At 73.8% G+C, this 57671-nt stretch carries 48 protein-coding genes (2 of these 48 running past the window's edge); 30 read left to right on the top strand and 18 right to left on the bottom strand.

What is annotated here, in order from left to right:
* Positions 1 to 214: the 3' portion of a substrate-binding domain-containing protein gene (locus ACWDD9_RS04745; RefSeq protein ID WP_234348408.1), read on the top strand. It extends 731 nt beyond the left edge of the window; 214 of the gene's 945 nt are visible here — the last part of the coding sequence; its start codon lies off the left edge, out of view; its stop codon occupies positions 212 to 214.
* Here ACWDD9_RS04745 and ACWDD9_RS04750 read toward each other — a convergent pair.
* From ACWDD9_RS04750 to ACWDD9_RS04765, 4 genes are all read right to left on the bottom strand, one after another.
* A complete protein-coding gene (locus tag ACWDD9_RS04750) occupies positions 106 to 1464 on the bottom strand; it encodes an ABC transporter permease (RefSeq protein WP_049652161.1) in 1359 nt (452 codons plus the stop codon). The two genes, ACWDD9_RS04745 and ACWDD9_RS04750, sit on opposite strands and share 109 nt — an antisense overlap.
* Positions 1464 to 2291, bottom strand: a complete 828-nt coding sequence (locus ACWDD9_RS04755; RefSeq protein WP_074002441.1) for an ABC transporter ATP-binding protein — start codon at positions 2289 to 2291, stop codon at positions 1464 to 1466. The genes ACWDD9_RS04750 and ACWDD9_RS04755 overlap by 1 nt, the downstream gene beginning before the upstream one ends.
* 78 nt (positions 2292 to 2369) lie before the next feature.
* Complete coding sequence (locus ACWDD9_RS04760) at positions 2370 to 2609, bottom strand: hypothetical protein (protein WP_049652159.1); 240 nt, start codon at positions 2607 to 2609, stop codon at positions 2370 to 2372.
* A gap of 54 nt (positions 2610 to 2663) precedes the next feature.
* Positions 2664 to 3005 carry an ArsR/SmtB family transcription factor gene (locus ACWDD9_RS04765; protein ID WP_049652158.1) on the bottom strand — a complete coding sequence of 114 codons (342 nt, stop codon included), beginning with the start codon at positions 3003 to 3005 and terminating at the stop codon, positions 2664 to 2666.
* 161 nt (positions 3006 to 3166) lie between these two features.
* On the opposite strand from ACWDD9_RS04765, the gene ACWDD9_RS04770 reads away from it, so the two are divergent.
* The 8 genes from ACWDD9_RS04770 (at position 3167) to fabG (ending at position 9327) form a co-directional block, all read left to right on the top strand.
* Positions 3167 to 3427 carry an acyl carrier protein gene (locus tag ACWDD9_RS04770; RefSeq protein WP_049652157.1) on the top strand — a complete coding sequence of 87 codons (261 nt, stop codon included), beginning with the start codon at positions 3167 to 3169 and terminating at the stop codon, positions 3425 to 3427.
* A gap of 37 nt (positions 3428 to 3464) precedes the next feature.
* The gene (locus ACWDD9_RS04775; protein WP_049652156.1) at positions 3465 to 4706 is read left to right on the top strand and encodes a beta-ketoacyl-[acyl-carrier-protein] synthase family protein; all 1242 of its coding nucleotides are present in this window, start codon (positions 3465 to 3467) and stop codon (positions 4704 to 4706) included.
* Positions 4703 to 5506: an alpha/beta fold hydrolase gene (locus ACWDD9_RS04780; protein WP_181970522.1), complete on the top strand. Its 804-nt coding sequence runs from the start codon at positions 4703 to 4705 to the stop codon at positions 5504 to 5506. Before ACWDD9_RS04775 ends, ACWDD9_RS04780 begins: the two co-directional genes overlap by 4 nt.
* Complete coding sequence (locus ACWDD9_RS04785; RefSeq protein ID WP_449810810.1) at positions 5503 to 6468, top strand: hypothetical protein; 966 nt, start codon at positions 5503 to 5505, stop codon at positions 6466 to 6468. Before ACWDD9_RS04780 ends, ACWDD9_RS04785 begins: the two co-directional genes overlap by 4 nt.
* Complete coding sequence (locus ACWDD9_RS04790) at positions 6465 to 7586, top strand: beta-ketoacyl synthase N-terminal-like domain-containing protein (RefSeq protein ID WP_449810811.1); 1122 nt, start codon at positions 6465 to 6467, stop codon at positions 7584 to 7586. The genes ACWDD9_RS04785 and ACWDD9_RS04790 overlap by 4 nt, the downstream gene beginning before the upstream one ends.
* Before the next feature lie 117 nt (positions 7587 to 7703).
* Entirely contained in the window at positions 7704 to 8099 is a 396-nt protein-coding gene (locus tag ACWDD9_RS04795) for a hypothetical protein (protein ID WP_449810812.1), read from the top strand.
* Positions 8096 to 8593 (top strand): 3-hydroxyacyl-ACP dehydratase FabZ family protein, encoded by a 498-nt coding sequence (locus ACWDD9_RS04800; RefSeq protein ID WP_049655093.1) that lies wholly within the window; start codon positions 8096 to 8098, stop codon positions 8591 to 8593. The genes ACWDD9_RS04795 and ACWDD9_RS04800 overlap by 4 nt, the downstream gene beginning before the upstream one ends.
* Entirely contained in the window at positions 8593 to 9327 is a 735-nt protein-coding gene (gene fabG / locus ACWDD9_RS04805; RefSeq protein WP_049655090.1) for a 3-oxoacyl-[acyl-carrier-protein] reductase, read from the top strand. Before ACWDD9_RS04800 ends, fabG begins: the two co-directional genes overlap by 1 nt.
* A gap of 13 nt (positions 9328 to 9340) precedes the next feature.
* Here fabG and ACWDD9_RS04810 read toward each other — a convergent pair whose 3' ends face one another.
* Entirely contained in the window at positions 9341 to 10594 is a 1254-nt protein-coding gene (locus ACWDD9_RS04810) for an RNA-guided endonuclease InsQ/TnpB family protein (protein WP_449810813.1), read from the bottom strand.
* Between the two features lie 161 nt (positions 10595 to 10755).
* Here ACWDD9_RS04810 and ACWDD9_RS04815 point away from each other — a divergent pair, with 161 nt between their 5' ends.
* Positions 10756 to 11469, top strand: coding sequence for a 2-hydroxychromene-2-carboxylate isomerase (locus tag ACWDD9_RS04815; protein WP_117487106.1), 714 nt, complete (start codon positions 10756 to 10758; stop codon positions 11467 to 11469).
* Between the two features lie 72 nt (positions 11470 to 11541).
* Here ACWDD9_RS04815 and ACWDD9_RS04820 read toward each other — a convergent pair whose 3' ends face one another.
* Positions 11542 to 12270 carry an aspartate/glutamate racemase family protein gene (locus ACWDD9_RS04820; protein WP_053112228.1) on the bottom strand — a complete coding sequence of 243 codons (729 nt, stop codon included), beginning with the start codon at positions 12268 to 12270 and terminating at the stop codon, positions 11542 to 11544.
* 187 nt (positions 12271 to 12457) lie between these two features.
* On the opposite strand from ACWDD9_RS04820, the gene ACWDD9_RS04825 reads away from it, so the two are divergent.
* From ACWDD9_RS04825 to ACWDD9_RS04885, 13 genes are all read left to right on the top strand, one after another.
* Complete coding sequence (locus ACWDD9_RS04825) at positions 12458 to 13186, top strand: DUF4097 family beta strand repeat-containing protein (protein WP_049655082.1); 729 nt, start codon at positions 12458 to 12460, stop codon at positions 13184 to 13186.
* A 111-nt stretch (positions 13187 to 13297) separates the two neighbouring features.
* Positions 13298 to 14227, top strand: coding sequence for a 3-oxoacyl-[acyl-carrier-protein] synthase III C-terminal domain-containing protein (locus tag ACWDD9_RS04830; protein WP_449810814.1), 930 nt, complete (start codon positions 13298 to 13300; stop codon positions 14225 to 14227).
* Entirely contained in the window at positions 14227 to 15618 is a 1392-nt protein-coding gene (locus ACWDD9_RS04835; RefSeq protein ID WP_117487108.1) for a preATP grasp domain-containing protein, read from the top strand. The genes ACWDD9_RS04830 and ACWDD9_RS04835 overlap by 1 nt, the downstream gene beginning before the upstream one ends.
* A complete protein-coding gene (locus ACWDD9_RS04840; RefSeq protein ID WP_074002434.1) occupies positions 15615 to 16901 on the top strand; it encodes a type III PLP-dependent enzyme in 1287 nt (428 codons plus the stop codon). Before ACWDD9_RS04835 ends, ACWDD9_RS04840 begins: the two co-directional genes overlap by 4 nt.
* A gap of 44 nt (positions 16902 to 16945) precedes the next feature.
* Positions 16946 to 17215, top strand: coding sequence for an acyl carrier protein (locus tag ACWDD9_RS04845; RefSeq protein WP_049655074.1), 270 nt, complete (start codon positions 16946 to 16948; stop codon positions 17213 to 17215).
* 2 nt (positions 17216 to 17217) lie between these two features.
* A complete protein-coding gene (locus tag ACWDD9_RS04850) occupies positions 17218 to 18114 on the top strand; it encodes a hypothetical protein (RefSeq protein WP_449810815.1) in 897 nt (298 codons plus the stop codon).
* Entirely contained in the window at positions 18111 to 18806 is a 696-nt protein-coding gene (locus tag ACWDD9_RS04855; RefSeq protein WP_449810816.1) for a hypothetical protein, read from the top strand. Before ACWDD9_RS04850 ends, ACWDD9_RS04855 begins: the two co-directional genes overlap by 4 nt.
* Entirely contained in the window at positions 18803 to 19957 is a 1155-nt protein-coding gene (locus ACWDD9_RS04860) for an acyl-CoA dehydrogenase family protein (protein WP_074002431.1), read from the top strand. Before ACWDD9_RS04855 ends, ACWDD9_RS04860 begins: the two co-directional genes overlap by 4 nt.
* A gap of 191 nt (positions 19958 to 20148) precedes the next feature.
* Positions 20149 to 21168 (top strand): 2,3-diaminopropionate biosynthesis protein SbnA, encoded by a 1020-nt coding sequence (gene sbnA, locus ACWDD9_RS04865; protein ID WP_049658253.1) that lies wholly within the window; start codon positions 20149 to 20151, stop codon positions 21166 to 21168.
* Entirely contained in the window at positions 21168 to 36107 is a 14940-nt protein-coding gene (locus ACWDD9_RS04870) for an amino acid adenylation domain-containing protein (RefSeq protein ID WP_449810817.1), read from the top strand. Before sbnA ends, ACWDD9_RS04870 begins: the two co-directional genes overlap by 1 nt.
* Positions 36101 to 36919, top strand: coding sequence for an ABC transporter permease (locus tag ACWDD9_RS04875; RefSeq protein WP_049649277.1), 819 nt, complete (start codon positions 36101 to 36103; stop codon positions 36917 to 36919). The genes ACWDD9_RS04870 and ACWDD9_RS04875 overlap by 7 nt, the downstream gene beginning before the upstream one ends.
* Positions 36920 to 36975: 56 nt before the next feature.
* A complete protein-coding gene (locus tag ACWDD9_RS04880) occupies positions 36976 to 38229 on the top strand; it encodes a cytochrome P450 (RefSeq protein ID WP_049649278.1) in 1254 nt (417 codons plus the stop codon).
* A gap of 57 nt (positions 38230 to 38286) precedes the next feature.
* Positions 38287 to 39228 (top strand): ATP-binding cassette domain-containing protein, encoded by a 942-nt coding sequence (locus tag ACWDD9_RS04885; RefSeq protein ID WP_074002429.1) that lies wholly within the window; start codon positions 38287 to 38289, stop codon positions 39226 to 39228.
* 117 nt (positions 39229 to 39345) lie between these two features.
* On the opposite strand, the gene ACWDD9_RS04890 is transcribed toward ACWDD9_RS04885, so the two are convergent.
* Entirely contained in the window at positions 39346 to 39540 is a 195-nt protein-coding gene (locus ACWDD9_RS04890; protein WP_049649282.1) for a hypothetical protein, read from the bottom strand.
* Positions 39541 to 39791: 251 nt separating this feature from the next.
* Between ACWDD9_RS04890 and ACWDD9_RS04895 the strand changes: the two genes are divergently transcribed.
* Together ACWDD9_RS04895 and ACWDD9_RS04900 are read left to right on the top strand one after the other, a co-directional pair.
* The gene (locus ACWDD9_RS04895) at positions 39792 to 40148 is read left to right on the top strand and encodes a hypothetical protein (RefSeq protein ID WP_449810818.1); all 357 of its coding nucleotides are present in this window, start codon (positions 39792 to 39794) and stop codon (positions 40146 to 40148) included.
* 142 nt (positions 40149 to 40290) lie between these two features.
* Positions 40291 to 40719, top strand: a complete 429-nt coding sequence (locus tag ACWDD9_RS04900) for an SRPBCC family protein (protein ID WP_049649284.1) — start codon at positions 40291 to 40293, stop codon at positions 40717 to 40719.
* Between the two features lie 189 nt (positions 40720 to 40908).
* Here the strand turns inward: ACWDD9_RS04900 and ACWDD9_RS04905 are convergent, their stop codons facing one another.
* Positions 40909 to 42525 (bottom strand): tannase/feruloyl esterase family alpha/beta hydrolase, encoded by a 1617-nt coding sequence (locus ACWDD9_RS04905; protein ID WP_449810819.1) that lies wholly within the window; start codon positions 42523 to 42525, stop codon positions 40909 to 40911.
* A gap of 656 nt (positions 42526 to 43181) precedes the next feature.
* On the opposite strand from ACWDD9_RS04905, the gene abc-f reads away from it, so the two are divergent.
* The 3 genes from abc-f (at position 43182) to ACWDD9_RS04920 (ending at position 47168) form a co-directional block, all read left to right on the top strand.
* On the top strand, positions 43182 to 44816 hold the full coding sequence (abc-f, locus tag ACWDD9_RS04910; RefSeq protein ID WP_449810888.1) for a ribosomal protection-like ABC-F family protein: 1635 nt from the start codon (positions 43182 to 43184) through the stop codon (positions 44814 to 44816).
* 85 nt (positions 44817 to 44901) lie between these two features.
* A complete protein-coding gene (locus ACWDD9_RS04915; RefSeq protein ID WP_449810889.1) occupies positions 44902 to 46608 on the top strand; it encodes an ABC-F family ATP-binding cassette domain-containing protein in 1707 nt (568 codons plus the stop codon).
* Positions 46605 to 47168 (top strand): CGNR zinc finger domain-containing protein, encoded by a 564-nt coding sequence (locus ACWDD9_RS04920; protein WP_049649287.1) that lies wholly within the window; start codon positions 46605 to 46607, stop codon positions 47166 to 47168. The genes ACWDD9_RS04915 and ACWDD9_RS04920 overlap by 4 nt, the downstream gene beginning before the upstream one ends.
* An 87-nt stretch (positions 47169 to 47255) precedes the next feature.
* Here the strand turns inward: ACWDD9_RS04920 and ACWDD9_RS04925 are convergent, their stop codons facing one another.
* A complete protein-coding gene (locus ACWDD9_RS04925) occupies positions 47256 to 47456 on the bottom strand; it encodes a hypothetical protein (protein WP_074002423.1) in 201 nt (66 codons plus the stop codon).
* 14 nt (positions 47457 to 47470) lie between these two features.
* Entirely contained in the window at positions 47471 to 48649 is a 1179-nt protein-coding gene (locus ACWDD9_RS04930) for a glycosyltransferase family 2 protein (protein ID WP_079272107.1), read from the bottom strand.
* 440 nt (positions 48650 to 49089) lie between these two features.
* Between ACWDD9_RS04930 and ACWDD9_RS04935 the strand changes: the two genes are divergently transcribed.
* Positions 49090 to 50076, top strand: coding sequence for a glycoside hydrolase family 16 protein (locus tag ACWDD9_RS04935; RefSeq protein WP_449810820.1), 987 nt, complete (start codon positions 49090 to 49092; stop codon positions 50074 to 50076).
* A 193-nt stretch (positions 50077 to 50269) separates the two neighbouring features.
* On the opposite strand, the gene ACWDD9_RS04940 is transcribed toward ACWDD9_RS04935, so the two are convergent.
* The 3 genes from ACWDD9_RS04940 to rpe all read right to left on the bottom strand — a co-directional run bounded on the left by ACWDD9_RS04940 (position 50270) and on the right by rpe (position 52936).
* The gene (locus ACWDD9_RS04940) at positions 50270 to 50881 is read right to left on the bottom strand and encodes a hypothetical protein (RefSeq protein ID WP_449810822.1); all 612 of its coding nucleotides are present in this window, start codon (positions 50879 to 50881) and stop codon (positions 50270 to 50272) included.
* A 177-nt stretch (positions 50882 to 51058) separates the two neighbouring features.
* Positions 51059 to 52018, bottom strand: a complete 960-nt coding sequence (locus tag ACWDD9_RS04945) for a pirin family protein (RefSeq protein WP_449810823.1) — start codon at positions 52016 to 52018, stop codon at positions 51059 to 51061.
* 234 nt (positions 52019 to 52252) lie between these two features.
* Positions 52253 to 52936, bottom strand: a complete 684-nt coding sequence (gene rpe / locus ACWDD9_RS04950) for a ribulose-phosphate 3-epimerase (protein ID WP_049649291.1) — start codon at positions 52934 to 52936, stop codon at positions 52253 to 52255.
* Positions 52937 to 53252: 316 nt separating this feature from the next.
* On the opposite strand from rpe, the gene ACWDD9_RS04955 reads away from it, so the two are divergent.
* Positions 53253 to 54104, top strand: coding sequence for an SCO6745 family protein (locus ACWDD9_RS04955; protein ID WP_049649292.1), 852 nt, complete (start codon positions 53253 to 53255; stop codon positions 54102 to 54104).
* Positions 54105 to 54210: 106 nt separating this feature from the next.
* Here the strand turns inward: ACWDD9_RS04955 and ACWDD9_RS04960 are convergent, their stop codons facing one another.
* The 5 genes from ACWDD9_RS04960 to ACWDD9_RS04980 form a co-directional block, all read right to left on the bottom strand.
* Positions 54211 to 54885 (bottom strand): C39 family peptidase, encoded by a 675-nt coding sequence (locus ACWDD9_RS04960; protein ID WP_380741134.1) that lies wholly within the window; start codon positions 54883 to 54885, stop codon positions 54211 to 54213.
* Between the two features lie 61 nt (positions 54886 to 54946).
* A complete protein-coding gene (locus ACWDD9_RS04965; RefSeq protein ID WP_117487118.1) occupies positions 54947 to 55492 on the bottom strand; it encodes a DUF4188 domain-containing protein in 546 nt (181 codons plus the stop codon).
* An 87-nt stretch (positions 55493 to 55579) separates the two neighbouring features.
* Positions 55580 to 56227, bottom strand: a complete 648-nt coding sequence (locus ACWDD9_RS04970; protein ID WP_380777825.1) for a TetR/AcrR family transcriptional regulator — start codon at positions 56225 to 56227, stop codon at positions 55580 to 55582.
* A gap of 110 nt (positions 56228 to 56337) precedes the next feature.
* Positions 56338 to 57324, bottom strand: coding sequence for an aldo/keto reductase (locus tag ACWDD9_RS04975; protein ID WP_049649295.1), 987 nt, complete (start codon positions 57322 to 57324; stop codon positions 56338 to 56340).
* Positions 57325 to 57394: 70 nt separating this feature from the next.
* Positions 57395 to 57671 carry the final stretch of an ABC transporter permease gene (locus ACWDD9_RS04980; protein WP_079272106.1) on the bottom strand. It continues 563 nt past the right edge of the window, so 277 of the gene's 840 nt are visible here — the last part of the coding sequence; its start codon lies beyond the right edge, outside the window; it ends in the stop codon at positions 57395 to 57397.

The raw sequence follows: 57671 nt of genomic DNA on the forward strand, positions 1-57671 counted from the left end.
CCGACACCCGGACCAGTTCGCCGAGTTGGAGTCCTTCCTGCCGCCCCGGGTGCAGTGGGGCGGGGCCGGCCGGGCGGGCCCGGAGTGGTCCGGGCCCGGGGCCGGTCACAGGGTGGCGAGCGCCTCGGCCGGCGGCGTCCGCAGGGCGGCGCCGGTGGCCGAGACACTGGCGAGGGCGGTCAGCGCCCCGACGAACCCGACGATCGAGAGGTAGATCCAGACCGGTCCGCGGGGCAGCCAGGAGCCGTCCAGCGCCATCCGGAAGGGGGCGAGCGTGGCCGCGGCGACGAAGGTGCCCAGCACCGTGCCGACGATGGTGACGAGCAGCGACTCGATGCCGGTCATCGCCAGGATCTGGCCGGGGGTGGCGCCGACCAGCCGTTGCAGGGCGAACTCCCGGCGGCGCTCGGCGGCGGCCACCACCAGGGTGTTGACCAGGGAGATCACCGCGTACGCGATGATGCTGCCGGCCAGCAGGTAGTCGACCCAGGCGCCGACCCCGTCACCGCCCTGGCCGGCGGAGAGCGTGGTCTGGAGGTAGATCAGCGCGGTGGACAGCCCGGTGGCCAGCATCACCGGGCTGACCGCGCCCGCGATCCGGATCCGGCGGGCCCGGGCGTTGTCCATCGCCAGGTCCCCGGTCAGGCCGAACAGCGCGCGCAGCGGGCGGTGGAACACCCCGGTGAGCACCTTGGTCAGCCCGGGGCCGAGCAGGGCGATCCCGCCCGCCCAGAGCATCGCCGAGGGGCCGGCCGTACTGGCGGCGACCTCACCGTTCATCACGGTGCCGGTGACCACCGCCAGCGCGGTGCCGCCGGCCAGGCAGAGCACCGCGAAGGCCAGCCGCGGGCCGCTCAGCCAGCGGTGCTGGAGGCGGGACTCGGCGAGCGCGTCGGCGGGCCGGGAGAGCGCCGCCCGCCGGGAGGCGATGAAGGCCGCGGTCAGCGCGGCGAGCATCGAGGTGCCGCCCGCGGTGACCATCGGGATCCAGCCGGCGTGGTAGGTGATCCCCTTCGTGACCACGCCGCTGGCCGCGATCTGCTCCAGCATCCACCCGCCCGCGAGGTAGCCCGGGACGAGGGCGAGGGCGACGGCGACGAGCGCGACGACCAGGGTCTCCACCACGATCATCCGGCGGAGCTGGCCGGGCAGGGTGCCGATCGCGCGCAGCAGCGCCATCTCGCCGAGCCGCTGCTGGACCACCAGGGCCAGCGTGGAGCCGACGATGAAGACGGTGACCATCGCGGCGATCCCGCCGAACACCGCGGACATCGAGATCAGCCGGCTGGCCGCCTGCTGGGTGCCCGGCGGGACGGCCGCGAACGGGGGCACCCGGTGGCGGATGCCGGTCTCCATCAGGCCGCCGCAGGCGGTGAGGATCACCGCGCCGAAGAACAGCGCGACGGTGGAGGCGATGAAGCTCGTCCTGCGGAACCGCAGGGTCTGCAGGGCCAGGGCGAACATCAGCGGGCCGCCTCTCCGCCGCGGGCGACGGGGGTGCCATGGGCGCCGGACGTCACCGGGGTGTCCGGGCCGTCGCCCCAGGCGCCGAGCCGGGTCATCCGCTCGGCGATGGTGTCGGCCGAGGCGCCGCTCAGCTCGTCGACGATCCGCCCGTCGGCCAGGAACAGCACCCGGTCGGCGTAGGAGGCGGCGACCGGGTCGTGGGTGACCATGACGGCGGTCTGCCCGTCGTTGTGGACGGCCTGGCGCAGCAGCCGCAGGATCTCCACCGCGGTGCGGGTGTCCAGCGCGCCGGTCGGCTCGTCGCCGAAGAGCACCGCGGGCCGGGTGATCAGGGCCCGGGCGATGGCGACCCGCTGCTGCTGGCCGCCGGACAGCTCGCCGGGCCGGTGGTTGCTGCGCGAGCCGAGGCCGACCTGCTCCAGCACCCGCTCGACGCTCTCCCGGCCGGGCCGGCGCCCGGCCAGCCGCAGCGGCAGGGCCACGTTGTCGGCCACGCTCAGCGCGGGCAGCAGGTTGAAGGCCTGGAAGATGAAGCCGATCCGGTCCCGGCGGAGCCTGGTGAGCTCCTTCTCGCTGAGCCCGGCGAGCTCCATGCCGTCCAGCGAGACCGAGCCGGAGTCCGGCCGGTCCAGCCCGGCGGCGCACTGCAGCAGTGTGGTCTTGCCGGAGCCGGACGGGCCCATCACCGCGGTGAAGGTGCTGCGGCCGAAGCCCACCGACACGTCGTCGAGGGCGACGACCCGGTTGCGCTCGTTGCCGTAGCCACGGCAGACGTTCCTCAGTCGCACGGCATCGTCGATGCCGTGCACGGTGGCGGTGGTCATGGCGACTCCGTGGGTGACCAGGACGGATGGGACGGGATGGCGCCGGACGGCGCGGATGGAACGGGTGGGACGGGTGGTTCAGAGTTCGTCGACGCTTCGCAGCAGGTCCTCGACCGATGCCAACCTGGCGGTCAGCGCCCGCAGTTCACCCCGGAGCGCCTTCTGTCCGGTCAGCGTCTCCTCGGCCAGCTGCCGGTAGGCGGCCATCGCGGCGGCGTCCGCGCGGTGCCGCTGGAGGGTGAAGTACGAGACGATGCTGACGCTGATCCCGCCGATGACGATCAGTGTGATGACGATGGCGATCACGCCGCCGCTCATGAGGGTCCCTTCTGTTCCTTCGGGCGTCGCGCCTTCCTCCGGGCGGCGCCTGGTTCAGGCGTCGCTGCCTTCGGGCGTCGCGTTGCGCCCGTCGACCTGCGCCCGGTCCTCCCGGAGGGCGGCGATGACGGTGTCGACCGTGACGCGGATGTCGAACGGAGTGAGTTCGAAGAACTTCATGGCCTTGCCGTCATCGGAGAGCTCCAGCGCGCCGGCGACCAGGCCGGCGTGTTCGAGCCGCTCCAGGTGCATGTAGAGCAGCGGCCTGGACATGCCCAGCCGCCGGGCCAGTTCACTGACGTGGACCCGGCCCTGCGCCAGTTCGCCGATGATCCGCAGGCGCTGGGTGTGCCCGACGGCGGCGAGCAGGGCCAGTAGTTCCGCGCTTGTCGGCACCCCCACCCTCTTCCTCCTACCTGAAAGTTGAGACTGACAGGTGTTGGCGAGCACTGTCAAGCCGATCAACGACCGTCAGTTGCACGTCAGTTGTCCGTCAGCGCGGGCGAGAAGAATTCAGATCATCATCTGTCGCACCCACCCCCTCACCGGGAGGCGAAATGCCCAGCACCGCGGTCGTCACCACCGAACAGCGCGCCCAGATCAAGGAGATCGTCTGCGACATCCTCGAACTGGAGGCCGACGAGGTCACCGACACCAGCCGGTTCAAGGAGGACCACAACGCCGACTCGCTGGGCGCCATCGAGATCCTCTCCTCGCTGGAGCGGACCTTCTCGATCGAGATCGACCAGGCCGAGCTGATCCGGATGGTCAACCTGGACGGCGTCGTCGCCGTCGTCCAGGAGAGCCTGTCCAAGTAGCCCGCCGCAGCGCCGAGTCGACAGAACGGAGTCAGCAATGGTGGGCAGCGGAGACCGGGAACCGCGCCGGGTCGTCATCACCGGGCTGGGCGCGGTCACCAGCATCGGCACCGGGGCGGCCGAGTTCCTCGGCGGGCTCCGCAGCGGCCGCAGCGGCGTCAAGCCGATCACGTCCTTCGACACCACGGGCTACGCCCACGCGAACGGCTGCGAGATCGACGACTTCGACCCGGCCCAGTGGATCGAGCACGGGGATCCCGAAGAGCTGGGCCGGGCCAGCCAGTTCTCCGTCGCGGCGGCGAGGATGGCGGTGGCCGACGCGGGCCTCGCCCTGGAGGAGCTCCGCGCCAGGCGCGTCCTGGTCTCGGTCGGCACCACCGACGGCGAGTCGCGCGACCTCGACGCCCTGACGGAGCACCAACTCCACCACGGACCCGAAGGGTTGCCCGCAGTGGTGGCCCGCCGGTCGGCGGCCGGCCTGCTGTCCAGCAGCGTGGTGCGCGAACTGGAGCTCACCGACGTGGAGGCCGTCACCATCGCGACCGCCTGCGCCGCGGGCAACTACGCCATCGGCTCCGGCTTCGACGCGATCCGCTCGGGCGAGGCGGACGTCGCCCTGTCCGGCGGCGCCGACGCGGTCTGCCGCAAGACCTTCACCGGCTTCTACCGGCTCGGCACCATCGCGCCGGAGCTGAGCCAGCCCTTCGACGTCGACCGCAAGGGCATCCTCACCGGCGAGGGCGCCGGCATCCTGCTGATGGAGAGCCTGGAGTCGGCGCTGGCCCGCGGTGCGGGGATCTACGCCGAGGTGCTCGGGTACGGGCTCAACTGCGACGCCCACCACCCGGTCGCGCCGGACCGCGACAGCCTCGCCGCCTGCATCGAACTGGCCCACCGCAACGCCGGGGTGAAGCCGGAGGACATCGACTTCATCTCCGCGCACGGCACCGGCACCAAGGCCAACGACGTGACGGAGGCGGGCGCGATCCGGCAGGTGTTCGCCACCCCGCCGCCGACCGTCTCCATCAAGTCCATGCTCGGCCACACCATGGGCGCGGCCAGCGCCCTCGCCTCCGCCGCCTGCGCGCTGGCGATCAAGGAGGGCTTCATCCCGCCGACGATCAACCACCGGCAGACCGACCCGGAGTGCGGCCTGGACCCCGTCCCCAACCGGGCCCGCCCCGCCGAGGTGCGCATCGTGCAGAACAACGCGCTGGCCTTCGCCGGCAACAACGCGGTGCTCATCCTCGGCGCGTACCGAGCGCACCCGGACGCATGAGCGCGCCCACCCCCCGGCTGCGCAGGGCCGCCGAGGGCCCCGACCCGGTCCGGGTGCTGCTGCTGCACGGCCTGGGCGGCAAACCCTCGGTGTGGAGCCCGCTGGTCCGGCGGGCCGGGGCCGCCTTCGAGCTGTGGGACGTCGAACTGCCCTGGCGCGCCCAGTCCGAGGGCGACGGCTGGGGCGCCCGGCCCGACCCCGGCCGGTTCCTGGTCGAGCTGCTGGACGAGCGCTTCGACGCCGTCGTGGCCCACTCGTACGCGGCGAACCTGGTCGTCGAGGCGACCGCGGCCGGCCGCACCGCGCCCCGGCCGACCGTGCTGATCAGCCCCTTCTACCGGCCCAGCCCCAAGGACTTCGACTGGTCGGTGATCTCGTACTACCTCAACGACTTCCACCGCGTCTTCGAGGAGGCGCTGGAGGTCGGCGAGACCGCGCGGTTCGCCCGGTCCCACCGCGACTGGATGGCGCGCCAACTGCGCGACCAGGTCGGGCCGTACGGCTGGATGCGGTTCTTCGAGGCCTACCTGCGCTCCCCCACGCTCGACCTCGGCGCCGTCGGCTCGCCGCTGCTCGTGCTGTCCGGGCAGCGGGACACCGCCGCCCGGCCCGAGGACGGCCGGGCCCTCGCGGCCCGGGTGCCCGGGGCGCGGTACGAACTGCTGCCGGGCTGTCGGCACTTCCCGATGGTCGAGCGGCCCGACCTGGTCACCCGGCTGGTGTGCGAGTTCCTGCGCGCCGCCGTGCCCGGGGCGCCGCACGCCGACGCCACCACCCTCTCACCCCAGGAGTTGCCATGACCAGCAGTGCCCCCGCCGCCGACCCGACCACGCGGGTGCGGCTGCGCCCCCGCTACGAGGGCTCGAACATCTGCACCTGGATCGGCTTCAAGCACGTCAACTACCTGGTCGAGGAGGCGGTCTACGACCACGCCCGGCAGCACGGGTTCCCGCCCGGGGAGCTCTTCGAGCGGTACGGCCTGGGCGTCGACCTCACCGATCTCGACACCAAGATCCTCACCGCGCTGCACATCGACGACGTGGTGACGGCCACCGTGCGCCGGCTGCCCGCCCAGGACGGCGGCGGGCTGCGCCTGGGCGTGGAGCTGACCGTGGAGCGCTCCGGCGAGACCGTGAAGGCCGTCGCCGCCAAGGCCACCGTCCACCTCCGCTCCGACCCGCGCGGCCACGCCGTCGCCGAACCGCCCGCCGAGCTCGTCGGACTCACCGTCGACCGGCTGGGCGCGGGCGCGGCGCCCGTCCCGCTGGAGCCCGGCACCGACCCGCTCGAGCAGCTGACGGCGGGCCGCAACGCCTTCGGCTGGGCGTGGCGGATGCCGTACTTCTACTGCCACTTCACCGAGCGGGTCCAGATGTCCGGGTACCTGCGGCAGATGGAGGAGGTCGTCGACCTCTTCCTGGCGGACCGCGGCGTCTCCATCAAGACCCTGCTGGACGAGCAGGACTGGATCCCGGTCGTCCCGCACTCCCGGATCACCCTCCTCGACGAGGCGCTGATGGAGGAGACGCTCTACACCGTCTACACCGTCGAGAACGTCTTCAAGCGGCTGACCTACACCGCGCGGATGGACGCCTACGTGCTGCGCGACGGCGTCCTGGTGCCGACCGCCACCGGCCGGATCACCCACGGCTGGGCGGTGATCGAGAACCGCCGCGACTGGAGCCTGGTCGACTTCGACGACCGGCTGACCGACGCCCTGACCGGCAAGGCGGGCAAGGCCCTCGGCCGGGGCCGGGCATGACGGCGACCGACAGCCCGGCCCGGGCCCGGCCGGCCGGCCCGGACCGGGCGGTGCCCGAGCCGGTGTTCTCCGCCTGGTCGGCGGTCTCGCCCTTCGGGGTCGGCGCGCAGGCCTTCGGCACGGGGCTGCGCGCGGGCACCGGCGCCGTCGCCGCACTGGACCGCACCGCCTACCCCGGCCCCTACGAACAGGCCGCCCTGGTACCGGACTTCAGCGCCGCCGCGGCCCTCGGCCGCAAGGGCACCAGGACCATGGACCGGGTCACCGCGCTCGCCGTGCACACCTTCGGCACCCTGCTCGACGGCTGCGGGCCCGGCCTGCTGGACCGCCCCGAACGGGTCGGCCTGGTCCTGGGCACCGGCTCGGGCAGCGTGCAGAGCATCATGGACTTCACCAAGGACTCGCTCACCGGCGACCGCCCCTACCTGGTCGACCCGGCCAGGTTCCCGAACACCGTGATGAACCGGGCCGCGGGCCAGTGCGCGATCTGGCACGGCATCAAGGGCCCCAACAGCACCATCGCGGGCGGCTGGTCGGCCGGCCTGCTCGCCCTCGGATACGCCGCCCGGCTGTACCGCGGCGGGCACTGCGACCGGGTGCTGTGCGGCGCCGCCGAGGAGTACTCGGTCCAGCGCGCCTGGCTGGAGTGGCACAGCGCGGGCGAGGACGGCCGGACCCCGCTCGGCGAGGGCGGCGTCGCCTGGCTGCTGGAGTCCGCCGAGCAGGCGCGCGCGGCGCACCGCCCGGTCCTGGCACGGCTGCTCGGCACCCGCTTCCGCGCCTACCACCGGCCCGAGCAGGCCGCCGGGACGCTGACCGACTGCGTGCGCGCGGCGCTCGCCGAGGCCGGCGCGGACGGCCGGGACGTACGCCTGGCGGCCCCGCTCGGCGGACCGGACGAGGAGGCGGCGGTACGCGCGGCCCTGCCCGCCGGGGCGGAGCCGCAGTGGCTCCGCTGCCGGCCGCTGCTCGGCGACGCCTCGGCGGCCGCGACCGGCCTCCAGCTGGCGGCGGTGCTGGCCGCGGCCGGCGAGGGACGGCTGCCCGAGGGCGGGCTGGCACTGGTGACCTGCGTCGACCGGGACGGCACGGTCGGCTGCGCGCTCCTGGGCGGCTGACCGCGGCGGCCCGGACACGGCGGGGCCCGGACACGGCAGGCCCGGACACGGCGGGGCCCGGTCGGCGGGGCCCGGTCGGCAGGCCCGGACGGCCCCGACACAGAGGAGGGACAGACCATGATGCTCACAGCGTTGACCGTGGCGGAGCCGGACGGCCGCCCGGAACCCCCCAGCGCGGCCGGCGAACCGGTGGCGCGGCACGTCCGGGGCACCGTCGTGCTGACCGCGGCCGAACCGTTCCTGCGCGGGCACTACCCCGGACTGCCGGTGGTCCCCGGCTTCGGCCTGGTGCAGTACGTCCACGAGCTGGCGGCCGCGGCCGCCGTCCCCGGCCCCGGCCGGGCCGAGCTCACCCGGGCGCGCTTCCTGAGCCCGGTGCGGCCCGGCGACGAGATCGCCGTCGACGCCCGGATCCAGCGCGACCACGACGGGGTCCGGGTCTGCGCCCAGGTCCACGCCGACGACCGACTCGCCGCCGAGATCACCCTGTTCTACCCCCGGGAGGCCCTGTGAAGGACATCGCCGCCATCACCTCGGTCGTCCCGCACCGCCACCCCGCGCTGCTGGTCGACCGGATCGCCGAGATCGAACCGGGCCGCCGGCTCGTCGCGTACAAGGCGGTCACCCTCGCCGAGCCCGCCTACCGGGACGTGCCCGAGGACGCCGCCAACGAGGAGTACGACTACCCGCTCGGCCAGCTGCTGGAGTCCTGGGCGCAGTGCGCGGTGCTGCTGTCCTGTTGGGAGCGGCCGAACGCCAACGTGCTGGACGGGCAGGTCGTACTGCTGGCCCGGACCCGGGACGTCCGGGTGCTCGGCCCGGTCCGCCCCGGCTCGGTCGTGGTGCACGAGGTCACCATGGTCCGCGCCCTGGGCGACTCCTTCATCACCTCCGGCCGCAGCACCGTGGACGGCCACCCGGTGCTGGAGGTCGGCCAGTTGACGCTGGCACTGCGCCCGGCGGAACTCCTCCGGGCCCCTGGAAGCACGACCGACGGGAGGTCCTGATGTCCGCACGACGGGTCGCCCTGGTGACCGGAGGGTCCCGGGGCATCGGACGCAGCGTGGTGGCCCGGCTCGCCGCCGACGGCTACGACGTGGCGTTCTGCTACCAGTCCCGGGAGGAGGCCGCGGCGGAGACCGCGAAGGAGGCCGAGGCGGCCGGCGCCCGGGTGCTGGCCCGGCGGGTCGACGTGGCCGACCGCGCCCAGGCCGAGGCCTTCGTCAAGGCCGCCGAGCAGGAGCTGGGGCCGCTCCACGCGGTCGTCTCCTCGGCCGGCATCGTCCGGGACAACCCGCTGGTGCTGCTCACCGAGCAGGCCTGGCAGGACGTCATGCGGGTCAACCTGGACGGCACGTACCACGTCTGCCGGGCGGCGGTGTTCGCGATGATGAAGCGCCGCGCCGGCGCCCTGGTGACGATGTCCTCGGTGGCCGGCGTGTACGGCAACGCCACCCAGACCAACTACTCGGCGTCCAAGGCCGGGATCATCGGGTTCTCCAAGGCGCTGGCCAAGGAGGTCGCGCCGCGCGGCATCCGGGTCAACTCCGTGGCGCCCGGCTTCATCGAGACCGACATGACCTCCGCCCTCGCCGAGGGCGCCGACCTCACCGGACGCATCCCGCTGGGCCGCCTCGGCCGCCCCGAGGAGGTCGCCGACCTGGTCTCCTTCCTGCTGTCCGACCGCGCCTCGTACATCACCGGGCAGGTCTTCGGCGTCGACGGCGGGCTCGTGCTTTGACATCCTCCCCACCCTAATGAATGGGGATTCCTCCCACGCCTGCGGCACGGTTGCCCGTGGGTCGCAAGTCGCCGAGGTGGGTTCCCCGTTCGACGGGCCGTGCCCGGCGTGGGATTGCCACGCCGGGACTGACCGGCCCTCCAGGGGCGTTTAGCCTGTCCGCCTGCCCGGCGGCCAGGATGTTCCGAGCAGCGTTGAGGTCACGACCATGCAGCACACCGCACGCACCACAGGCCCACTCCCGTACCACCAGGGGCTTGGGACCGTCGCGGTGTCCGCACCGCGAGCAGAGCTGGGACGACGGGAACATGCGGTGCACGATGCCGACCGTACGCCCGTACCGGGCCGCCTTCTCTTCGAGCAGGCGCCGGAAGGCGGCCCATCCGGCGTCGTGAACGGACTTGGCCAGACGGCCCCGTGCGAGGCCGCGCACATTCAGGTCCTCCAGGTATACCGCTTGGTTCTCGCGGATGATCCTGGTGGTCTGCTTGTGCAGCCAGTCCCGGCGGGTGTCGGCCACCTTGGCATGCGCCCTGGCGACCTTCACCCGGGCCCTCTCCCGGTTCTTGCTGCCCTTGGCCTTACGGGACAACTCCCGTTGCGCGACCTTGAGCCTCTTCTCCGCCTTGCGCAGGAAGCGCGGGTTGTCGATCACGCCGCCGTCGGAGAGGACGGCGTAGGTGGTCAGGCCGAGGTCGATGCCGACCTCGGCCTGAACCTCGGGCAAGGGTTCTGGCTCCACGTCCACCACGAACGAGGCGTGGTAGCGGCCGGCCGGATCGAGCACGATCGTCACCGACGACGGGTCGGCCGGAAGGTTCCGGGACCACTTCACCCGCACGTCGCCGATCTTCGCCAGGTTCAGCTTCCCGTTCCCCCGGATGCGGAACCCGTTGCGGGTGAACCGCAGCGACTGCCGATTGTCCTTGCGGGACTTGAACCGGGGAAGCCCCACAGGGCAGCCGGCACGCTTGCCCGAGACGGAGTCGAAGAAGTTCTGGTAAGCCGCATCCAGGTCCCTCAGCGATTGGATCAACGGGTCCACCCCGACCGAAGCAAGCCAAGCGCGCTCCGGTGTCCCCTTCGCCGCCGTGATGACCTGCTTCTGCAGGTCAGAGCTCCTAGGGTACGGAAAGCCGCTCTTGCGGGCGTCCTTCCGTGCCGCCAAGGCGTCGTTGTACACAACCCGCGCACACCCGAACGTACGGGCCAGAGCCTCGCGCTGACCAACCGTCGGATAGATGCGATAGGAGTACCGAAGATGCACACGATCAACCTATCGAGGACCACTGACAACGACCTCCGCCCGAACCCGCGCAGCTCGCTCCGTCGTATCGCGGCTCCAAACCAAGGAGTGTCCCCCACTCCCTGGGCGGATGGACCCCTGTCTCCCCGGCTCGAAAGCCGGGGCCTTGTGGGAGACCCGAGGTGAGCGGGTCCGGCAGGGCTCCGCGGTTCTACTTCTCGCTGCGCAGCCCGTACTCCTGGCTCGCCTACCGCGAGCTGCTGGAGCGGCACCCGGACGTCGCCGGGGCGGTGGAGTGGCGGCCCTTCTTCGAGCCGGACGGCACCAGCGAGCGGCTGCTGGCCGAGCTGGGCGGCTCGTTCCCGTACACCGCGATGTCCCGCGCCAAGCACCTGTACGTCCTCCAGGACGTGCGGCGCCTCACCGCCGCGCGGGGGATCGCGTTCCGCTGGCCGGTGGACCGCGACCCGGTCTGGGAGGTCCCGCACCTGGCCTATCTGCGGGCCCTGCGCGGGGGTCTCGGCCCGCAGTTCGTCGCGGCCGCCTACCGGGCCCGCTGGGAGCAGGGCCGGGACATCTGCGACCGGACGGTCATCGCCGGGATCGGGGCCGAACTGGGCCTCGACCCGGCGGAGTTGGCGGGTGCGAGCGATGACCCGGAGCTGCGCCGGCAGGGGGCCCTGCTGCTCAAGGACATCTGCGACGACGGGGTGTTCGGCGTCCCGTTCTTCGTCCAGGGCTTCAACCGCTTCTGGGGGCTGGACCGGCTGCCGGACTTCGTCGCCCACCTGCGGGCCCGGGCCGGCGGCGACGGGGCGCTGCCGCCGCCGGCCGCCCCGGCGGTCGGGCTCGGCGCCCGGGCGGTCGACGACGGCCACGCGGGCGGCTGCGGCTGACCGGCCCGCACGCGTACGGCACGGCCCCGGCGTTCCTCCGCCGGGGCCGTGCCGTACGCGTACGCGCGCGCCTCAGGACCGCACCGGGACGCTCCGGTACAGCTCGGCGATGCAGGCCCGGGAGAGCGCGGCCAGGCTGGAGACCATCAGCTCCGGCGGCAGGCCCGCGCTCCGGTAGGCGAGCGGGAGTTCGGTGCAGGCCGCCACCACCGGCAGCCTGCGGCGCCGCCAGAGCCGTCCGACGGCCTCCCGGAAGGCGGCGCCGGCCTCCTCGGCCCGTCCGGCCTTCACCCGTTCGGCGGCCCCGTGGACCGCCTCCTGCGTCCCGCCGTCGGGCACCAGCAGCCGGTAGCCCCGGGCCGCGGCCCGCCGCTGGTAGAGGCCGCTGCGCACGGTCCCGGTGGTCGCCGTGAGCCAGCCGCCGTCCGGGCTCAGCCGGACGGCCTCGTCCAGGGTGGCGTCGACGATGTCGACCACCGGGACGGGCGAGGTGGCGGCGAAGCCGTCCAGGAAGACGTGCGCCGTGTTGCAGGGGACGGCCAGCAGGTCGGCGCCCCAGCCGGCCAGCGTGCGCAGGCACTCCCGCACCCGCCGCCCGGGCTCGTCGTCGCCGCCGAGGATCGCGGCGGTGCGGTCCGGGATGCCCGGCTCGGACAGCAGCAGCAACCGGGGGTGCTGCTGGTCCCGGGAGGCCGGCGCGTCGGCCGCGAGCAGCCGCAGGAACTCCGCGGTCGCCGCCGGGCCCATGCCGCCCAGTACGCCCAGGGTCCGCTCGGGAGCCCGTGCCGTCAGCGCTGTCATGCCTCGACTCTGGACGGCTGCGCTGACCCGGAACTGACATTCGCCTGACATCCACCGTTTGGGGGAACTCCCCCTCAGGAGACGGGGGTTAGCCCCATGGTCCCCGGCTTTCCCAGCGGGATAGCTTCGTGGGGTCCGCCCCGCGACGGGGCCTGTCCAGGAACGTCCTTCAGATCTGGGGAATGACATGCGCCAGCAGTCCGGCCGTCTCGCGTCCTTCGTCGTCCTCGCGGCCGCCGTGGGCGGTCTCAGCGCGTGCGGGTTGGCTCCCGACAACAACTTCGACGACGACGCCACGGTGAGCGACAAGATCACCGCCGTACGGCTCGACACCACCTCCGGCGGCGTGACCCTGCGCGGCAAGGACGGCCTCGACAAGGTCTCCGTGCACCGGTCGGTCAGCTACAAGAACGACAAGCCCGGGGTGACGAGCCGGGTCGAGAACGGCGTCCTGGTGCTGGGCGGCTGCGGCCAGTACTGCTCGGTCACCTACACCGTCGAGGTCCCCCCGGGCCTGCCGGTCAGCGGCCAGACCAACTCCGGCTCGGTCAACCTCACCCAGGTGGGCAACGTGCAGGTGTCCACCCACTCCGGGGCGGTCAGCCTGGACGGGGTGAACGGCACCACGGAGGTGAAGACCACCAACGGCGCCATCACCGGGCGCGGGCTCAACGGCAGCCGCATCCAGACCGAGACCCACAACGGGGCGATCGACCTCGTCTCGACCAAGCCGCAGGACGTCTCCGCGTCGACGTCCAACGGCGCCATCACCCTGGTCGTGCCGAGCGCCACGTACAAGGTGTCCGCGAAGACCGGCAACGGCCACAAGGACATCGGGGTCTCCGACGACCCGTCCGGCCGCTACCAGCTCGACCTGAGCACCAGCAACGGGCGCATCCAGGTCAAGCAGGCCTGACAACCCGCGCAACGGGCTGCCGTCCGGCGATCAGCCGGGCGTCAGCAGCCTGTCAGCGTTCCCGGCGAATCTGGTGGGGCTCCGATCCTTGTCGCGAGGAGGCCCCGTCGCATGACGTCGATAGAAGCGGTATCGAGCTACCTGCCACCGACGGTCTCGGTCGAACAGCTGCGGGAGCCGCTGGGGCTGACCGACCAGCAGGTGCGCCGGTTCACCAGGCTGTACGGCCTCGACCGGATCTGCCAGGCGCCCGACCAGTCCGAGGCGGAACTGCTGGCCACCGCGGCGGGCAAGCTCGACGCCCTCGCCGGGCAGGAGGACCGGATCCGGTACGTGGTGCGCGCCAAGGGGCTGCGCACCACCGCACCGTACCCGGTCAGCCCGCTGCGGGCGGTCTGCGAGTCGCTGGGGCTGCGCCGGGCGAAGGTCTTCTCGGTGGCCGACCACGGCTGCGCGACCGGACTGCTCGCGGTGGACGCGGCCGGCACCCTGCTGGCGGCGGACGGCGACCCGGACGCGCTCGCGCTGGTGCTGGCCGGGGACAAGACGCTCACCCCGTTCTCCCAGTGGGTCGAGGACGTCTCGATCATGGGCGAGGGCGTCACCGCCGTCCTGGTGGGCGCCGGCGGCGACCGCAACCGGGTGCTCGGCTACCACGCCCGCATCCACGGCCGCGAGGACGGCGTCATCGACCTCGACGCCGAGGGCGCCCGCGAGGCCAAGCGGATCTACCAGGACGCGATGGCCGAGGTCATCGACGGCGCCCTGGCCGCGGCCGGCCTGGCCGTCGGCGACCTCGACCTGGTGCTGCCGCACAACGTCAACCGGGTCTCCTGGACGGTCGCCGCCAACGCGCTCGGCATCGACCGGGACCGCATCTTCCTGGAGAACATCGGCCGGACCGGCCACTGCTTCTGCGCCGACCCCTTCATCAACTACCAGTCGGCGCTCGAACTCGGCCTCCTGCGGCCCGGGGACACCTACCTGATGACCTCCGCGGGGCTCGGCCAGTCCTTCGCCGCGATGGTCGTGAGGCACTGATGGGCGCCCGCGACGGGGGCCGGACCCCCGATGCCGCCGACCGGCTGGCCCTCGCCCTGACCGGCTCCCCCGACGCCCGGCTGCTCTTCCTGGGCAACTTCGAGGTGGAGCAGCAGTGGGCGCTCGGCGAGCACACCCTGCCCCGGCTCTCCGCCGCCACCTCCAGCGCCGTGGTCAACCGGATGGACGAGTTCGCGCTGCTGCTGGCCGGCGGCCGGGACCACGTGGTGCTCAAGACCCGGCCGGACGGCGACTACCTCGGCTACCTGGCCGGGCTCGGCCTGGACCTGCCGCACGTCCACGTCCCCGCCGCCCAGGACCCGCAGCGCACCGTCACCGAGGACGCCCTGGCCGACCCGGCCCTGCTCGCCGAACTGGCGGGCCTGGCCGCCGACGGCTGCCGGATCGCCGCCCACGGCGTGTCCGAGCCGGAGGAGCGCCTCGCCGCGGCCACCGGGCTGCGCCTGGCCGGGCCGGACGCGGCCACCTGCAAGGCCGTCAACAGCAAGGTCTACAGCCGCCGGATCGCCGACGAGCTCGGCCTGCGCCAGCCCCGGGGCTGGGCCTGCGAGACGCTCGCCGAACTCGCCGACGCCTTCGCGGCGGTGGACGCCGAGCTCGGCGACGGCCGGGCCGTGGTGAAGGAGGCGTTCGGCGTCTCCGGCAAGGGCATCGCCCGGCTGACCAGCCGGCGCCGCGGCGAGCGGATCCTCGGGCTGATCGCCAAGCAGGTCGAGGCCTCCGGCCGGCCGCGGATCGCCATGGTGGTCGAGGAGTGGGTCGCCAAGAGCACCGACCTCAACTACCAGTTCACGGTGGGCCTGGACGGCTCGGTGGCGTTCGACTTCGTCAAGGAGCAGCTCACCGAGGACGGCGTCCACAAGGGCCACCGGATGCCCGCCCGGCTCGGCGCCGACCAGGTCGACGAGCTGCGCACCGCCGCGGACCTGCTCGGCAAGCGGCTGGCCTCGGACGGCTTCCACGGCGTGGTGGGGGTGGACGCCATGGTGGACCCGGACGGCGGGATCTACCCGGTCGTGGAGATCAACGCCCGCAACAACATGTCCACCTACCAGGTCCGTCTGCAGGAACGGTTCGTCAAGCCGGAACAGGTCGCCGTCGCCCGCCACTACCCGCTGCGGCTGACCGCACCGCTGGCCTTCGACGAGCTGCGCCGGCTGCTCGACGGCCTGCTGCTCGACCCGGCCGGCGGCACCGGCCTGCTGGTGAACAACTTCGCCACCGTCAACGCGGCGTTCACCGGCGGCGACGCCCCGGTCGACGGCCGGCTGTACGGGATCGTCCTCGCGGACTCGGCGGAGGAACTGACCACCATCGACGCGGAGATCGCCGACCGGCTCGACCGGCGGGAGAGAGGGGACCGGCCATGAGCGACGTCTTCGAGATCCAGGGCACACCCGTCACCGAGATCGCCCAACGGTACGGCACCCCGCTCTTCCTCTACGACGGGGACGCCCTGACCGGGCGGATGCGCGACCTGCGCGAGCACCTGGACCCCAGGCTCCAGGTGTTCTTCTCCCTCAAGTCCAACCCCAACCTCGCCATCTGCGCCCTGCTCCACGCCCACGGCGCCCGCGCCGAGGTCTCCTCGCTCACCGAGCTGCGCACCGCCCGGCAGGCCGGGGTGGCCGGCCGGGACATCCTCTTCCTCGGGCCGGGCAAGAGCCGGGAGGAACTGCTCGCCTGCCTGGACGAGGAGATCGCGGCGATCGTCTGCGAGTCCCTCCAGGAACTCGCGCTGATCGACGAACTCGCCCGCGAGCGCGGCACGGTGGCGCCGGTCGCGCTGCGGGTCAACCCGAGCTTCTCGGTCAAGGGCTCCGGCCTCACCATGGGCGGAAAGCCCCGCCAGTTCGGCATGGACGAGGCCCAACTCCTGGCCGACCCGGGGCTGGTGGCACGCCACCCGGCGGTGCGGGTGATGGGCGTCCAGGTCTACATGGGCACCCGCATCCTGGTCGAGGACACCATCGTCGAGAACACCGAGCGGATCTTCGACCTCGCCGAACGCCTCAGCGCCGCCCTGGACTTCGAGCTGGAGCTGGTGGACGTCGGCGGCGGCCTCGGCGTCGCCTACTTCGACGGCGAACGGGACCTCGACCTGCCGAAGCTCGCCGCCGGGATCAACCCGCTGGTCGCCGCGTTCGCCGAACGCCACCCCGGCACCCGGCTGGTGATGGAGCTCGGCCGCTACCTCACCGCGCTGGCCGGCACCTACGTCACCCGGATCCGGTACGTGAAGGAGTCGCTGGGCGAGCGCTTCGCGGTCGCCGACGGCGGCACCCACCACCACATGGCGGCGGTCGGCATCGGCTCCTTCGTCAAGCGCAACTTCCCGATGCTGCTGCTCAACCGGCTCGACGAGCCCGCCACCGAGGTGTGGAACGTCACCGGCCCGCTCTGCACGCCCAACGACACCCTGGCCAAGAAGGCCGAGCTGCCGCCGGTGCGGCCGGGCGACCTGCTCGGCGTGCTGCGCTCCGGCGCGTACGGGCCGACCGCCTCCCCCGTGCACTTCCTCAGCCACGGCTACCCGGCCGAGGTGCTGGTGCTCGACGGCGAGGCGCACCTGGTCCGCGAGCCCGACCGCCCGGAGGACCTGCTGCGCCACCAGCGCCCGATCGCCCCCGAACTCCTCGGCCGCTCCAGCTAGTTGTCGCACGTCCCCACCCCCAACCCCCGGAAGGAGTGCCGACCATGACCGGAGCCACCGGCACGGACCGCGCGCGGATCGTCACCGAGATCTCCGCCGCCCTCGGCGAGGTGCTCGACTACGACCTGCCCGAACTCACCGAGGAGTCCCGGCTCTTCGACGAGCTCGGCCTCGACTCCACCGGCGTCTTCGAGCTGCTGATGCGGCTGGAGGAGTCGCTGGACGTCGAGTTCGACACCGACTCGCTGGAGATGGCCCACTTCGCGAGCGTCCGCTCGCTGGCCGACTTCGTGGCCACGGAACTGGGCGGCTGAGCATGCCGGTCCGGACCGTACCGACGAAGGGCCCCTGGGAGGCGCCCGCCGTCTTCCCGCTCGGGCTCGCCGCGATCACCCACCGGAGGTTCCCACCGGGCCGGGCACGGATCGACGACGCCTTCTCGCTGCGCCACTTCGCCGACCTGACGGCCGCCTACGGCGTCGACCACCGGCCGGAGCTGGTCCGGGAGGCGGCCGGGAACACCTTCGCCGACATGGCCGGGGAGCTGCTCGCCGCGCTCGACCCGCAGGACCGACGAGCGGCAGTGGCCACGCAGGCGCCGCCGATCGACCTGGCCGTGGTCGCCCACGCCACCCCGGACCTGGACTGCCGGCTCGCCGCCGTCACCAGCCTCTCCGAGCGCGTCCCCGGCGGGCCGCTCTCCTTCGCCGTCTCCGAGTGCGGCTCCAACGCCCCCTTCGCCGCGCTGCGCCTGGCCGACGCCTACGCCCGGCGGCACGACCTGCGCAGCGTCGCGGTGTTCGTGCTCGACCAGGCCACCTTCCCGTACGAGACCGGACGGGACCTCGCCGGGGACGCCGGCCTGGCGCTGCTGCTGACCGACACCGGCTCCCTCGGCCGGCTCACCCTGTGGCAGCGCACCGGCACCGGACCGGACGACGTGCCGGCCGCCGTCCGCACCGCCCTGGCCGAACTGGACGCCACCGGCTGCCCGTTGGTCCTCGGCGCCGCCCTCGACCCGGCGCGCGACCTGCCCGGCCACCCCGGCCGGATCGTGCGCACCCCGCCGGGCCACCCGGCCTCCGGCACCCTCACCGCCCTCGCCGCCGACCCCGCCTGGGCGGCCGGGAGGGAGGAGCGGATCGCCGTCGTCGACCACGAGCCCGACACCGGCGACCTGGCCGTCTGCCTGATCGAACGGGGCGGGCGGTGACCACCGTGACGCACCGGGACACGGACCTGTGGCCCCGCTGCCAGGACGCCGCCCGGCAGCGGGGCCTCGCCCCGGCGCTGCGGCTGCTCGCCTCCGCCCTGACGCCCGGCCTGCTGCCCTGCGGGCCGGGCGGGCACACCGTGGCCGACGCCCGGACCTTCGCCGAGGCCGGCGGGCTCTGGGTGGCCGGCGCCACCCGGCCGCGCCGCGCCGCCGACGAGGCCGTGCTGTCGCGCACCGCACTGCCCGGCGGCGAGGTGGTCGCCGCCACCGTCACGACGGCGCCGCCGGCCCGGCGCGGTGCGGCCGAGCGGGAGGCCGGCGCCGCCTTCGTCCTGGGCCTGGCCTGGGTGCGGCTCGGCCTGTCGGAGTCGCTGCGCTCGGCCTGCCTGGGCTACCTGGGCCGGCGCCGCAGCGGCGACTCGTACCTGTTGCAGCAGCAGCTGGTGAAGGGCACCGTCGCCGAGGCGGTGGCCGACCACCTGGAGGTCCGGGCGGTGCTGTCCGGCGCCGGGCCGGGCGACCTGCCGGCCGCGGTGCTGGCGGACGTCCACGCCCGGATCACCGCGGCCGACCGGGAGCAGGTCCGGCTGCTGGGCGCCAGCGGCTACCTGCGGGACGGCCCCGGGATGCCCTGCTACCTGTCGGAGCTGCTGGCGGAGGTCCACGTGACCGGGGAGGAACCGCGATGACCGGGCCGGACGGGCACCTGGCCGCGCTGCGCGCCAGGGCCCGCGAGTGGGGCGCCGGGCTGCGCCCGCTCGCGCTGGAGATCGACCGCGACCCGGAGGCGATCCGGCAGCACCTGGACCTGCCGGCCGTGCGCTACCTGGCGACGATGGGCATCCCGGCCGCGTACGGGAACGAGCCGGAGAAGATCGACGGGCAGCGCCACTGCGGCGACTCGGCACTGGAACGCGCCGTCGTCATGGAGGAGCTCGCCCGCGCCGACGTCGGCGCGATGGTCGCCTCGCCGGGCCCGTTCCTGGCCGGCGTCGCGGTCGGCCTGTGCGCCGACGAGCGGCAGAAGGAGTGGTTCTACGGCCGGATGCTGCGCGAACCCCTGTGGACCTGCTTCGCGCTGACCGAACCGGACCGCGGCTCGGACGCGACGGCCCTGACCACCGCGCTGACCCCCGCCCCGGGCGGGGCCCTGCTCAGCGGCGAGAAGCGCTACGTGGGCAACGCCTCGCGGGCCCGGCTCGCGGTGGTCTTCGCCCGCACCCGGCCCGGCCCGCTCGGCATCACCGCCGTCCTGGTCGACACCGACACCCCCGGGTTCCACGCCGAGCCGCTGGACATGCTGGGGCTGCGCGGCGCGCGGATCAGCGCCGTCCGGCTGGAGTCGGTGGCCGTCCCCGAGGAACACGTCCTCGGCCGCCACCTCCCGGCCAGCCGGCGCGGGGTCTGGTCCTTCGTCCAGATCTTCAACCAGCTGCGCCCGGGCGTCGCGGCGATCGCGGTCGGGATCGCCCGCGCCGCCCACGACTACGTGACCGCGCACCGCGGCCCGCTGCGCACCGCCGAGCAGGAGCGGCTGGACGCGATCGGCCGCCGGATCGACGCCGTCCACCGCCTGGTGCTGGACGCCGCCGCGACGGTCGACGCCCGGCCGGCCGACGGCCACCTCGCCTCGGCCGCCAAACTGCGCGCCGCCCGGCTCGCCGAGGACGTGACGCTGGCGGCCTGCGGCTTCTTCGGGCCCGGGGCCCGGCTGGCGCACCCGCTGCTGGACAAGCTCGCGCGCGACGCCCGGGCGATGGAGTTCCTCGAGGGCGCCGCCAACATCCACCGGCTGAACCTCTTCCAGGGACTGCTCACCGGCAAGGTCGGGCGCGCCTAGCAGCGCCTCCCGGGGCCGCCCCGGCAGGCGCCCCCGGCGGCGCCCCGGGGCCCGTCCCGGGCCTCTGACCAGGGCCTTCGCCCCATCAGTTGCGAATCAGTGCGACGTCAGTGTGTTCGGAAACCATGGGGCCATCGCTTCGGACCGATTGGGCACCCGCTACCACGGAACGACCGGGTGGGAGTAGACGCATGCCAGTTATCACGACACCGCAGGAATTCGACGTCGAGGACCTGTACGTCGACCTCCGACGGATGATCGGCCGTCCGCTGTACCTCAAGTGCGAGGGCTTCAACTTCGCCGGCTCGGTCAAACTGCGGGCGGCGGGCGAGATGGTGGACTCCGCCTTCCGGTCCGGGGCGCTGCGGCCGGGGATGACCATCGTGGAGAGCTCCTCCGGGAACCTCGGCGTGGCGCTGAGCCTCGTCGCGGCGAGCCGGGGGCTCACCTTCGTCTGCGTCACCGACTCCCGCTGCACCACCGTCTCCCGGCGGCTGATGCAGCGCCTGGGCGCCGACGTGCGGGTGGTGACCGAGCCCGACCCGCAGCGCGGCCTGCTCGGCGCCCGGCTCGACCTGGTCGCCCGGCTGTGCGCCGAGCACCGGGACTTCCACTGGCTCAACCAGTACGCCAACCCGGGCAACTGGACCGCCCACTACCGCACCACCGGGCCGCAGATCGCCAAGGCCTTCCCGGAGCTGGACGTGCTGTTCGTCGGCGCCGGGACCACCGGCACCCTGATGGGCTGCGCCCGGTACTTCCGGGAGAACAACCCGGGGGTGACGATCGTCGCGGTCGACGCCGTCGGCTCGGTCAACTTCGGCCACGAGCCGGGCGGCCGGCTGATCCCCGGCATCGGCACCAGCGTCCGGCCCGCCATCCTCGACGAGTCCTACGTGGACGACACCGTGCTGGTCGCCGAGACCGACACCGTCCGGGCCTGCCGCGCCCTGCTGCGCGAGGGCTTCCTGCTCGGCGGCTCGACCGGCACGGTGCTCAGCGGCGCGGCCCGCTGGCTGGGCGCCAACCGGCCGGACGAGGAGCTGACCGCCGTGGCCATCGCGCCCGACCTCGGCGAACGCTACCTGGACACCGTCTACGACGACGCGTGGGTGCTGGAGTCCTTCGGCCCCGACGCCCTGGCCGCCGAGGCGGCCGCCCCCGGTACCGGCCTCGCCTCGATCGGCCCGACCTCCGTTGGGAGCCTGTGATGACATCGGTCCTGGGGACCTCGCTGCCGCTCACCGCCGGCCAGACGGAGATCTGGCTCGACGTCAACGGGGCCGGCGGGAGCAACGCGTACAACTCGGCCGGCTACCTGGACGTCCGCGGCCCGCTGGACCGGGCCCGCTTCCGCACCGCGCTGGGCCGGCTGGTCGAGGAGGCGCAGTGCCTGCGCGCCCAGTTCCTCGACGTCGACGGCGAACCCCGCCAGCGCCTCCGCGAGGTCGGTGAACTCCCGCTCGACGAGCTGGACTTCGGCGCCGAGCCCGACCCGTCCGCGGCGGCGCTGGACTGGATGCGGACGGACCTGGCGAAGCCCTACGACCCCGCCGGGTTCCCGCTGTTCCGGCTCGCCGTCCTCACCCTGGGCCCGGACCGGGCGCTCTTCTACCTCTCCGTCCACCACCTGCTGTGCGACGGCTTCAGCCAGGTGGTGCTCTGGCGCCGGCTGGCCGAACTGTACGAGGCCGACGGCGGGGACGCCGGCCCGGCCCTGCCCCCGCTCGCCGACCTGCTCACCGCCGAGGCCGCCTACCTCGGCTCCTCCCGGGCCCGGCGGGACGCCGAGTTCTGGCAGCGCCGGTTCCCCGAGCCGCCCGAGCCCGCCGACCTCTCCCACCGGGAGCCCGCGACGGCCGCGCCGCAGGGCTTCCTGCGCCGCACCGCCGCCCTGTCCGCCGGCACCAGCGCCCGGCTGCGCGCGGCCGCCAGCCGCGCGGACGTCACCTGGCCGACCGCGGTGATGGCGGCGGTCGCGGTGTACACCCAGCGGATGACCGGGGTCGAGGACGTCCTGCTGACCCTGCCGGTGACCGCCCGGCCGACCGCCCACGAGCGGTCGATCCCCGGCATGCTGGCCAACTACCTGCCGCTACGGGTGCCCGTCCGCCCCACTCTGACCAGGGCCGGGCTACTGCGCCACACCTCCAAGGAGCTCGCCCAGGCGCTCCGCCACCAGCGCCACCGGGTCAGCGCGATCCGCCGCGCCATGGGGCTGCGCAGCGACGACCGGCGGCCCTTCGGACCGTTCGTCAACCTGCTGCCGCAGCAGGCCGAACTGGCCCTCGGCCCGTGCACGGCGCGGGTGGTGAACCTGTCGACCGGGCTGATCGACGACCTGATGGTCACCGTGGTCGAGACCACCGGGGCCGGCATCGAGCTGCACCTCAACGGCAACCCGGACCGCTACACCGACGCGGAGATCGACGGCCACCTCGCCCGGCTGGTGGAGTTCCTGGACCGCTTCGCCGAGGCCGGGGACGAGCAGCCGGTCGGCGGCCTGGCCGTGGACACCGGGGACCGCGCCGCCTGGGTGCGGGAGTCGAGCGGGCCCGAGCGCCCGGCGGGCTTCGACTGCGCGGTGGCCCGGATCCGCGAACTCGCCGCCCGGCGGCCCGAGGCCGTGGCGGTCGCCGAGGACGGCGGCACGACCACGTACGCCGAGCTGGTCGGCCGGGCCAGCGCCCTCTCCCGCCGGGTCGGCGACGCCGGCCTGGTGGCCCTGCTGGTCACCCCGGGCTCCGACTTCATCGCCTCGGTGCTCGGCGTGATCGGCGCCGGCGCGGCCTACGTCCCGCTGGACCCGGGCGCGCCCGAGGCCAGGACCGTCGCCCTGCTCGCCGACAACGGGATCACCACCGTGGTCGCGGACGCCGCCCACCGGCCGCTCGCCGAACGGGTGGCGGCCGCCGCCGGCCGACCGGTCCGGCTGCTGGAGGTCTCCGCGCGGGAGCGGGACGCCGACGACGACCTCGCGCCGGTCCTCGGCACCCCGCTGGACCTGGCGTACGTGATCTTCACCTCCGGGTCCACCGGGGCGCCCAAGGGCGCCATGGTGCACCGCGCGGGGATGGTCAACCACCTGCTGGCGAAGGTCGACGACCTGGCGCTGGACGCGGCCGACAGCGTGGTGCAGAACGCCCCGGTCACCTTCGACGTGTCGGTGTGGCAGATGCTCGCGCCGCTGGTGGTCGGCGGCCGGGTCCGGGTGGTGCGCCGGGAGACCGCGGCCGACCCCGACCTGCTGTTCGCCCTCGCCGACACCGAGGACGTCACCGTCCTGGAGGTCGTCCCCTCACTGCTGCGCGCCGCCCTGGACGCCTGGGACCTGGGCGCCGGCGCTCCCGTGCTGGCCGCGCTGCGCCACCTGGTGGCGACCGGCGAGGCACTGCCCGCCGACCTGTGCCGGCGCTGGACCAGCCGCTACCCGCTGGTCGGGCTGGTCAACGCGTACGGGCCCACCGAGTGCTCGGACGACGTCACCCACGCGCACCTCGGCCACGGGCTGCCGGAACACGGCGCCGTCCCGATCGGCCGCCCGGTCCGCAACACCCGGCTCTACGTGCTCGACGACGCCCTGCTCCCGGTCCCCCAGGGCGCGCCCGGCGAGCTGTACGTCGGCGGCGCCGGCGTCGGCCGCGGCTACCTGGCCGACCCGGCCCGCTCCGCCGCCGCGTTCGTGCCCGACCCGTACGGCCCGGCGGGCAGCCGGATGTACCGCACCGGCGACCGCGTGGTGCGCGGCGCGGACGGGCAACTGGTCTTCCTGGACCGCCGGGACAACCAGGTGAAGGTGCGCGGCCACCGGATCGAGCTCGGCGAGATCGAGGCGGCGCTGCGCGCGCTGCCGGACGTCTCCGACGCGGCGGTACGGGCGGTCGGCGGCACCGGCGGGAGCACCCGGCTGGTCGGCTACTGCGTCCCGCGCGCCGGGGCCGTGCTCGACCCGGCCGGGGTCCGCGAGCGCCTGGCCGCCGTCCTGCCGGAGTACATGGTGCCGCCGAACGTCCTGCTCCTGGACGCCCTGCCGCTCACCCCGCACGGCAAGGTCGACCGCCGGGCGCTGCCCGACCCGGCACCCGCCGGCGCCGAGGCCCCGGCCCGGCCGGACACGCCGCGCAGCCGGGCCGAGGAGATCGTCTGCGCCGCGTTCGCCGAGGTCCTCGGCGTGCCGGAGGTCCGCCCCGGCGACAACTTCTTCGAGCTGGGCGGGGACAGCATCAGCGCCATCCTGGCGGTCGGCCACGCCCGCCGGGCCGGACTGACCGTCACCCCGCTGCAGATCCGCACCCACCACACCCCCGCCGCCATCGCGGCGCTCGCCGCACCGGGCGGCCCGGCCCGCCCGGCCGCCGCGCCGGACGACACCGGCGAGGTCGAACTCCTGCCGATCGCCCACCAGTTGCGCGAGGACCTCGGCGTCCTGGACGAGCGGACCAGGGAGTACAGCCAGTACCAGGTGCTCACCACCCCGGCCGGCCTGGACCTCGACCGGCTGACCGCGGCCACCGCCGTCCTGCTGGACCACCACGCCGCGCTGCGGTCGCGGCTGACCGTGGTGGCACCGGGCCTGTGGTCCCTGGAAGCCCTGCCCAGGGGCGCCGTCCGGGCCGCCGACGCCGTCCGCCGGGTCGACGTCTCGGCGCTCGCCGACGACCCGGCCGCACTGGCCGCCGCCGTCGACGAGCAGATCGCCGCGGCCCGCACCGGGCTGGCCCCCGAGGACGGCGCCGTGACCCGGCTCGTCCTGCTCGACGCCGGCCCCGGCCGCCCCGGCCGGCTGGTCTGGCTGACCCACCACCTGTGCGTGGACGGGGTCTCCTGGCGGGTCCTGGTCGCCGACCTCGCCGCCGCCTGCCGGGGCCTCGCCCCGGAACCGGTCGGCACCTCCTACCGCCGCTGGTCGCAGCTGCTCGGCGAGCAGGCCCGCACCGCCGAGCGGGTGCGCGAATTCCCGCTGTGGGCCGAGCAGTCGGCGGCCGCGGAGCCGCTCGGCTCCCGACCGCTGGACCCCGAGCGGGACGTGTACGGCTCCGCCCACCGGCTCCGGCTGGAGCTGCCCGCGGCCACCACCGCGACACTGCTCGCCGCCGCCCGCCGGGTCTACGGCGGGGAGATCAACGACCTGCTGCTGACCGGCCTCGCGCTCGCCGTCGCCGACTGGCGCCGGCACCGCGACCGCCCGGCCGGCGCCGTCACCGTCGAACTGGAGGGCCACGGCCGCGAGCCGTTCACCGACGAGGCCGAACTCTCCCGTACGGTCGGCTGGTTCACCAGCGTCTTCCCGGTACGGCTGGACCCGGGCGACGCCGGACACGAGCCGCTCGACGCGGCCGTGCGCCGGGTGCGGCAGCAGCTCGGCCGGCTGCCCGACCACGGGCTCGGCCACGGGCTGCTGCGCCACCTCAACCCGCAGACCGTCACCGCCCTGGCCCGGAACGGCGTGCCGGAGCTCGGCTTCAACTACCTCGGCCGGTTCCGGACCGACCGGGACGAGAGCGCCGGGGACTGGCTGCCGGACGCCCGGCACGCCGTCGTCGGCACCGGGGTGCACCCGAGCATGCCGCTGCGGCACGTGCTCGCGGCCACGCCCGTCACCGAGGACCGGCCGGACGGGCCGCACCTGGTCGCCGACTGGCTCTGGGCCCCGGAGGCACTGGCCGACGCCGACGCCGAGCACATCGCCCGCGCCTGGTTCCGCGCCCTCGAAGCCCTGGCCGCCCACGCCTCCCACACCGAGCAGGCCGTCCCCGGCGAGCAGACCGCTCCCGGCGAGCAGGACGGGGCGGCGGACGGCGAGGCGCTGGAGCTGTCACCGCTCCAGAAGGGCCTGATCTTCCAGACGGAGTTCGACAAGCAGGGCATGAACTCCTACCTGATGCAGGCCGTCCTCGACATCGAGGGGCCCTTCGACCCGGCCGCGCTGCGCACCGCGGCCGCCGCGCTGCTGGCCCGGCACGCCGGCCTGCGGGTGCACTTCCCCGAGCGGTCCGCCGAGGACGCCCGGCAGGTCGTGGCCGCCGCGGTGCCGGTGCCCTGGGAGGAGGTCGACCTGTCCGGGCTCCCCACCGAGGCGGACCGGACGGCCGAGGCCGAACGGCTGACCGACGCGGACTGGACCCGCGGCTTCGACCTGGCCCGGCCCCCGCTGCTGCGCTTCACCGTGCTCCGGCTGGCCCCCGACCGGGTCCGGCTGCTCTGGACCCTGCACCACCTGCTGGTGGACGGCTGGTCGATGGGCGTGATCGCCCAGGAGCTGTTCACCCTGTACGCCACCGGCGGCGACCCGGCCGTCCTGCCCCCGGCGCCCTCCTACCGGGCGTACTTCGACTGGCTCGCCGCCCAGGACACCGAGGCCGCCCGCGCGGCCTGGCGGCAGGCACTGGACGGGCTGGGCGAGCCGCTGCGGCTCGGCACGGCCGACCGGCCGGGCGACCCGGGGCTGCCCGAGGCCGTCGACCTCGCCCTGCCCGAGGAGCTCACCGCCCGGCTGGTCGCCTGGGCCCGCGCGGAGAACCTCACCCTCAACACCGTCCTCCAGGGCTGCTGGGCGCTGCTGCTCGGCCGGCTCACCGACGCCCCGGACGTGGTGTTCGGCGCGGTCAACTCGGTGCGGCCGCCGGAGCTTCCGGGCATCGAGTCGCTGGTCGGCCTCTTCCTGAACATGCTCCCGGTGCGGGTGCGGCTCGACCCGGACCTGCCCGTCGCCGAACTCCTCCACCGGATCGACGAGCAGCAGACCGCTCTGCTCGACCACCGGCACCTCGGCCTGGCCGAGGTGCAGCGGATCGCCGGGGCCGGCGAGCTGTTCGACACCGTGTTCAGCTACCAGAACCAGCCGCAGGCCGACGTCGGCCGGCTCAACGCGCTGGTGCCCGAGCTGCGGCTGGGCAACGCCCGCACCCGGCTGGCCGGCGAGCGCGGCCTCGCGGTGCTCGCCTACCCGGACACCCGGCTGACGCTGAGCGCCCAGTTCCGCCCCGACCGCTACGACCGCGACGAGGTCGTCCGCATCCTGGACCGCTTCGCCCACGTGGTGGAGAGCGTCCTGGCGGCCCCGGACGTCCCGCTCCGCCGGCTGCCCCTGCTCACCGACGAGGAGCACCACCGGATCCTCGGCGACTGGGCCGGACGGGCCGCCGCCGCCCCGCGCACCGTCGTCCCCGCGCTGTTCGCCGCCCAGGTCGCCCGGGCGCCCGAGGCCGTGGCCGTGGTCTTCGAGGACCGCGAGACGACCTACCGCGAGCTGGACGAGCGTTCCAACCGGCTGGCCCGGCTGCTGATCGCCCACGGCGTGGGACCAGAGCGGATCATCGCGCTGGCCGTACCCGACCCGGTCGAGATGACCTGCGCCGTCCTGGCGGCGCTCAAGACCGGCGCCGCGTACCTGCCGATCGACCCCAAGTACCCCGCCGACCGGATCGCCTTCATGCTGGCCGACAGCCGGCCCGCCGTCCTGCTCACCACCGCCGCCCTCGCCCCGCAGCTCGCCGGGGCCGACTGCCGCACGGTGCTGCTCGACGACCCGGCCACCCTGGCGGAGCTGGCCGGCCTCCCGGCGCACGCCCCGCAGGACGCCGAACGGACCGCCCCGCTGCTGCCCCGGCACCCGGCGTACGTCATCTACACCTCCGGATCGACCGGCCGGCCCAAGGGCGTGACGGTCGACCACTCCGGCTTCGCCGCGATGGTGGCGAGCCTGATCGAGCGCTTCGGCGTCGGCCCGGACACGCGGGTGCTGAAGTTCGCCTCGTTCAGCTTCGACGCCTCGGTCTGGGAGCTGAGCCTGTCCCTGCTCGGCGGCGGCACCCTGGTGGTCGCCGACGAGGAGTGCCGGGTCCCCGGCCGGCCGCTGGTCGACCTGATCCACCGCCACCGGGTGAACCTCGCCGGGCTGCCGCCGGTGGTCGCCGCCGCACTCCCGGACGGCACCCGGCTGCCCGCCGACCTGACCATGGTCGTCGCCGGGGAGGCCTGCCCGCCGCACGTGGTGGACCGCTGGTCCGGGCAGCTGCAGATGATCAACGGCTACGGGCCCACCGAGGCCGTCCTCGCCTCGACGGTGAGCGAACGGCTGGGTGGCGAACGGCTGGGCGGCTCGGGCCGGCCCCCGATCGGCCGGCCCACCCGGGCCCACCGGGTCTACGTGCTCGACTCCGCGCTGCGGCCCGTCCCGGCCGGGGTGGTCGGCGAACTCTACGTCGGCGGCAACCTGGCCCGCGGCTACCTGGACCGGCCCGGCCTGACCTCCGAACGCTTCGTCGCCGATCCCTTCGGCCCCGCCGGCGAGCGGATGTACCGCACCGGCGACCTGGCGAGCTGGCGCCCCGACGGCCAACTCGACTACGCCGGACGGGCCGACGACCAGGTGCAGCTGCGCGGCTTCCGGATCGAACTCGGCGAGATCGAGTCCGTGCTGACCGGCCGGCCCGAGGTGGCGCAGGCCGCCGTCGTGGTCCGCACCGACGACGGCGAGGACCGGCTGGTGGCCTACGTGGTCGCCCGGCCCCCGGCCGTACCGGACCCGGCCGCGCTGCGGGAGCGGGTCGCCGAGGCCCTGCCCGAGTACATGGTCCCGGCCGCCGTCGTCGTGCTCGACGCGCTGCCGCTGACCCCGCAGGGCAAGCTGGACCGCCGGGCCCTGCCCGCCCCCGACAGCGCCCCCGCCCCGGCGGGCCGGCTGCCGCGCACCCCGGTCGAGGAGATCCTCGGCGGGATCTTCGCGGACGCGCTCGGCCGGACCGCCGTCGGCATCGACGACGACTTCTTCGACCTCGGCGGCCACTCCCTGCTGGCCACCCAGGTGATCAGCCGGGTCCGCTCCGCCCTGGGCACCGAGGTGCCGATCCGTACGCTCTTCGAGCAGCGGACGGTGGCCGGCGTCGCCCGGGAGCTCGCGGCCGGCGGCGCGGTCCGGCCGCCGCTGCGGCCCGCCGTCCAGGGCGACCGTTCCGGTGAACTCTCCTTCGCCCAGCGGCGGTTGTGGTTCCTGAACCGGCTGGAGCCCGGCTCGGCGGCCTACAACGTGACCTTCGCGGTCCGGCTCTCCGGGGCACTGGACACCGCCGCGCTGGACGCGGCGCTGGCCGACCTGGTCGAGCGGCACGAGGTGCTGCGCACGGTCTTCCCGGAGACCGACGGCGAGCCCCGCCAGGAGGTCCTGGGCACGGAGGCCTGGACCGGGCTCACCGTCCGGGAGGCCGCCGAGGCCCCGGCGGAGGACGCCCGCGGCTTCGACCTGTCGACCGAACTCCCGCTGCGGGCCGCCCTGTTGCGCACCGGTCCGGCGGAGCACCTGCTGCTGCTGATCGTCCACCACATCGCCTGGGACGGCTGGTCCGCCGCACCGCTCACCCGGGACCTCTCGCGGGCGTACGCGGCGCGGGCACGCGGCACGGCCCCCGCGTGGGAACCGCTGCCGGTGCAGTACGCGGACTACACCCTCTGGCAGCAGGACCTCCTCGGCGACGACCACGACCAAACCTCCCTGGCCGCACAACAGTTGGCGTACTGGACGGAGAACCTCGCCGACCTCCCCGAGGAACTCGCCCTGCCCTTCGACCGCCCCCGCCCCAAGGTCGCCACCCACCGCGGCGGCACCGTCCCCTTCCGCGTCCACCCCGACACCCACGACCGCCTCGCCCACCTCGCCCGCGACAACGGCGCCTCGCTCTTCATGGTCCTCCAGGCCGCCCTCGCCGCCCTCCTCACCCGCCTCGGCGCCGGCCACGACATCCCCATCGGCTCCCCCATCGCCGGACGCACCGACGACGCCATGGAAGACCTCGTCGGCTGCTTCATGAACACCCTCGTCCTGCGCACCGACACCAGCGGCGACCCCGCCTTCACCCAACTCCTCGACCGCGCCCGGGAAACCGCCCTCAAGGCCTACGAACACCAGGACATCCCCTTCGAACGACTCGTCGAAGTCCTCGACCCCGCACGCTCCATGGGCCGCAACCCGCTCTTCCAGGTCATGCTGGTGCTCCAGAACAACACCCGTCCCGAGCTGGCCCTGCCCGGCGTCCGGGCGGCCTTCGAGCCGCCGGCCGCCGACTCGGTCAAGTTCGACCTGAACTTCTTCCTGGCCGAACAGCAGGACGCCGGCGCGGCCCCGGCCGGCATCGACGGCTTCCTGGAGTACAGCGCCGACGTGTTCGAGCCGGCCACCGCCGAGACCCTGGTCACCCGTCTGGTCCGGCTGCTCGACCAGGTCGCCCGCGACCCGGGGCTCCCGCTGGGACGGCTCGACCTGCTGTCCGAGCGCGAGCACCGGCAGGTCCTCACCGAGTGGAACGACACCGCCGGCGGCCACCCGGGCACCACCGTCGTCGCCCTCTTCGAGGCCCAGGCCGCCCGCACCCCCGAGGCCGTCGCCGTCCGCAGCGACAACACCGCCCTGACCTACGCGGAACTCGACGCCCGGGCCAACCGGCTCGCCCGCCACCTCATCGGCCGGGGCGTCGGACCGGAGAGCACGGTGGCGCTCGCGGCGCCCCGGTCGCCGCACATGGTCGTCGCCCTGCTGGCCGTGCTCAAGGCCGGCGGCGCGCACCTGCCCGTCGACCTGGCGTACCCGGCCGACCGCGTCCGGCTGATGCTCGACGACGCCGCGCCCGTCCTCCTGCTGACCGACAGCGCGACCGCCGGACAGCTACCGGAGACCAGCCTGCCCCGCCTGCTGCTGGACGACCCGGCACTGGAACGCGCCACGGCCGCCCTCCCCGGCACCGCCCCCACGGACGCGGACCGCACCTGCCCGCTGCTGCCCGACCACCCGGCGTACGTCATCTACACCTCGGGCTCCACCGGCCGGCCCAAGGGCGTGCTCGGACTGCACCGCGCCCTGGTCAACCGGCTGACCTGGTTCGCCGAGGAGCTCCCCGAGCAGCGGGAGGCCGCGATCCTGGCGAAGTCGCCGGTCAGCGTCATCGACGGGATCACCGAGCTGCTGGCGCCGCTGCTGTCCGGCGGCTCGACCGTCCTGGTCGACGCCGACACGGCCCGGAGCGTACCCGAGCTGGCGGCGGCCACGGCCCGGCACGGCATCGCCCGGCTCACCGTCGTGCCCAGCCTGCTGAACGCCTTCCTGGACAGCGCCGAGCCAACCGCCGTCGCGGGCTGCGCGGTCTGGATCTGCAGCGGCGAGCAGCTGCCCGCCGCCACCGTCCGGGCGTTCCGGCAGGCCCTGCCCTCGGCCCGGCTGCTCAACTTCTACGGCGCCTCGGAGGCCGGTGCCGTCGCGACCCGGGGCGAGGTGTGCGCCGGGCCGGACGGCGCGGACACCCTGATCGGCCGTCCGATCTGGAACATGCGGGCGTACGTGCTGGACGACGGGCTGCGGCCGGTGCCCCCGGGCGTGGCCGGCGAGCTGTACCTGGCCGGCGCCGGACTCGCCCGCGGCTACACCGGACGACCCGGCCTCACCGCCACCCGCTTCCTCGCCTGCCCCTACGAGCCCGGCGAGCGCATGTACCGCACCGGCGACCTCGTCCGCTGGACCCCCGACGGCCACCTCGTCTACCTCGGCCGCGCCGACACCCAGGTCAAGATCCGCGGCTTCCGCGTCGAACCCGGCGAGATCGAAGCCGTCCTCACCACCCACCCCACCGTCCGCACCGCCGTCGCCATCGCCCGCACCGACGGCCCCGCCGGCCCCACCCTCGTCGCCTACGTCACCCCCACCCCCGGCACCGCCCCCGACCCCGCCACCCTGCGCGACCACACCGCCGACCACCTGCCCGACCACATGGTCCCGGCCGCCGTCCTCGTGCTCGACGAACTCCCCCTCACCCCGAGCGGGAAGATCGACCGCAACCGGCTGCCCGCCCCCGACTTCACCCCCGTCGCCGCCCGGCCGCCCCGCACCCCGGCCGAGGAGCGCCTCTGCGCCCTCTACGCCGAGGTCCTGGCCCTGCCCCGGGTCGGCATCGACGACAGCTTCTTCGACCTCGGCGGCCACTCGCTCCTGGCGACCAGGCTGGTCAGCCGGATCCGTACGGCACTGGGCTCGACCGTCTCGATCCGGGACGTGTTCGAGGCGCCGACCGTGGCCAGGCTGGCCGGCCGCCTCCACCGGGACCGCTCCGCGCGGCCCGCACTGCGGCCCGGACCGCGCCCGGCCGCTCTGCCGCTGTCCTCCGCCCAGCGGCGGCTGTGGTTCCTGAACCGGCTGGAGCCCGGCTCGGCGGCCTACAACATGGCCTTCGCGGTCCGGCTCTCCGGGGCGCTGGACGTCACGGCACTGGACGCGGCGCTGGCCGACCTGGTCGAGCGGCACGAGGTGCTGCGCACCGTCTTCCCGGAGACCGACGGCGAGCCCCGCCAGGAGGTCCTGGGCACCGAGGCCTGGGCCGGACTCACCGTCCGGGAGACCTCCCCCGCCGAGGCCCCGGCGGAAGCCGCCCGCGAGGCCGGCCGCGGCTTCGACCTCGCGACCCGGCTCCCCGTCCGCGCGACGCTGCTGCGCACCGGCCCGGCGGAGCACCTGCTCCTGCTGGTGGTCCACCACATCGTGGCCGACGGCTGGTCCGCCACCCCGCTGGCCCGGGACCTCTCACGGGCGTACGCGGCCCGGTCCACCGGCACCGCTCCGAGCTGGGAGCCGCTGCCGGTGCAGTACGCGGACTACACCCTCTGGCAGCAGGACCTCCTCGGCGACGACCACGACCAAACCTCCCTGGCCGCACAGCAGTTGGCGTACTGGACGGAGAACCTCGCCGACCTCCCCGAGGAACTCGCCCTGCCCTTCGACCGCCCCCGCCCCAAGATCGCCACCCACCGCGGCGGCACCGTCCCCTTCCACATCCAACCCGACACCCACGACCACCTCGCCCACCTCGCCCGCGACAACGGCGCCTCGCTCTTCATGGTCCTCCAGGCCGCCCTCGCCGCCCTCCTCACCCGCCTCGGCGCCGGCCACGACATCCCCATCGGCTCCCCCATCGCCGGACGCACCGACGACGCCACCGAAGACCTCGTCGGCTGCTTCATGAACACCCTCGTCCTGCGCACCGACACCACCGGAGACCCCGCCTTCACCCAACTCCTCGACCGCGCCCGGGAAACCGCCCTCAAGGCCTACGAACACCAGGACATCCCCTTCGAACGACTCGTCGAAGTCCTCGACCCCGCACGCTCCATGGGCCGCAACCCGCTCTTCCAGGTCATGCTGGCCCTCCAGAACAACACCCAACCGTCCCTGGACCTCCCGGGGTTGACGGCGACGGAGCAGCCGGTCGGGGCGGACGGCGCCAAGTTCGACCTGTCCCTGGCCGTCACCGAGCGCCGCCGCCAGGACGACTCCGCGAGCGGCTCCCCGGGCGACTCCGCAGGCGGCTCCACGGGCGGCTCCGCGGCCGGTCTCGTCGGCACCCTGGAGTACAACGCCGACGTGTTCGAGCCGGCCACCGCCGAGGCCCTGGCCGCCCGGCTGGTCCGGCTGCTCGACCAGGTCGCCCGCGACCCGCGGACGCCGCTGTCCCGACTGGACGTCCTCACTCCGGAGGAGCACCGGCAGGTCCTCACCGAGTGGAACGACACCGCGGCCGACGACGCTTCTCCCGCCGGCACCGCCACCACCGTCGTCGCCCTCTTCGAGGCCCAGGCCACCCGCACCCCCGAGGCCGTCGCCGTCCTCACCGACACCACCGCCCTCACCTACGCCGAACTCGACGCCCGGGCCAACCGCCTCGCCCGCCACCTGGTCGACCGCGGGGTCGTCCCGGACCGGCCGGTGGCCCTGTCGCTGCCCCGGACGGCGGAGATGGTGGTGGCGCAGCTGGCCGTCCTGAAGAGCGGCGCCGCCTACCTGCCGGTCGACCCGGCGCTCCCGGCCGACCGCGTCCGGCTGATGCTCGACGACGCCGCGCCCGTCCTCCTGCTGACCGAACTCGCCATCGCCGCACGGCTTCCGCGCACTGGCGTGCCCACGGTCGTGCTGGACGACCCCGAGGTCGACGCCGCGCTGGCCGCCCTCGACGGCCGGCCGCTGACCGACGCCGAGCGGGCCGCCCCGCTGCACGGCTCCCGGCTGGCCTACCTGCTCTTCACCTCCGGCTCCACCGGGCGGCCCAAGGGCGTCATGGTCGAGCACCGGTCACTGCTGAACCTGCTGGTGTCCACCCGGGAGCGCTTCCCGCTGGAGGCCCACGACCGGCTGCTGGCCGTCACCACCTGGTCCTTCGACATCTCCGGGCTGGAGGTCTACCTGCCGCTGCTGTCCGGCGCCGGGCTGGTCGTCGGCGCGGAGGGCGTCGCCCTGGACCCGGCCGCGCTGGCCGCCTCCCTCGAACGCGACGGCATCACGATCATGCAGGCGACCCCGGCGCTCTGGCAGGAACTCGTGCTCCACCGCCCCGAGTCGGTGCGCGGCCTGCGCGTCCTGATCGGCGGTGAGGCGGTCCCGCCCGCCCTGGCCGACGCCCTGGCCGCCCGGGCCGACACGGTCACCAACCTGTACGGGCCGACCGAGACCACCATCTGGTCCACGGCGGCCGGGCTGGCGGGCGACGGGGTCGTGACGCTGGGCCGCCCGATCCGCAACACCCGGGCGTACGTGCTGGACGACGGGCTGCGGCCGGTGCCCCCGGGCGTGGCCGGCGAGCTGTACCTGGCCGGCGCCGGACTCGCCCGCGGCTACACCGGACGACCCGGCCTCACCGCCACCCGCTTCCTCGCCTGCCCCTACGAGCCCGGCTCCCGGATGTACCGCACCGGCGACCTCGTCCGCTGGACCCCCAACGGCCACCTCGTCTACCTCGGCCGCGCCGACACCCAGGTCAAGATCCGCGGCTTCCGCGTCGAACCCGGCGAGATCGAAGCCGTCCTCACCACCCACCCCACCGTCCGCACCGCCGTCGCCATCGCCCGCACCGACGGCCCCACCGGCCCCACCCTCGTCGCCTACGTCACCCCCACCCCCGGCACCGCCCCCGACCCCGCCACCCTGCGCGACCACACCGCCGACCACCTGCCCGGGTACATGGTCCCCGGCGCGGTCGTGGTGCTCGACGAACTCCCGCTCAACCCCAACGGCAAGATCGACCGCAACCGCCTCCCCGCCCCCGACTTCACCCCCGCCGCCGCGCGCCGCCCCCGCAACCCCGTCGAGGAGGCCCTCGGCGCGCTCTTCGCCGAGGTCCTCGGCCTCCCCGAGGTCGGCATCGACGACAGCTTCTTCGACCTCGGCGGCCACTCGCTCCTGGCGGTCCGGCTGGTCGGCCGGGCCCAGTCGGCCGGGCTCCGGCTGGCGGTGGCGGACGTCGTCCTGCACCGCACCGTCGCGGAACTGGCCAAGCGGGCCCGCCCGACCGCCTCCGCCGAACAGTCCGCGGACGCGTTCGCGCCCGTCCTGCCGATCCGGCCGGACGGCGACGCGCCCCCGCTGTTCCTGGTGCACAGCGGACTCGGCTTCAGCCTGCCCTACCTGGGCCTGGCCCGGTACCTCGATCCGCGCTACCCGCTGTACGGCCTCCAGTCGCCCGCGCTGGACGCCGCCGCCCCACTGCCCGAGTCCATCCGGTCGGTGGCCGCGGACTACGTCCGGACCATCCGGCGGCTGCGGCCGCACGGCCCGTACCGGCTGCTCGGCTGGTCGTACGGCGGCGTGCTCGCCCACGAGATCGCCGTCCGGCTCCAGGAGGCCGGCGAACAGGTCGACTTCCTGGCCGACCTGGACGGCTATCCCGGCCGCACCGGCCGCGACGAGAGCGGCCAGGACGACCGCGAACTCCTGCTGCGCGCCCTGGAGGCGCTCGGCCACCGGCGCGACGAGCTGGCCGGCCCCGGCCGCACCCGCGCCGCCCTGCTCGACCTGCTGCGGCGCGAGGCCGGCCCGCTGGCCGACCTCGACGAGGAGTCGCTGCTGCGGCTGCTGCGGCTGTCGCGCCACCACGGCGCGCTGATGGAGCGCTTCACCCCCGGCCGGTTCACCGGGGACCTCCACCTGTTCGCGGCCGCCGAGGAGTGGACCGCGGACCAACTCGCCGACCAGACCGGCCGATGGGAGCAGCACGTGAACGGACGGGTGGTCGTCCACCGGATCGCCGCCGGCCACGAGTACCTGATGCACGCCGGTCCGCAGGCCGTCATCGGACGGCTCGTCGGCGCCGAGCTGCGCCGCCTGGACGGGAGCCCGGAATGCTGACCGCCGTCACCCCCCGCCCCCGCTCGGCGCCGCTCGCCCTGCTCCTCGAATCCGTCACCGTCGCCGGACGGCGCCTGCGGCGGCTGCGCCGGGCACCCGGCCGGCTGATCGGCATCGTGATGAACCCGCTCATCTCGATGATCGTGCTCGGCTACCTGTTCCAGGGCTCGCTGTCCTTCTCCGGCCGCGGCAGCTACCAGGAGTACATCTTCGCGGGCGCGGCCGCCCAGGTCGGCCTGGCCGGGATCGGCCCGACCGCGGTCGCCGTCGCGGCGGACCTGCGCGGCGGCCTGGTCGACCGGTTCCGCAGCATGCCGATCTCCAGACCGGCCGTCCTGGTCGGCCACACCCTCGGCGACCTGGTCGTCGGGCTGATCGGCCTGGCCGTGGTCACGGCGGCCGGCCTGGCGTTCGGCTGGCGCCCGCACAGCGGCGTGCTGCCCTTCCTCGCCGGACTCGCCCTGCTCACCGCCTTCATGTACGCGATGCTCTGGGTCGGCCTGATGCTCGGGATGTTCTCCCGCACCATGGAGACCATCAACGTCGTCGCCGGGCTGGTCACCGTCCTGCTGACCTTCCTCTCCAACGCCTTCCAGTCCGTCGACCGGCTGCCGGGCTGGCTGCGGCTGGTCGCCGAGTGGAACCCGGTCAGCGCCGTGGTGACGGCCCTTCGGCGGCTGTGGGGCAACCCGGACGCGGCCGGCAGCGCCGCCACCCCGAGCCTCTCGCTCACCATCGCCGCCTCGCTCGGGACCGTCTTCGTCGTCACCGTGCTGCTGAGCCTGCGCCGCTACCGGTCCGCGGTCTCCTGACCCCGCCGTCCCGGCGCCGTCCTCCTGACCCGCCCCCGTCACAGAAACGGCCGACCATGCCCCTCCAGCCCCCGACGGTCGACGGAGCCTCCCCGCCCGTCGACCTGGCCACCGTCGACCTCGCCACGATCGACCTCACCGACCCGCACACCTACCTCGACCTCGACGTCCGCGCGATGTGGGCCCGGTTCCGCGCCGAACAGCCCGTCCACCTGCACCCGGCGACCGACCAGGGCCCGCCGTTCTGGGCGGTCTCCCGCCACGCCGACGTGCTCGCCGTCTACCGCGACAACAAGCGGTTCACCTCCGAACGCGGCAACGTGCTCGCCACCCTGCTGCAGGGCGAGGACTCCGCCTCCCGCCGGATGCTCGCCGTCACCGACGGGCCGCGGCACCGGGAGATCCGCAACCTGATGCTCCGGTCCTTCTCGCCCCGGGTGCTGGCCCCGGTGGTGGCCGGCGTGCACGAGCGGACCGCCGCGCTGCTCCAGGAGGGCCTGGCCCGCGGCTCCTTCGACTTCGTCACCGACCTCGCCGACCACATCCCGATCAACACCATCGGCGACCTCATGGGCGTCCCGGTCGAGGACCGCGAGCGCCTCGTCCACTGGAACACCCAGACCCTCTCCCGCACCAGCGCCGAGCACACCGCGACCGAGGAGTGGCTGGCCCGCAACGAGATCCTGCTCTACTTCTCCGACCTCGCCGCCAAGCGGCGCAAGCACCCCGGCGACGACGTGATCAGCGCCCTGGCGACCGGCACCGTCGACGGCGAGCCGCTGAGCCAGGAGGAGGTCGTCTTCAACTGCTACAGCCTGATCCTCGGCGGCGACGAGTCCAGCCGGATGTCCTCCATCGGCGCGCTCATCGCCCTCTCCCGGCACCCCGAGCAGTGGCGGGCGCTGAAGGACGGCTCGGTCGGGCTGGAGCCGGCCGTGGAGGAGGTCATGCGCTGGACCACCCCGGCCATGCACTTCGGCCGGCGCGCCCTGACCGACGTCGAACTCGGCGACCGGACGATCCGGGCCGGCGACGTCGTGACGCTCTGGAACAGCTCGGCCAACTTCGACGAGGAGGTCTTCGACCAGCCGAACCGCTTCGACCTGGCCCGCACCCCGAACAAGCACGTCGCCTTCGGCTACGGCCCGCACTTCTGCCTGGGCGCCTTCCTCGGCCGGACCCACGTCGAGGCGATGCTCGCCGCCCTGCGCGGCACCGTCGGCGGGATCGAGCTGCTCGGCGAACCGGTCCGGCTCTACTCCAACTTCGTCCACGGCTACAGCAGCCTCCCCGTCCGCCTCACCGCCTGACCCTCCCTCCCCCACGCCTCCTCCTCGCCCCTCCTCGCCACCGACCGGGAGCCCCACATGGACATGGCCATCCGCGCCGAGGGCCTGCACAAGCGCCACCGGGACGTCGTGGCGATCGCCGACATCCACCTCGGCGTCCGGACCGGCACCGTCCTCGGCCTGCTCGGACCGAATGGCGCCGGCAAGACGACCACCGTGCAGATCCTCACCACCCTCACCACCCCGGACGGCGGCCACGCCGAGGTGGCCGGCTACGACGTCGTCCGCCAACCGCACGAGGTCCGGCGCCGGATCGGACTGGCCGGCCAGTACACCGCCGTGGACGAGGTCCTGACCGGCCGCGAGAACCTCGTCCTGCTCGGCACCCTGCTCCACCTCGGCCGCCGCGAGGCCCGCCGCCGGGCCGACGAACTCCTGGAGCGCTTCCGCCTCGCGGACGCCGCCCACCGCCCCGCCCGCGCCTACTCCGGCGGCATGCGCCGCCGCCTCGACCTCGCCAGCTGCCTGATCACCGCACCCCCGGTGCTCTTCCTCGACGAACCCACCACCGGCCTCGACCCGGTGAGCCGGATGGAACTCTGGGGCCAGGTCCGCGAACTCGTCGACGGCGGCACCACGGTGCTCCTCACCACCCAGTACCTGGAGGAGGCCGACTACCTGGCCGACCAGATCGTGGTCGTCGACTCCGGCCGCGTCATCGCCGACGGCACCCCCGACGAACTGAAGCGCAAGGTCGGCAGCGAATGGCTGGAGCTGACCGTCGCCTCCCCCGCCGACGTCGCCCCGGCCCTCGCCGCCCTCCGCCCCGCCCTCACCGCCGAACCCACCGTCGACACCCAGAAGGGCCGGCTCTCCATCCCCCTCGACGACGGCCTCAACGACATCGCCACCGTCGCCGCCGTCCTGCGCCGCGCCGACATCCCCGTCGCCGACTTCACCATGCGCCGCCCCACCCTCGACGACGTCTTCGCCCACCTCACCGGCCACCCCACCCCCTGACCACCCCGCCTCGGGCACTACTCCGCCTCGGGCACCCCCCGGTGGATCTCACTGACCACCGCCACGGTGGGTGTGGTCGGTCCACACGTCCGCCTGCGGGATGTCGGGGCTGCGGAGCTACGGGGCCAGGTCGACGGCCAGGCAGTTGTAGAAGGTCCAGGAGCGCTCGGGGTCGTGGGCGGTGTTCGCCGCACCGCCCGGGCCGGTTGCCGCCTCCTCGGTCATGTCCTCGAAGCGGATGCGCTCGGGAAGGGTTCCGTAGCGTGCGTGCCGCGCTTCGGCGGCGGGATCGACTGCGGGCCGCTCGGCCATGGCCACTCTCCTCGTCGGCTATCGCGAGCGGCGCCCTCGCGGCGCCGGAGGCGGATTTCAGGGTGCATTCCACACCGTCACCTATCAAGGCGGTGACGAGAACGCGCCCATCGCTCCCACCTGCGCGCGCTTGGCCGATTCTGCCCTCGCGGCGCTTTGTTGAAGATGCAATGATCTTCCCTCGAGCCGGAACCGCCCGACGAACCACCGGCCGATCCGGCAGTTCCCTCCCACCCGAGAAGGCGGATCGCATGTTCACACCCGAGACGAAACTCCGCGGCGCAGCCGTCACCGCAGCCCTGGCCGCGACCCTGGTCGGCCTCGGCGCCGGGACGGCCGGCGCCACGAGCTGGCCACCCCTGCAGCCGGGCGCGCGCCTCTATTCCTCCACCTACGGGCAGGGGTTCGCCACCACCGTCGACCTCACCGACCTCGGCACCTGCCACACCCTGTGGCCCGGCGCCCGCTCGGTGCAGATCGCCAACGGGGGCGCCACGCTGGCGCTGTACGCCGAGGCCGACTGCAACGGTCCCGGGTGGCTCAGCGGAACGCTGGCCCAGGCCAACCTCCCGCGGACCGCCCTGAGCTACCGGGTCCTCCAGGCGTAACACCTCCCGGCGCGGCGCCCTCCCCCTCGGGCGCCGCGCCCACGCATGTCCTCATTTCGTCACCCCTTTGACAGGTGACGCAGGCGCGTGGAAACCTGTCGTCACCGGCTGGAGCAGTTACCTACCGATGAGGACACCCACCATGGCAGTCGTACGCTTCCATCTCGTCTCCACGCTCGGCACGGAGGACGTCCTGGCGGTGCTGACCGACTTCGGCCCCTCCCGCGCCGAGGCCTGGCCGACGATCGACGCCGAACACTTCGAGGTCCACGCGCTCGGCGACACCTGGGCCGAGGTCACCGAGGGAACCGCCGCCGCTTGGGAGCGCGCCCGCTACGAGTGGGAGCCGGGCGGCCGCACCGTCACCGTCACCACCCTCGACTCCAAGCTCTTCGGCCCGGGCGGCGGCTGGGTCTTCCGGATGACCCCCGAGGGCGACGGAACCCGGGTCGACGTCCAGCTGACGCGGCAGCCGAGCACCCTCAAGGGCAGGATGCTCGCCGCGCTGCTCCCCGTCGCCGCTCCGCCGGCCCTGCGCAAGTCCTTCGCGGGGCCGCTGCGGGTCCGGTGATCCACCGCACGGACTGATCCACTCCCGAAAGGGGCCGACAGCACCCGCTGTCGGCCCCTTCGCCGTCCCCCGCCCGCCCTCGCACGACGTGCGAGAAGGCCCGGCCCGCGCCGTCGGGCGCGGGCCGGGCCGGGGCGGGGCGGCACCGGAGGGAACCGGCACTGGGAGAGGACCGGCGCCGGGCAGGGATCAGTGCCGGGAAGGGAGGACGCAGCGGAAGCTGGAGGCGGCGGCCGGGTCGCCGTGGCCCCGGTAGCGGGACACCTCGGGGTAGCGGCACAGGTCGCGGTCGACGCTCCGCCCGGTGGCGTCGAGCAGCGTGGCGGGCAGCGTCCGCGGCGCCTTGCCCTGCTCGACCCAGGCCGTCAGGGCGGCGAGGTCGTCGGTCGTGCCGCCGCCCTTGTTGAGGCCGCAGTGGGCCGTGCCCGGGGCGAGGAAGAGCCGGTAGAAGTCGTCGACCCGCTTGCCGCCGCCCATCGTCCGCTCGACCTGCCGGCGGTAGTCGACGGTGCCCTGGGCGGGGATGAACTGGTCGGCCTGGCCGTGCCAGGTCAGGAGTTTGCCGCCGGCGTCGCGGAAGGCGGACAGGTCGGGGTCGTCGGTGCCGATGATCCGGCCGTACTCGGTCCGCGACTGCTCGAACAGCCGGGTGAACTGGTCGTAGGTGATCGTCGAGACGTCGAACGAGGGCTGCTTCTTCAGCCAGTTCGTGACCCAGAGCCGGGGCACCGGGAACGGCTCGCCCCGCACCTGGCCGTCCGCGTCGGGCGCGGTGGTGCCGGCCAGCCCCGCCAGGTCGGCACCGACCGGGACGCCGGACCAGAGCCTGCGGCCCGAGGCGGTGCGCGGACCGTCCCAGATCTTGCGGACGACGGCGGCGTCGGCGGCCGTGATGGTCAGCTCCTTCCCGTCGCAGACCACCGTGGTGCCGATCAGCCGGCGCGGGTCGAAGTCGCACCGCGACGCGTCGTTGACCAGCTTGTCCTCGGCTCCGTCGAGCGGGTCGCAGGCCGCGACGGCGGCGTCCGTGAAGGCCTTGAACGCGCAGGCGGACGGGTAGGTCCTCTCGTTGTTCATGACCACCTGCGGCCACAGGGTGGCGACTTCGAACTCGTCCCAGCCGACGGCGGGCGCGTTGGCGAGGATGCCGTCGAAGTCGTCGGGGTAGCGCTGGGCCTCCAGGTAACCCTGGCGCCCGCCGGTGGAGCACCCGTTGAAGTAGGAGTAGGAGGCCGGACTGCCGAAGTGCGTGGCGACCACCTGCTTGCCGACGATCGCCGCCTCGTGCTGGGAGCGGGACGCGAGGTTGTTCAGCAGCGCGGTGTCGACCTCGCCCTTCGCGTTCAGCGCCCAGCCGGCGTCCACGGCATCGGCGAGCCCGCCGTCGGTGGTGGTCGCGGCGTAGCCGTTCTTGACCGCGGTGCCCATTCCGACGCCGTTGTCCCCGGCGGCGAAGGCGCTTCCGCCGAGCGCCTGGAAGCGGCCGTTCCAGCCGCTGATTGGCAGCCAGGTCCGCACCCTGGCATGGTCGTTGTCGCCCGGATGGGTCAGGGTGACGGTCACCTCGCAGAAGGCGGGGACACCGGTGACCGTGCCGCCCACCACCCCGGTTCCGTCGATGGTCCCGCCCTCCCGGCGGGCCGCCGTCACGGACTCCACCGCCGTACCGGCGGGGGCCCGCACGGCCGGCGCCGAACAGCCGGACGGCGCGGGCAGGGAGCCGTACGGGGTCTCCGCCACTGCCGCCGGCAGGTGCACCGCGGCCAGTGCCGCGCCGGTCGCGAGCACGATCAGGAATCTCTTCATGGGTATCCGTCCAGGGGAAAGGTGGGCGTGCGCCCGGCCGCGAAGGAGCGTGTGCGGGGCGGTCGTGCAGGGCTGGTCGAAGGACAAGGTGTTTCCGGTCGAGGTGGTGACGATCCGACCGGTGACGGCTGCGGGCCGACGCTCCTCGGGCAGTCGCCGCAAGTGGCGGTTCTCAGCCCAGGTTCGGCTCAAGCAGCCGGTGCGTACGGGTGGCTCTCGCAGGTACGCAGGGTCGGGCTGTTCTCATGTCCGTCACCGGTTCAGCCGGTGATGATGCTGGCACGGTCGCGCCCGGCCTGTCAACGAGACGGCGAAGGGGCCCCGGCGGCACCGGCCGGCGCGGGAGCCGGAGCGAAAGGAGCCGTGGCAGAGGGCAGTTGCCGGCCGCCGCCCGCTGGGCGCGCACTTATCCGCTGCCGGCTGTCGGCGGTGCCTGCTACAGTCGCAGCGACCTGTAGTCGTGTGATCGAGGAGTGGCAGACGTGGCGGGTGACGACGACATCTCCGGGTGAGATCCGGATCTGACGGCCACCGGCCGGTGCTTCAGGAGCGCCGCCGAGGTGGTCCGTTTCGTCGTACCCCTTCTCCGCACGTCTGCCCAGGGCAGAGGTCTACCTTCCTGCCCTCATCCCTTCGAGGTCATCCCCATGTCCAACGTGTCCAACGCCGCCGTCGTCTGCTCGAACCTCTCCTTCGCCTGGCCCGACGACACCCCGGTCTTCCAGGACCTGTCCTTCACCGTGCCCGCGGGCCGGACGGGCCTGGTCGCCCCCAACGGCGCCGGCAAGAGCACCCTGCTCAAGCTGATCGCCGGCGATCTCAAGCCCGCCACCGGCTCGGTGTCGGTCACCGGACGGCTCGGCTACCTCCGCCAGAGCCTGCCCCTGACCTCCGACCTCACCGTCGCCGAGGTGCTCGACGTCGCCGCGGTCATCCGGGCCATCGACGCCGTGGAGTCCGGGGACGTCGACGAGCGGCACTTCACCACCATCGGCGACGACTGGGACATCGAGGAGCGCACCCGCGCCCAGCTCGACCGCCTCGGCCTGACCGACCTCACCCTGGACCGCGGCCTGAGCACGCTCAGCGGCGGCCAGATCGTCTCCCTCGGCCTCGCCGCCCAGCTGCTCAAGCGCCCCGACGTGCTGCTGCTCGACGAGCCGACCAACAACCTCGACGCGGAGGCCCGGCACAAGCTCTACGACGTGCTGGGGGAATTCAACGGCTGCCTGCTGCTGGTCAGCCACGACCGCGCTCTGCTCGACCGGATGCAGCACATCGCCGAGCTCGGCAACGGCGAACTGCGCTTCTACGGCGGCGACTTCACCGCATATGAGGAAGCCGTCCGGGCCGAGCAGGAGGTCGCCGAGAAGAACGTCCGCAACGCCGAGCAGGAGCTGAAGCGGGAGAAGCGGGAGATGCAGCAGGCCCGCGAACGCGCCGAGCGCCGTCAGAGCAACGCCGCCCGCAACCTCAAGAGCGCCGGCCTGCCCCGCATCTTCGCCGGGAACATGAAGCGCGGCGCCCAGGAGTCCGCGGGCCGGGCCGGCCAGATGCACGCCGCCCGGGTCGGCGAGGCCAAGGCCCGGCTGGACGAGGCCGGGCGCGCCCTGCGCGAGGAGCAGCGGCTCTCCCTGGAGCTGCCCGACACCCAGGTGCCCGCCGGGCGCAACCTCTTCCTCGGCGAGGGCCTTCAGGTCCACCACGCCGGCCGCCCGGTGTTCGCCGACGGCGGCGTCGACCTGAGCGTCCGCGGCCCCGAACGCATCGCGCTGACCGGGCCCAACGGCGCGGGCAAGAGCACCCTGCTGCGCCTGGTCACCGGCGAACTCACCCCGGACAGCGGGGAGATCAAGCGCAACGACGGGCGGATCGCCTACCTCTCGCAGCGCCTGGACCTGCTGGACCTCGACCGCACCGTGGCGGAGAACTTCGCCGCGTTCGCCCCCGAGCGGCCCGAGACGGAGCGGATGAACCTGCTCGCCCGCTTCCTGTTCCGCGGCGCCCGCGCCCATCTGCCGGTCGGGGTGCTCTCCGGCGGCGAGCGGCTGCGCGCCACCCTGGCCTGCGTGCTGTGCGCGGAGCCGGCCCCGCAGCTGCTGCTGCTCGACGAGCCGACCAACAACCTCGACCTGGTCAGCGCCGGGCAGTTGGAGAGCGCGCTGAACTCGTACCAGGGCGCCTTCCTGGTGGTCAGTCACGACGAGCGCTTCCTCGCCGAGATCGGGGTGAACCGCTGGCTCCGGCTGGCCGACGGCACGCTGCAGGAGACGGGGGCGCCCGCGGTGTGACCCGCCGCCGTGTGACGCGGCCCGCCCGAGGCTCGGTGCCCGGGCGGGCCCACCCCCTCACGTCGGAAGGTTCCCCGTGTTCCCCCTGTCCCAGAACGCCCTGCTCGCCCATGACCTCGTCCGCGTCCTCGGCGGTCGTCGCGTCCTCGACGGCGTCGGCCTGACCGCCGCCCCCGGCCACCGGATCGGCCTGATCGGGGAGAACGGCGCCGGCAAGTCCACCCTGCTGCGGGTGCTCGCCGGCGTGGACGAACCCGACGCGGGAAGCGTCTCCCGCCCCGATGACCTCGGCTTCCTGCACCAGGAGATGCCCTTCGACCCCGCCGCGACCGTCGCCGCCGTCCTGGACGACGCGCTGCGCGAGGCCCGCGAGGACCTGGTGGAACTGGACCGGCTCGGCGCGGAGATCGCCCGGCTCCCGGAGTCCGACCCCGGCCACCCGGAACTCCTGGACGCCTACGGCAGGCGGCTGGAACAGGCCCGGTACCGGGAGTCCTGGGACGCCGACCGCCGTGCCGCCCTGGTCCTCGACGGGCTGGGCCTCGGCGCACCGGCCCTCGGCCCGCTCGGGCACGACCGCACGCTCGGCTCGCTGTCCGGCGGGCAGCGCGGCCGGCTGGCCCTCGCGGCGCTGCTGGTCCGACGGCCGTCCGCGCTGCTGCTGGACGAGCCGACCAACCACCTCGACGACGGCGCCGCCGCCTTCCTGGAGGAGCAGGTCCGCGCACTGCCCGGCACCGTGGTCGTCGCCGCCCACGACCGGGCGTTCCTCGACGCCGTCTGCACCCACCTGATCGACCTCGACCCGGCGGTGGACGGACCGGTCCGCTACGGCGGCAACTACAGCGCCTACCTGGGCGAGCGGCGCGCCGAGCGGGACCGCTGGGAGCGGCGATTCGCCGAGGAGCAGCAGGAGTTGGCGCAGCTGCGCCACGCGGCCGGCGTGACCGCGCACCTGGTCGCACCGGACCGGGGGCCGCGCGACAACGAGAAGATGGGCTACGGCCACCGGGCCGGCCGGGTGCAGAACCAGATCTCCCGACGGGTGCGCAACGCCGCCCGCCGACTGGAGGAGCTGGAGCGCGCGCAGGTCCCCGAGCCGCCACGCCCGCTGCGGTTCGCCGTCGAATCCCTGGCGGCGGACGCCCACCCGCCGTCCGACACCGGCGAGGGCCTCCGGCCCCTGGTGTCGCTCCGGGACCTCCGGGTGCCCGGCCGACTCGCGCTCGAAAGCCTGGACGTCGCCCCGGACGACCGGCTGCTGGTCACGGGCGGCAACGGGACAGGCAAGTCGACGCTGCTCGCCGTACTCGCCGGCCACCTCACGGCCGAGGGCACGGTGCACCGGCACCCCGGACTGACAGTCGGACTGCTCACCCAGGACACCGAGTTCGACCGGCCCGACCGCACCGTCCGCGACACCTACGAGCAGGCGCTGGGCGCGGCGCGCGCCGAGCGGGTGCCGCTGGGACCGCTCGGCCTGCTGCACGCGGCGGACCTGGACAAGCCCGTCGGCCGGCTGTCCGTCGGGCAGCGCCGCCGGCTCGCACTGGCGCTCCTGGTGGCCGAACCGCCCCGGCTGCTGCTGCTCGACGAACCCACCAACCACCTCTCCCCGCGCCTCTGCGACGAACTGGAGGAGGCCTTCGGCACCGGTCCCGGCGCGATCGTCCTCGCGAGCCACGACCGCTGGCTGCGCCGACGCTGGCAGGGCCGCGAGCTGCGGCTCGACCCGGCGGGCGCCACCCGTCATTGCCCCCCGACACAGTCACCTGCCAGCATGGTGATGTGAACCTTGACCATGTCTTCGTCTGCGGGCACCCCGCCCTGGACTTCGCCGCTACGCTCCGTGCACGGCGCACGGTCCGGTTCGAGATGTTCGTGACGCCGGAGCGCCTGAACGCCTGGTACCTGGACTGCGGCCTGGTGGACACGATCACGCCCGGTGACGAGCAGGACGTCCGCGAGGCGACCACCGTCCGCGAGGCCGTCTACCGGCTGATCACCAACCGCCGACTCGGCGAGGCCTTCGACCGCGAGGCACTCGCCGTACTCAACGGCGCCGCGCGCAAACCGCCCGTGACACCGCAGCTCACCCTGACCGGACGGCACAACGAGGCGACCCCCGAACAGGCGCTGGCAACCGTCGCGCGCCAGGCGGTCGAACTCCTCAGCGGCCCGGACGTCCCCCTGCTGAAGGAGTGCGGCAACCCCGAGTGCACCCGGGTCTACATCGACCGCTCCCGGGGCATGCGCCGCCAGTGGTGCGGCATGGACTCCTGCGGCAACAAGATCAAGGCCGCCGCCTACCGCGCCCGGAAGAAGACCCCGTCCGCCACAACCGCCCGATAGCCCCCTCCGGCCACGGCCCCGCAGCGCGGGCCGTGGCCGCTCGGCGTCGAACGCGCTCGGCGGGGCTGTCCGACCGGTCAGGTCCCCTCAGGCCCGGCGGCGGCCGCCGCCAGCGAGGCGGCGGTCCCGGCGGCTGCGGCGGACGGACGCCCCGAAGGTGACGATGGAGATGCTGATGATGGTGACGCTGACGACCAACAGGACGAGGTCGGCGTTGGGCACCTGGGTCATGGCGACGGTGACGGCCGCCAGGAGGATGCAGACGCCCAGGCCTTTGAAAACGTTCATGGTGTTCTTTCGGGCTACTTCCACGCGGAGACGCGTGTCATGTACGACTTGATGACGGAGGAGACGAGCCAGTAGGTGCGGACCACCGTGAAGACGAGTTCCGGGATCAGCAGGGCCTCGACGATCATGGCCTTGGGGCCGAGCTTGCGAACCCGGAGCGCCGGGTAGAGGACCCAGAAGCCGATCATCGCCCAGAACAGCGGCGCGTGGCTGACGCCGAACCGCGCCATCGCGGCCACCTGCTTGGTGCCCCAGCCGAGGATGTAGGCGGAGGCGATGAGCCCCATGATCAGGGTGCTGATCGAGTGCCAGGTGAACTTCGTCCAGCCGCGGGCTCGCAGGGTGTCGACCGTGCCCCGGGACCAGCGTTCGCGCTGCTGGATGAGCTCGCGCAGGGTGGGCATCAGGTCGGTGTAGGCGATGCACAGCTCGTTGGCGGTGACCTTCCAGCCGGACTCCTTGAGCGCCAGCGTGGTCTCGTAGTCCTCGACGAGGTTGCGGTGGTCCTCCCAGAAGACCTCGCCGCGCCAGTCGATGAGGGTCTGCAACGCCTCGGCCCGGTAGAAGCTGCCGGCCCCGGACATGGTGTGCACGTCGGCGCGGTAGCGGGCACTGGCCGCCCGGCCGTACTCGATGATCTGCATGCCGAGCAGGTAGCGCTGCCAGGGGTTGCGCCACAGGCCGGTGCGGCCGAGGCAGGAGGCGCTGACGCCGCCGAGCTCGGGGTCGGAGGAGATGACGTTGCGGGCCCGCTCAATGAACCGGTGGTGCAGTTCGGTGTCGGCGTCCATCACCAGGACGTGGCGCACCGCGCCGGTCAGGCGCCCGCCGACCGCCTCCCGCAGCCACTCCAGTCCATGGTTGAGGGCGCCCGCCTTCTTGTGCGGGTTGTTGTCCAGATTGAGCACGACCGTCGGCGGGGTGCGCTCGTCGTCCGCGAACCGCTGGGCGAACTCCCGTGTGCGGTCGGTGGAGTTGTTGACGACCACGATGATGAGGTCGGGGCGCCGGCTCTGCTTGGCCAGGGAGTCCAGCGACGTCAGGACGCCGACCTCCTCGTTCCGGGCGGGAACGAGGATCACCGTGTCGTAGAGGGCGGTGCCGGCCGCGGGGGCGACCCGACCCCGACGGTGCCGGCTGCGCGAGGACCGGGCCTCCTCGATGGGCGCGCTGGGCGCGGCGGTACCTGACACGGTACGAACTCCCCCGTTTTGACGGCGCGCTAGTCAACGCCGTTCACTCTGTGTGCATCCTGTGATGGTCCGGGAGAGGATATCGCCCCAAAATGTAGATAGTTCAACGGCCCGGCGCGACACACTCCAGTGGGGGAAAGGCAGCGCGACCACACGCTCCCCCACCGTGATACCGGCTGCTCAGACACTCAGCTAAAGGACGCCAAATCGGACAGATCACCCCCGGCGTTAACGTCCGCGAACGTGGCCGACACCACATATCCATTCCTTCCCCCACCTGCCTCTGGGAGGCGCTAATGCCGATCCAACCTCGTTCAAGCACCTTAAAAGAGGAGTCAAAGGCATGGATAAGATGAGCCCGAATTGATCGATCCGATGCGAAGCGTGTACGTACTGACGCCTTCCGCATCCCCCTGTGCATCCCCCTCGGAGGAGCAGTCGTGACCCGCCCCACCCCGCACACCCGCACGCGGGCCGCACTCGGGACCGCCCTCCCTCTGGTCATGCTCGCCGTCGGCGCGGGCGCCTGCGCGTCCGACGGCAAGCCGTCCGGACCGGCGGCCGCCCACGGAGCGGAGAAGCAGCAGGCCCCTGCCGCGACTCCCGTCCCCACGCCCACCGCCCCGCCCGGCCCACCCGGCGTCCTGTTCGACGCCTTCCACTACACCGGTACCGAGGACCCGGCCCTGGCCTCACACGGCTGGACCGTCCGCACCGACGGCGGCGGCCCTGGCATCCGCGACACCTGGTCCAAGGAAGACCTCTCCTTCCCCACCGTGGCCGACGCCCAGAGCGGCCAGGCCATGCGGCTGCGCGTCACCACCGACGGCACCCCCAAGGGCACCAAGCAGGTCGAGGTCGGACGCACCGCGGGCGAGTCCCTCAACGGCACCATCGCCGCCCGGGTCTTCTTCAGCGACAAGCCCACCGACGGCCGCGACGGCGACCACATCATCCAGACCGTCTACGCGATCTCGCCCGACCACAACTCGAAGAAGTACAGCGAGTTGGACTTCGAGTACATGCCCAACGGCGGCTGGGGCGCCCCCGGCCCCCGGCTCGACACCACGAGCTGGCGCAGCGCCGCCCAGGACGACCGGGACACCCTCGCCACGAACAAGAGCGTCGCCGGCTGGCACACCCTGATGCTCACCGCCGACGCCGGGAAGGTCACCTACTCCGTCGACGGCAAGACCCTCTACAGCAGCGGCAGCAAGTCCTACCCGCGCGAGCCCCTGAGCATCCGGTTCAGCTCCTGGTTGATCGACCTCCCCACGACGCCGTCCGGCACCCGGACCTGGGACATGAACGTCAACTGGCTCTACTACCAGGCCGACAAGAAGGTCCCCCTCCCCGAGGTCGAGAAGGCCGTCGGCGGCTTCTACGCCGCCAACACCACCTTCGTGAACACCCTCCCCAAGAACTGATCCCCTGTCCGAAATCCCCGGCCGACAAGAGACAAAGGCCGGGCACGCCACGCGGCCGACCTGACGAAGGACAGTAGGGGACGAGGCCGCCCGCATGGGCGGCCTCGTCCCCTACATGTGCCCCGCGGGTCGGCAGGAGCCTTGACCCGGAACGCCACGGAAGCGTCAACGACGCCGGTGAATCCCCCTTGTATTACGGCATTCCGCCGTTCAGACCTCCGTAGTTGGCGGTCAGGGCCGCCGCGAAGGCGTCCGGGATGCCATGGAGCCAAAAGGCCATCGAGACATACGACTCCAGTGCGCCCGACACCTCGAGGAAGGGTCCGAACCGCTCACGCCATTCGTTCCGCTTGGCCGCATCCGGAAAACCCCGGAAAACCGCGACCTCGGGATCCCTCTCGCCCCAGCACCCCCACCGTCCGGAAGGGCCGGTCACCGCGATGACATTGGCGGAAACCGCGATCGACTCCGCGAAATCATCGTCCGACGTGAAGCCGATCCTCTCCCAGTAGTCGTCCATGCCCGCGTCGACGGACAGCGACACCGCCGGGTACGTCCCACACTCCGGAAGGTAGAACTCGTCGGCACCGGGCTTGAGAACCAGCAGGTCGATGCGGTCGTCGCCGTGCCACCGGGCCATCGCGCAGAGCGCCGGCCAGAACTCCCGGGTGAGGACTGCGTCGAACTCGCAGAACAGCGAATCCCCCGCGTCCTCCCGGAAAACCTGGCCGGGCAGTCCGGCGTCGAGGTCGAAGACGGACGCGCTGCGGGAGCGGACATCGAGGTAGGCGTCGCGATCGACCATGACCGAGTCTTCCGTTGCCGCCATTCGTCCCCCACCCTGATCCTGATATCCGCGTTCTTGGATTCCGCATTGTAGTAGTCGGCCGACGGAAATCAGGCCGCCCGCACCCCCAGCCGACGCCGTCCCCGTCGGTTCCGGCCGCGAACGGCGCCCTCGCCCACCGCGTTGACCGCCGGGTCAGCGCTCGCGCCCCCGGGCCTTGAGGGGGACGGTGGGGAGTTCCGGGGCGGGGAGGCGGGCGCCGGCGTAGCCGTGGACCTCGCCGAAGCGGGTGCCGGTCATCCAGTCGGCGCGGGCCTGGGCGATGTCGTCGGTGGTGCGGCCGATGAAGTTCCACCACATGACGATCTTCTCGTCGAAGGGCTCGCCGCCGAGGAGGAGGACGGCGGCGTCGGCGGCGGCGCGGAGGGGGAGGTCGGGGCGGCCGCAGCCGAGGTAGAGCATGGAGCCGGGCTCGACCGGGACGCCGTCGACGTCGACGCGGCCGGACATGGCGAGGACGGCGTACTCGAAGTCGGGGACGAGCGGGAGGCGGAGGTCCGCGCCGCCGGTGAGAGCGAGGTCGGCGCCGACCAGCGGGGTGTGGGTGGTGCCGGGCGAGGTGGCGGTGTCGAGGGTGCCGAGGATGACGGTGGCGCGCAGGCCCGGGGCGGTGACCACGGGCAGGTCGGGGTGGTGCTCGAAGGCGGGGGCGAGGTGCCGGCCGGCCTCCGGGAGGGCGACCCAGAGCTGGGCGCCGTGCAGGTAGCGGGCGTGCGGGCGGGGGGACTCCTCGGAGTGGGAGATCGCCCGGCCGGAGGTCATCAGGCCCAGCTCGTACGGCCGGACGGTCTGGAGGCTGCCCAGGCTGTCGCGGTGCAGCACCTCGCCCTGGTGGAGCCAGCTGACCGTCTGGAGGCCCATGTGCGGGTGCGGCGGGACCTGCATGCCGGGCTCGTCGGCGATGTCGTCGGGGCCGTAGTGGTCCACGAAGCACCAGGCTCCGACCATCCGGCGGCCGAGGTTGGGCAGCAGGCGGCGGACCACCGTGCCTGTGCCGAGCGGGAACTGACGGGCCGTCAGCAGGTCCTTCGCCGGGCCGGTGCCGGCCTCGCGGCCGCAGCTGGTCGGGGCCGGCTTGAGGTCGAGGTTGCTCATCGCGGTTCCACCACCGTACGGAGAGGGGCCGGGCGGGGTCCTCGGCTCCTCGGAGGACACCGTCACCGATCACGGAGGACACCGTCACCGATCATCCGCCACGGTGCGGGGTTCCTCCACCCCTGCCCGGCCATCCGGCGGCGCCGTCACCGGCGCCGGGCCGGCGAGGCGGCCAGGCGGTGCGCCGACGGCCCGGCGCACCAGCAGGCCGCCGGGCCGCCGCCCCCGGAGCCCTCAGTGCCCGCAGGCCCACCAGGCGTCGGCCGCCGCCTTCTCGGCGAGCCCCCGCAGGTTGCGGACCGCCTCGGCCGGGTCCTCGGCCCCGTACACCGCCGAACCGGCCACGAACACGTCCGCGCCCGCCTCCGAGCAGCGCTCGATCGTGCTCGCCGCGACGCCGCCGTCCACCTGGAGCCACAGCTCCAGGTCGTGCTTGGCGATCAGCTCCCGGGTGCGGCGGATCTTCGGCAGCATGATGTCCAGGAAGGCCTGGCCGCCGAAGCCGGGCTCGACGGTCATGATCAGCACCATGTCGAGCTCGGGCAGCAGGTCCTCGTACGGCTCGATCGGGGTGCCGGGCTTGAGCGCCATCGAGGCGCGGGCGCCCTTGGCGCGGATCTCGCGGGCGAGGCGGACGGGCGCGGCGGCGGCCTCGACGTGGAAGGTGACCGAGCCGGCGCCGGCCTCGACGTACTGCGGGGCCCAGCGGTCCGGGTCCTCGATCATCAGGTGGAGGTCGAGCGGGATGTCGGTGGCGCGGGCGAGCGACTCGACCACCGGGACGCCGAGGGTGAGGTTGGGCACGAAGTGGTTGTCCATGACGTCCACGTGCAGCCAGTCGGAACCCCGGACGGCCTCGGCCTCGTCGGCGAGCCGGGCGAAGTCCGCGGACAGGATGCTGGGGTTGATCTGGGCCATGACCGACTACCTTCGTACGAGGGCTTGCGAGGGCTCGGCGCCCCCGGAGCGGGCACCTCATCCCATCATCCCGTGACGTGCCGCCGCCGACCGCACGGCGTCGCCCCCGCGTGACCGTCATCACACCCCCTCGGGGGTTACTGGGGCCTTCCCCGTGGTCATCAGCCCTTGTACGGTCCACGCACCTGCCAGGTGAACGGTCCACGCTCCTGCCGCGTGAACGGTCCACGCATCCGCCGCGGCTCCCGCCGGGCCGTCGTCCCGACCAGCCGAGCGCCCCGGCCCGCCCGGGGCTCCGTCCGAGGAAGGTCCCTCGATGACCGATCTCGTCCACCCCGCCCGCGCGTTGTGGTGGCTCTTCGAGCCGGTGCACGCCGTCACCTACTTCCTGCCCGAGGGCCGATCCGCCTTCGAGGAGGCCGGTCTGCACGGCCGCCTGCACGGCTACTTCGCCACCCGCGCGGCCCCGCTCGGCGCGGTGGACGCCCCGCCGGTCACCGCCGCGTTCTTCAACTTCGCTCCGGCGATGGTCGAGCGGGCCCTGCCGGAGGTGTGGAACCACGCGAGCCCGGAGGAGGCGCTGGCCGTTCGACTGAAGGCCTCGGCGACGATCCTGGGCCGGCTGCTGGAGCACGTGGACAAGAACCAGGTGGAGCTGGTCGCCGAGACCCTGGAGCAGGCCGCCACCCGGCTGGACTGCGCCGGCCGGGTGCTGGCCGCCGCCAACGCCGCGCTGCCCCGCCCGAGCGGCCTCTACGAGCGGCTCTGGCAGGCCGCCACCGTGATGCGCGAGCACCGCGGCGACGGCCACGTGGCCGCCCTGGTGGCGGCCGGGCTGGACGGCTGCGAGGCGCTGGTGGTCCGCTGCGCGATGGACATGCGGCGCGAGATGATCCAGCCGCTGCGCGGGTGGACGGACGCCGAGTGGGAGGCGGCCGCCGAGCGCCTGGTCGAGCGCGGCTGGCTGACCGCCGAGGGGACGGTCACCGAACTCGGCCGGATCCGCCACCAGACCCTGGAGGCCGCCACCGACCTGGCCGCCGCCCGGGTCTGGGACGACTACCCGCGCGCCGAACTCGACCGGCTGGCGGCGGCGTTGAAGCCGATCTCGGCGCTCTGTCGCAGCGAGCTGCCGATCAACCCGATGGGGCTGCCGGACAACCAGTGACGGCCGGCCCACCCGGTCCGCCCGGTCCGCGACGTCGGGCCGAGGACGCCGCCAGGGCCCGCCTGCGGCCTCAGGCCGAGGACGCCGCCACGGCCCGTCCGCGGCCTCAGGACGAGAGCGCCCCGGGCGGGCCGAGCACGATCGCCCGCCCGGCGTAGAACCGCCCGAACGACCGCCACGGCACGCGCGCGAAGGCCTGCGACTCCCCCGGGAACCCGGAGGGGTTGTGCACCAGCAGCGCCGTGTCCGTGGCGCCCACCGCCAGCACCAGGTGCCCGCCGCGCCGCACCGGCTCCGGCCCGTACGGCTCCCGGATCGACGGGTGCACCGAGACCATCACCAGCCGGCCGCCGACCACCTCGGCCGACACCTCCTCGGGCGTCAACTCCCGGGCCCGCGCGGCCAGTCCCCAGCGCCGCTCGACGTACCCGGCGAACGGCGCGTGGATCAGTCCGCGCAGGCCGTCGCCGTCCCGCAGGTACGCGCCGGCCGCAAGGCACTCCTCCGCGAGCGCCATCGCCGCCGGGTTCACGCCCCACCAGTGCGCCAGTGCCATCCGCAGGCAGGCCACCCCGCACAGCCGCCAGGACCACCACGCGTACTCCTCCGCGCTGGCCGCTCCGGACTGCCCCCAGCGCGGGTCGGCGGACGCGTCCAGCCGCCCGTCGACGATCTCCCGCACCAGCTCCGCCGACTCCCACTGCGCGCGGTACGGCACCTCGTGCACCACCCGTACCGGCCGCGCCGGCGCCTCCGGCCGCGCGTCGCCCCGATCCACCATCCCCTGACGCTCTCACGGCGCGGCGGCCGGGCGGCTCACGACACTCCCTGCGCGGCCGTACTCAGGCGCCGGTCCCCGGCTCGGCCGGCTCCACCCCACCGGACTCCGGCTCCCGGTAGGCCAGCCGCTGCGACGCCCGCCGGCCGCGCGCCTCCAGCGGCAGCGAGCCGGTGGCACCGGCCAGGCCGAACGGCGGCATGTCGAAGTAGATCGCCTCGTACCCGCCCTGCGGCACGATGTACGTCTCGTGCCAGAGCCCGACGTGGCCGCGCGTCTTCCCCTGCCGCAGCTTGCGGTTGACGATGCCCCACACGGTGTGGTGGAAGCCGTCCGGCGCGCTCGCGTAGCCGTACAGCTTCTCCTTCGACTCCCAGTACTGGACGACGTAGTAGGTGCGCGGCGAGGCGGTCAGCAGGACGCGGCCGCGCAGGCCGCGCTCGGGGGCGCGGCCCAGCTCGTACAGCATCCGGAGCATCGAGAACATCACCGGGCCCCAGTGGTGCACGGCCCAGAAGCGGTTGATCCGCATGCCGATCAGCAGCACCACGGTGTCGCCGGTGGCGGCGGCCGTGGTGTAGCCCGGCTGCGGCTTGGCGAACAAGGACATCTCTGCCTCCCGTGCCCGTGCCGATGTAATCGGTGATTACATCAGCGCGGAATGGCCCGGTCAAGGCTCGTCCAGCGCACAATTCGGTTACGGCGAAGGGTGGTTGGCGATCCCCTGGCCGAAGGTGTCCATCACCTGGCAGGCCAGCTCCTCCGCCGCCGCGGCCGGCAGGTAGCCGTCCAGGATCATCTGCGCCAGCCCGTACACCAGTGCCTGCCCGGCCAGCCCGACCAGCGCCGGATCCCCGGGGCGCAGCAGGCCCGCCTCCTGGTCCGCGACGATCAGGTCCGTGAACACCCGGTCGATGCCGTCCAGCCGCTCGCTCAGCTCCGGATCCCGCGAGGCGGCGAACACCCGCGAGCGCACCAGCTCGAACCGCCGCGGATGGCGCAGCACGTACCGGACGACCCCCAGCCCGATCGCCCGCATCACCGACCTGCCGTCCGGCCCGGCGGCCGCCACCTGGGCCTCCTGCCAGCGCACGAAGTCCGCCAGCACCCGGTCCGCCAGCGCGGTCAACAGCGCCTGCCGGTCGGCGAAGTGACGGAACGGCGCCCCCGCCGACACCCCGGCCCGGCGCGCCACCTCCCGCACGCTGACCTTCTCCTGCCCCTGCTCGTCCAGCACCTCGAACGCCGCCGCCACCAACGCCTCCGGCAACGCCCCGTGGTGGTACGCCCCCCGGCCCCCGCCCCGCTTCCGCGCCCGCTCCCGTTCCTGCTCCCGCTCCCTCATGCCTGCCTTGCTACCACAGCCGCGCCCCCGGCCAGGCCGTCTTCCACGGCCGCCGGGGGCGCGACGGAGGCACCGGCTGAGGCCCGGGCCGAAGCCGGGGCGCGGGCGGGCTACCAGGCGTAGTCCTCCGGGGCGGGGCGGTGGCCCGGGAAGAGCTCGTCGAGGTGGTCGAGGGTCTTCTGGTCGAGCTTGAGGTCGAGCGCGCCGACGGCGGCGTCGAGGTGGGCCCGGGTGCGGGGGCCGATGATGGGGGCGGTGACGACGGGGCGGGAGAGGAGCCAGGCGAGGGCGAGGTCGGCGGGGTCGGCGCCGAGTTCGGCGGCGAGGTCCTCGTAGGCCTGGATGCGGTCGCGGTGCTTGGCGAGGAGTTCGCTCGCGAGGGCCATGCCGCTGCGGTCCCGGGTGCCCTCGCGCTCCTTGCGCAGGACGCCGCCGAGCAGGCCGCTGCGCAGCGGCGACCACGGGATCAGCCCGAGGCCGTAGTGCTGGAGGGCGGGGACGACCTCGAGTTCGACCGCCCGGTCGAGCAGGTTGTAGAGGGACTGCTCGCTGACCAGGCCGAGGAAGTGGCGGGCGCGGGCGGTCTCCTGGGCCTGGGCGATGTGCCAGCCGGCGAAGTTGCTGGAGCCCACGTAGACGATCTTGCCCTGGGCGACCAGGACCTCCATCGCCTGCCAGATCTCCTCCCAGGGCGTGGCCCGGTCGATGTGGTGCATCTGGTAGAGGTCGATGTGGTCGGTCTGGAGGCGGCGCAGGCTGGCCTCGACGGCCTTGCGGACGGCGACCGCGGAGAGCCTGCTCTCGTTGGGCCAGTCCCCCATGTCGCCGTAGACCTTGGTGGCGAGGACGGTGCGCTCGCGGCGGCCGCCGCCCTTGGCGAACCAGCGGCCGATGATCTCCTCGGTACGCCCGCGCAGCCGGCCCTCGCGGTCGCGGCCGTACGTGTTGGCGGTGTCGAAGAAGTTGATGCCGTGCTCGTGGGCGGCGTCCATGAGGCGGTGGGCCTCGGCCTCCTCGGTGTGGGGACCGAAGTTCATGGTGCCGAGGCAGAGGCGGGAGACGGTCAGGCCGGTGCGGCCGAGGTGGGTGTACTCCATGGCGCCCCACCCAAGACCACACCGGCCCCGCTGTCCAGCACATTAGGGGGGCGTGCCGCAAGCTGGCGGATCACCGCCCGTGGGTGGCGAACTTCCGTACGGCGAGCGGCATGCAGCCCGCGAGCAGCACGGCGCTCCAGAGCAGCGCGGCGAGCACGGCGTGCTGCGTCGGCCAGGCGGAACCGGCCGCCGAGGGGTTGCCGAACAGCTCCCGGCAGGCCTGGACGACGGAGCTGACCGGGTTCCAGTCGGCGAGGAACCGCAGCCAGCCGGGCATGCCGCCGGTCGGCACGTAGGCGTTGGTGACCATCGCCAACGGGATCACCGCGGCGGACAGTTGGCCGGCT

The organism is Kitasatospora sp. NPDC001119 (assembly GCF_053598475.1).

Bases quoted from the DNA above. Each gene is read 5' to 3' on its own strand.
- ACWDD9_RS04750 (WP_049652161.1), bottom strand. From the start codon at position 1,464: ATGTTCGCCCTGGCCCTGCAGACCCTGCGGTTCCGCAGGACGAGCTTC.
- ACWDD9_RS04755 (WP_074002441.1), bottom strand. From the start codon at position 2,291: ATGACCACCGCCACCGTGCACGGCATCGACGATGCCGTGCGACTGAGG.
- ACWDD9_RS04760 (WP_049652159.1), bottom strand. From the start codon at position 2,609: ATGAGCGGCGGCGTGATCGCCATCGTCATCACACTGATCGTCATCGGC.
- ACWDD9_RS04770 (WP_049652157.1), top strand. From the start codon at position 3,167: ATGCCCAGCACCGCGGTCGTCACCACCGAACAGCGCGCCCAGATCAAG.
- ACWDD9_RS04775 (WP_049652156.1), top strand. From the start codon at position 3,465: ATGGTGGGCAGCGGAGACCGGGAACCGCGCCGGGTCGTCATCACCGGG.
- ACWDD9_RS04780 (WP_181970522.1), top strand. From the start codon at position 4,703: ATGAGCGCGCCCACCCCCCGGCTGCGCAGGGCCGCCGAGGGCCCCGAC.
- ACWDD9_RS04785 (WP_449810810.1), top strand. From the start codon at position 5,503: ATGACCAGCAGTGCCCCCGCCGCCGACCCGACCACGCGGGTGCGGCTG.
- ACWDD9_RS04790 (WP_449810811.1), top strand. From the start codon at position 6,465: ATGACGGCGACCGACAGCCCGGCCCGGGCCCGGCCGGCCGGCCCGGAC.
- ACWDD9_RS04795 (WP_449810812.1), top strand. From the start codon at position 7,704: ATGATGCTCACAGCGTTGACCGTGGCGGAGCCGGACGGCCGCCCGGAA.
- fabG (WP_049655090.1), top strand. From the start codon at position 8,593: ATGTCCGCACGACGGGTCGCCCTGGTGACCGGAGGGTCCCGGGGCATC.
- ACWDD9_RS04820 (WP_053112228.1), bottom strand. From the start codon at position 12,270: ATGACAGCGCTGACGGCACGGGCTCCCGAGCGGACCCTGGGCGTACTG.
- ACWDD9_RS04825 (WP_049655082.1), top strand. From the start codon at position 12,458: ATGCGCCAGCAGTCCGGCCGTCTCGCGTCCTTCGTCGTCCTCGCGGCC.
- ACWDD9_RS04830 (WP_449810814.1), top strand. From the start codon at position 13,298: ATGACGTCGATAGAAGCGGTATCGAGCTACCTGCCACCGACGGTCTCG.
- ACWDD9_RS04835 (WP_117487108.1), top strand. From the start codon at position 14,227: ATGGGCGCCCGCGACGGGGGCCGGACCCCCGATGCCGCCGACCGGCTG.
- ACWDD9_RS04840 (WP_074002434.1), top strand. From the start codon at position 15,615: ATGAGCGACGTCTTCGAGATCCAGGGCACACCCGTCACCGAGATCGCC.
- ACWDD9_RS04845 (WP_049655074.1), top strand. From the start codon at position 16,946: ATGACCGGAGCCACCGGCACGGACCGCGCGCGGATCGTCACCGAGATC.
- ACWDD9_RS04850 (WP_449810815.1), top strand. From the start codon at position 17,218: ATGCCGGTCCGGACCGTACCGACGAAGGGCCCCTGGGAGGCGCCCGCC.
- ACWDD9_RS04860 (WP_074002431.1), top strand. From the start codon at position 18,803: ATGACCGGGCCGGACGGGCACCTGGCCGCGCTGCGCGCCAGGGCCCGC.
- sbnA (WP_049658253.1), top strand. From the start codon at position 20,149: ATGCCAGTTATCACGACACCGCAGGAATTCGACGTCGAGGACCTGTAC.
- ACWDD9_RS04870 (WP_449810817.1), top strand. From the start codon at position 21,168: ATGACATCGGTCCTGGGGACCTCGCTGCCGCTCACCGCCGGCCAGACG.
- ACWDD9_RS04875 (WP_049649277.1), top strand. From the start codon at position 36,101: ATGCTGACCGCCGTCACCCCCCGCCCCCGCTCGGCGCCGCTCGCCCTG.
- ACWDD9_RS04880 (WP_049649278.1), top strand. From the start codon at position 36,976: ATGCCCCTCCAGCCCCCGACGGTCGACGGAGCCTCCCCGCCCGTCGAC.
- ACWDD9_RS04885 (WP_074002429.1), top strand. From the start codon at position 38,287: ATGGACATGGCCATCCGCGCCGAGGGCCTGCACAAGCGCCACCGGGAC.
- ACWDD9_RS04890 (WP_049649282.1), bottom strand. From the start codon at position 39,540: ATGGCCGAGCGGCCCGCAGTCGATCCCGCCGCCGAAGCGCGGCACGCA.
- ACWDD9_RS04895 (WP_449810818.1), top strand. From the start codon at position 39,792: ATGTTCACACCCGAGACGAAACTCCGCGGCGCAGCCGTCACCGCAGCC.
- ACWDD9_RS04900 (WP_049649284.1), top strand. From the start codon at position 40,291: ATGGCAGTCGTACGCTTCCATCTCGTCTCCACGCTCGGCACGGAGGAC.
- ACWDD9_RS04905 (WP_449810819.1), bottom strand. From the start codon at position 42,525: ATGAAGAGATTCCTGATCGTGCTCGCGACCGGCGCGGCACTGGCCGCG.
- ACWDD9_RS04925 (WP_074002423.1), bottom strand. From the start codon at position 47,456: ATGAACGTTTTCAAAGGCCTGGGCGTCTGCATCCTCCTGGCGGCCGTC.
- ACWDD9_RS04940 (WP_449810822.1), bottom strand. From the start codon at position 50,881: ATGGTCGATCGCGACGCCTACCTCGATGTCCGCTCCCGCAGCGCGTCC.
- ACWDD9_RS04945 (WP_449810823.1), bottom strand. From the start codon at position 52,018: ATGAGCAACCTCGACCTCAAGCCGGCCCCGACCAGCTGCGGCCGCGAG.
- rpe (WP_049649291.1), bottom strand. From the start codon at position 52,936: ATGGCCCAGATCAACCCCAGCATCCTGTCCGCGGACTTCGCCCGGCTC.
- ACWDD9_RS04955 (WP_049649292.1), top strand. From the start codon at position 53,253: ATGACCGATCTCGTCCACCCCGCCCGCGCGTTGTGGTGGCTCTTCGAG.
- ACWDD9_RS04960 (WP_380741134.1), bottom strand. From the start codon at position 54,885: ATGGTGGATCGGGGCGACGCGCGGCCGGAGGCGCCGGCGCGGCCGGTA.
- ACWDD9_RS04965 (WP_117487118.1), bottom strand. From the start codon at position 55,492: ATGTCCTTGTTCGCCAAGCCGCAGCCGGGCTACACCACGGCCGCCGCC.
- ACWDD9_RS04970 (WP_380777825.1), bottom strand. From the start codon at position 56,227: ATGAGGGAGCGGGAGCAGGAACGGGAGCGGGCGCGGAAGCGGGGCGGG.
- ACWDD9_RS04975 (WP_049649295.1), bottom strand. From the start codon at position 57,324: ATGGAGTACACCCACCTCGGCCGCACCGGCCTGACCGTCTCCCGCCTC.